At 70.0% G+C, this 56126-nt stretch carries 57 protein-coding genes and 1 tRNA gene (1 of these 58 cut by a window edge); 25 read left to right on the forward strand and 33 right to left on the reverse strand.

From position 1 onward, the window contains the following. Positions 1-19: 19 nt before the first annotated feature. Both ABD156_RS20765 and ABD156_RS20770 read right to left on the reverse strand, forming a co-directional pair. On the reverse strand, positions 20-1726 hold the full coding sequence (locus tag ABD156_RS20765; protein ID WP_344275885.1) for an AMP-binding protein: 1707 nt from the start codon (positions 1724-1726) through the stop codon (positions 20-22). Between the two features lie 34 nt (positions 1727-1760). Then, positions 1761-2603, reverse strand: coding sequence for a crotonase/enoyl-CoA hydratase family protein (locus ABD156_RS20770; RefSeq protein WP_344275888.1), 843 nt, complete (start codon positions 2601-2603; stop codon positions 1761-1763). 109 nt (positions 2604-2712) lie between these two features. Between ABD156_RS20770 and ABD156_RS20775 the strand changes: the two genes are divergently transcribed. After that, positions 2713-3588, forward strand: coding sequence for an alpha/beta fold hydrolase (locus ABD156_RS20775; RefSeq protein ID WP_344275891.1), 876 nt, complete (start codon positions 2713-2715; stop codon positions 3586-3588). 89 nt (positions 3589-3677) lie between these two features. Here ABD156_RS20775 and ABD156_RS20780 read toward each other — a convergent pair whose 3' ends face one another. Then, the gene (locus ABD156_RS20780; protein WP_344275894.1) at positions 3678-4445 is read right to left on the reverse strand and encodes a PIG-L deacetylase family protein; all 768 of its coding nucleotides are present in this window, start codon (positions 4443-4445) and stop codon (positions 3678-3680) included. A 30-nt stretch (positions 4446-4475) separates the two neighbouring features. Beyond that, positions 4476-5702, reverse strand: coding sequence for a uroporphyrinogen-III C-methyltransferase (cobA, locus tag ABD156_RS20785; RefSeq protein WP_344275897.1), 1227 nt, complete (start codon positions 5700-5702; stop codon positions 4476-4478). Positions 5703-5965: 263 nt separating this feature from the next. Between cobA and ABD156_RS20790 the strand changes: the two genes are divergently transcribed. Next, positions 5966-7108: an HAF repeat-containing protein gene (locus ABD156_RS20790; protein ID WP_344275900.1), complete on the forward strand. Its 1143-nt coding sequence runs from the start codon at positions 5966-5968 to the stop codon at positions 7106-7108. Between the two features lie 77 nt (positions 7109-7185). Here ABD156_RS20790 and ABD156_RS20795 read toward each other — a convergent pair whose 3' ends face one another. The 7 genes from ABD156_RS20795 to rpmB form a co-directional block, all read right to left on the reverse strand. Then, positions 7186-8169: an FG-GAP repeat domain-containing protein gene (locus tag ABD156_RS20795; RefSeq protein WP_344275903.1), complete on the reverse strand. Its 984-nt coding sequence runs from the start codon at positions 8167-8169 to the stop codon at positions 7186-7188. Between the two features lie 199 nt (positions 8170-8368). Beyond that, on the reverse strand, positions 8369-10261 hold the full coding sequence (locus tag ABD156_RS20800) for a vWA domain-containing protein (protein WP_344275906.1): 1893 nt from the start codon (positions 10259-10261) through the stop codon (positions 8369-8371). Positions 10262-10343: 82 nt separating this feature from the next. Then, positions 10344-11405: an AAA family ATPase gene (locus ABD156_RS20805; RefSeq protein WP_344275909.1), complete on the reverse strand. Its 1062-nt coding sequence runs from the start codon at positions 11403-11405 to the stop codon at positions 10344-10346. A 94-nt stretch (positions 11406-11499) separates the two neighbouring features. Then, on the reverse strand, positions 11500-11745 hold the full coding sequence (gene rpsR, locus ABD156_RS20810) for a 30S ribosomal protein S18 (RefSeq protein WP_182889057.1): 246 nt from the start codon (positions 11743-11745) through the stop codon (positions 11500-11502). Continuing rightward, on the reverse strand, positions 11742-12047 hold the full coding sequence (gene rpsN / locus ABD156_RS20815) for a 30S ribosomal protein S14 (RefSeq protein WP_344275915.1): 306 nt from the start codon (positions 12045-12047) through the stop codon (positions 11742-11744). Before rpsN ends, rpsR begins: the two co-directional genes overlap by 4 nt. After that, positions 12047-12214 (reverse strand): 50S ribosomal protein L33, encoded by a 168-nt coding sequence (gene rpmG, locus ABD156_RS20820; RefSeq protein WP_116205050.1) that lies wholly within the window; start codon positions 12212-12214, stop codon positions 12047-12049. The genes rpsN and rpmG overlap by 1 nt, the downstream gene beginning before the upstream one ends. After that, positions 12215-12451 carry a 50S ribosomal protein L28 gene (gene rpmB, locus ABD156_RS20825; protein ID WP_344275921.1) on the reverse strand — a complete coding sequence of 79 codons (237 nt, stop codon included), beginning with the start codon at positions 12449-12451 and terminating at the stop codon, positions 12215-12217. Between the two features lie 78 nt (positions 12452-12529). On the opposite strand from rpmB, the gene mrf reads away from it, so the two are divergent. The 4 genes from mrf to ABD156_RS20845 are packed head-to-tail and all read left to right on the forward strand — an operon-like array spanning position 12530 to position 15286. Next, on the forward strand, positions 12530-13777 hold the full coding sequence (gene mrf / locus ABD156_RS20830) for a ribosome hibernation factor-recruiting GTPase MRF (RefSeq protein WP_344275924.1): 1248 nt from the start codon (positions 12530-12532) through the stop codon (positions 13775-13777). Beyond that, positions 13774-14037, forward strand: a complete 264-nt coding sequence (locus tag ABD156_RS20835) for a type B 50S ribosomal protein L31 (RefSeq protein ID WP_182889052.1) — start codon at positions 13774-13776, stop codon at positions 14035-14037. The genes mrf and ABD156_RS20835 overlap by 4 nt, the downstream gene beginning before the upstream one ends. After that, entirely contained in the window at positions 14037-14195 is a 159-nt protein-coding gene (gene rpmF / locus ABD156_RS20840; protein ID WP_182889051.1) for a 50S ribosomal protein L32, read from the forward strand. The genes ABD156_RS20835 and rpmF overlap by 1 nt, the downstream gene beginning before the upstream one ends. Continuing rightward, complete coding sequence (locus tag ABD156_RS20845) at positions 14192-15286, forward strand: GTP-binding protein (protein ID WP_344275932.1); 1095 nt, start codon at positions 14192-14194, stop codon at positions 15284-15286. Before rpmF ends, ABD156_RS20845 begins: the two co-directional genes overlap by 4 nt. A gap of 13 nt (positions 15287-15299) precedes the next feature. On the opposite strand, the gene ABD156_RS20850 is transcribed toward ABD156_RS20845, so the two are convergent. Beyond that, positions 15300-16367: a zinc-binding dehydrogenase gene (locus tag ABD156_RS20850; protein ID WP_344275935.1), complete on the reverse strand. Its 1068-nt coding sequence runs from the start codon at positions 16365-16367 to the stop codon at positions 15300-15302. A 141-nt stretch (positions 16368-16508) separates the two neighbouring features. Here ABD156_RS20850 and ABD156_RS20855 point away from each other — a divergent pair, with 141 nt between their 5' ends. Beyond that, on the forward strand, positions 16509-18197 hold the full coding sequence (locus ABD156_RS20855) for an MFS transporter (RefSeq protein ID WP_344275938.1): 1689 nt from the start codon (positions 16509-16511) through the stop codon (positions 18195-18197). Position 18198: 1 nt separating this feature from the next. Here ABD156_RS20855 and ABD156_RS20860 read toward each other — a convergent pair whose 3' ends face one another. Beyond that, complete coding sequence (locus ABD156_RS20860) at positions 18199-19101, reverse strand: NADP-dependent oxidoreductase (protein ID WP_344275941.1); 903 nt, start codon at positions 19099-19101, stop codon at positions 18199-18201. A 230-nt stretch (positions 19102-19331) separates the two neighbouring features. On the opposite strand from ABD156_RS20860, the gene ABD156_RS20865 reads away from it, so the two are divergent. Beyond that, positions 19332-20057, forward strand: a complete 726-nt coding sequence (locus ABD156_RS20865; RefSeq protein ID WP_344275944.1) for a dienelactone hydrolase family protein — start codon at positions 19332-19334, stop codon at positions 20055-20057. A 39-nt stretch (positions 20058-20096) separates the two neighbouring features. Here the strand turns inward: ABD156_RS20865 and ABD156_RS20870 are convergent, their stop codons facing one another. The 6 genes from ABD156_RS20870 to ABD156_RS20895 all read right to left on the reverse strand — a co-directional run bounded on the left by ABD156_RS20870 (position 20097) and on the right by ABD156_RS20895 (position 26117). After that, positions 20097-20699: a hypothetical protein gene (locus ABD156_RS20870; protein ID WP_344275947.1), complete on the reverse strand. Its 603-nt coding sequence runs from the start codon at positions 20697-20699 to the stop codon at positions 20097-20099. 34 nt (positions 20700-20733) lie between these two features. Further along, a complete protein-coding gene (locus ABD156_RS20875; RefSeq protein WP_344275950.1) occupies positions 20734-22149 on the reverse strand; it encodes a pyridoxal phosphate-dependent decarboxylase family protein in 1416 nt (471 codons plus the stop codon). After that, entirely contained in the window at positions 22146-23453 is a 1308-nt protein-coding gene (locus ABD156_RS20880) for an MFS transporter (RefSeq protein ID WP_344275952.1), read from the reverse strand. The genes ABD156_RS20875 and ABD156_RS20880 overlap by 4 nt, the downstream gene beginning before the upstream one ends. Positions 23454-23596: 143 nt before the next feature. After that, positions 23597-24019, reverse strand: a complete 423-nt coding sequence (locus ABD156_RS20885) for a hypothetical protein (RefSeq protein WP_344275955.1) — start codon at positions 24017-24019, stop codon at positions 23597-23599. Positions 24020-24091: 72 nt separating this feature from the next. Beyond that, complete coding sequence (locus ABD156_RS20890; protein WP_344275958.1) at positions 24092-25120, reverse strand: LLM class F420-dependent oxidoreductase; 1029 nt, start codon at positions 25118-25120, stop codon at positions 24092-24094. Positions 25121-25187: 67 nt separating this feature from the next. Then, positions 25188-26117 carry an oxygenase MpaB family protein gene (locus ABD156_RS20895; RefSeq protein WP_344275961.1) on the reverse strand — a complete coding sequence of 310 codons (930 nt, stop codon included), beginning with the start codon at positions 26115-26117 and terminating at the stop codon, positions 25188-25190. A gap of 91 nt (positions 26118-26208) precedes the next feature. Between ABD156_RS20895 and ABD156_RS20900 the strand changes: the two genes are divergently transcribed. After that, positions 26209-26814, forward strand: coding sequence for a TetR/AcrR family transcriptional regulator (locus tag ABD156_RS20900; protein WP_182889041.1), 606 nt, complete (start codon positions 26209-26211; stop codon positions 26812-26814). On the opposite strand, the gene dmpG is transcribed toward ABD156_RS20900, so the two are convergent. Then, entirely contained in the window at positions 26808-27833 is a 1026-nt protein-coding gene (gene dmpG, locus ABD156_RS20905; RefSeq protein WP_344275966.1) for a 4-hydroxy-2-oxovalerate aldolase, read from the reverse strand. The two genes, ABD156_RS20900 and dmpG, sit on opposite strands and share 7 nt — an antisense overlap. After that, positions 27830-28732 carry an acetaldehyde dehydrogenase (acetylating) gene (locus ABD156_RS20910; RefSeq protein ID WP_344275970.1) on the reverse strand — a complete coding sequence of 301 codons (903 nt, stop codon included), beginning with the start codon at positions 28730-28732 and terminating at the stop codon, positions 27830-27832. The genes dmpG and ABD156_RS20910 overlap by 4 nt, the downstream gene beginning before the upstream one ends. 39 nt (positions 28733-28771) lie before the next feature. Between ABD156_RS20910 and ABD156_RS20915 the strand changes: the two genes are divergently transcribed. After that, positions 28772-29527: an IclR family transcriptional regulator gene (locus ABD156_RS20915; RefSeq protein ID WP_344275973.1), complete on the forward strand. Its 756-nt coding sequence runs from the start codon at positions 28772-28774 to the stop codon at positions 29525-29527. Here the strand turns inward: ABD156_RS20915 and ABD156_RS20920 are convergent, their stop codons facing one another. Continuing rightward, on the reverse strand, positions 29528-30100 hold the full coding sequence (locus ABD156_RS20920; protein WP_344275976.1) for a TetR/AcrR family transcriptional regulator: 573 nt from the start codon (positions 30098-30100) through the stop codon (positions 29528-29530). It lies immediately after the preceding gene. A 53-nt stretch (positions 30101-30153) separates the two neighbouring features. Here ABD156_RS20920 and ABD156_RS20925 point away from each other — a divergent pair, with 53 nt between their 5' ends. Beyond that, complete coding sequence (locus tag ABD156_RS20925; RefSeq protein ID WP_344275979.1) at positions 30154-31371, forward strand: metal-dependent hydrolase family protein; 1218 nt, start codon at positions 30154-30156, stop codon at positions 31369-31371. Next, entirely contained in the window at positions 31368-32222 is an 855-nt protein-coding gene (locus tag ABD156_RS20930) for an alpha/beta hydrolase (RefSeq protein ID WP_344275982.1), read from the forward strand. The genes ABD156_RS20925 and ABD156_RS20930 overlap by 4 nt, the downstream gene beginning before the upstream one ends. Here ABD156_RS20930 and ABD156_RS20935 read toward each other — a convergent pair whose 3' ends face one another. Next, entirely contained in the window at positions 32223-33653 is a 1431-nt protein-coding gene (locus ABD156_RS20935) for an amidase (RefSeq protein WP_344275985.1), read from the reverse strand. Positions 33654-33808: 155 nt separating this feature from the next. On the opposite strand from ABD156_RS20935, the gene ABD156_RS20940 reads away from it, so the two are divergent. The 3 genes from ABD156_RS20940 to ABD156_RS20950 all read left to right on the forward strand — a co-directional run bounded on the left by ABD156_RS20940 (position 33809) and on the right by ABD156_RS20950 (position 36889). After that, a complete protein-coding gene (locus ABD156_RS20940; protein WP_344275988.1) occupies positions 33809-34759 on the forward strand; it encodes a helix-turn-helix transcriptional regulator in 951 nt (316 codons plus the stop codon). Positions 34760-34900: 141 nt separating this feature from the next. After that, on the forward strand, positions 34901-36163 hold the full coding sequence (locus ABD156_RS20945; RefSeq protein WP_344275991.1) for an alpha-hydroxy acid oxidase: 1263 nt from the start codon (positions 34901-34903) through the stop codon (positions 36161-36163). Positions 36164-36223: 60 nt separating this feature from the next. Beyond that, positions 36224-36889: a GntR family transcriptional regulator gene (locus ABD156_RS20950; protein WP_344275994.1), complete on the forward strand. Its 666-nt coding sequence runs from the start codon at positions 36224-36226 to the stop codon at positions 36887-36889. Between the two features lie 152 nt (positions 36890-37041). Here the strand turns inward: ABD156_RS20950 and ABD156_RS20955 are convergent, their stop codons facing one another. The 6 genes from ABD156_RS20955 to ABD156_RS20980 all read right to left on the reverse strand — a co-directional run bounded on the left by ABD156_RS20955 (position 37042) and on the right by ABD156_RS20980 (position 42385). Beyond that, positions 37042-38196 (reverse strand): LLM class flavin-dependent oxidoreductase, encoded by a 1155-nt coding sequence (locus ABD156_RS20955; protein WP_344275997.1) that lies wholly within the window; start codon positions 38194-38196, stop codon positions 37042-37044. Beyond that, on the reverse strand, positions 38193-39203 hold the full coding sequence (locus tag ABD156_RS20960; protein ID WP_344276000.1) for an ABC transporter substrate-binding protein: 1011 nt from the start codon (positions 39201-39203) through the stop codon (positions 38193-38195). The genes ABD156_RS20955 and ABD156_RS20960 overlap by 4 nt, the downstream gene beginning before the upstream one ends. After that, entirely contained in the window at positions 39190-39894 is a 705-nt protein-coding gene (locus ABD156_RS20965; protein WP_344276002.1) for an ABC transporter ATP-binding protein, read from the reverse strand. The genes ABD156_RS20960 and ABD156_RS20965 overlap by 14 nt, the downstream gene beginning before the upstream one ends. Beyond that, the gene (locus ABD156_RS20970) at positions 39879-40694 is read right to left on the reverse strand and encodes an ABC transporter permease (protein ID WP_344276004.1); all 816 of its coding nucleotides are present in this window, start codon (positions 40692-40694) and stop codon (positions 39879-39881) included. Before ABD156_RS20970 ends, ABD156_RS20965 begins: the two co-directional genes overlap by 16 nt. A gap of 455 nt (positions 40695-41149) precedes the next feature. Continuing rightward, on the reverse strand, positions 41150-41860 hold the full coding sequence (locus ABD156_RS20975; protein ID WP_344276007.1) for an MBL fold metallo-hydrolase: 711 nt from the start codon (positions 41858-41860) through the stop codon (positions 41150-41152). Between the two features lie 24 nt (positions 41861-41884). Then, positions 41885-42385, reverse strand: a complete 501-nt coding sequence (locus tag ABD156_RS20980) for a mycothiol transferase (protein WP_344276010.1) — start codon at positions 42383-42385, stop codon at positions 41885-41887. A 43-nt stretch (positions 42386-42428) separates the two neighbouring features. Here ABD156_RS20980 and ABD156_RS20985 point away from each other — a divergent pair, with 43 nt between their 5' ends. From ABD156_RS20985 to ABD156_RS21000, 4 genes are all read left to right on the forward strand, one after another. After that, a complete protein-coding gene (locus ABD156_RS20985; protein WP_344276013.1) occupies positions 42429-43316 on the forward strand; it encodes a DMT family transporter in 888 nt (295 codons plus the stop codon). Between the two features lie 228 nt (positions 43317-43544). Then, positions 43545-45236 carry an ABC transporter ATP-binding protein gene (locus tag ABD156_RS20990; protein WP_344276016.1) on the forward strand — a complete coding sequence of 564 codons (1692 nt, stop codon included), beginning with the start codon at positions 43545-43547 and terminating at the stop codon, positions 45234-45236. Between the two features lie 232 nt (positions 45237-45468). Continuing rightward, a complete protein-coding gene (locus ABD156_RS20995; protein WP_344276019.1) occupies positions 45469-45846 on the forward strand; it encodes a hypothetical protein in 378 nt (125 codons plus the stop codon). Then, the gene (locus tag ABD156_RS21000; RefSeq protein WP_344276022.1) at positions 45843-47603 is read left to right on the forward strand and encodes an ABC transporter ATP-binding protein; all 1761 of its coding nucleotides are present in this window, start codon (positions 45843-45845) and stop codon (positions 47601-47603) included. The genes ABD156_RS20995 and ABD156_RS21000 overlap by 4 nt, the downstream gene beginning before the upstream one ends. A gap of 16 nt (positions 47604-47619) precedes the next feature. Here ABD156_RS21000 and ABD156_RS21005 read toward each other — a convergent pair whose 3' ends face one another. After that, positions 47620-48366 carry an SDR family NAD(P)-dependent oxidoreductase gene (locus tag ABD156_RS21005; RefSeq protein ID WP_344276025.1) on the reverse strand — a complete coding sequence of 249 codons (747 nt, stop codon included), beginning with the start codon at positions 48364-48366 and terminating at the stop codon, positions 47620-47622. Positions 48367-48472: 106 nt separating this feature from the next. On the opposite strand from ABD156_RS21005, the gene ABD156_RS21010 reads away from it, so the two are divergent. Next, positions 48473-49069, forward strand: coding sequence for a TetR/AcrR family transcriptional regulator (locus ABD156_RS21010; RefSeq protein WP_344276029.1), 597 nt, complete (start codon positions 48473-48475; stop codon positions 49067-49069). A gap of 95 nt (positions 49070-49164) precedes the next feature. Here the strand turns inward: ABD156_RS21010 and ABD156_RS21015 are convergent, their stop codons facing one another. Continuing rightward, positions 49165-49374 (reverse strand): MbtH family protein, encoded by a 210-nt coding sequence (locus ABD156_RS21015; protein ID WP_344276032.1) that lies wholly within the window; start codon positions 49372-49374, stop codon positions 49165-49167. A gap of 22 nt (positions 49375-49396) precedes the next feature. Then, the gene (locus ABD156_RS21020; protein ID WP_344276035.1) at positions 49397-50734 is read right to left on the reverse strand and encodes a lysine N(6)-hydroxylase/L-ornithine N(5)-oxygenase family protein; all 1338 of its coding nucleotides are present in this window, start codon (positions 50732-50734) and stop codon (positions 49397-49399) included. Between the two features lie 137 nt (positions 50735-50871). Here ABD156_RS21020 and ABD156_RS21025 point away from each other — a divergent pair, with 137 nt between their 5' ends. Further along, positions 50872-51819, forward strand: a complete 948-nt coding sequence (locus ABD156_RS21025) for a methionyl-tRNA formyltransferase (protein WP_344276038.1) — start codon at positions 50872-50874, stop codon at positions 51817-51819. Positions 51820-51875: 56 nt separating this feature from the next. Here ABD156_RS21025 and ABD156_RS21030 read toward each other — a convergent pair whose 3' ends face one another. Further along, positions 51876-53513 carry an ABC-F family ATP-binding cassette domain-containing protein gene (locus ABD156_RS21030; protein ID WP_344276041.1) on the reverse strand — a complete coding sequence of 546 codons (1638 nt, stop codon included), beginning with the start codon at positions 53511-53513 and terminating at the stop codon, positions 51876-51878. A gap of 121 nt (positions 53514-53634) precedes the next feature. On the opposite strand from ABD156_RS21030, the gene ABD156_RS21035 reads away from it, so the two are divergent. The 4 genes from ABD156_RS21035 to ABD156_RS21050 all read left to right on the forward strand — a co-directional run. Beyond that, complete coding sequence (locus ABD156_RS21035; protein ID WP_344276044.1) at positions 53635-54525, forward strand: PaaX family transcriptional regulator; 891 nt, start codon at positions 53635-53637, stop codon at positions 54523-54525. Beyond that, complete coding sequence (locus ABD156_RS21040) at positions 54522-55292, forward strand: enoyl-CoA hydratase/isomerase family protein (protein WP_344276047.1); 771 nt, start codon at positions 54522-54524, stop codon at positions 55290-55292. Before ABD156_RS21035 ends, ABD156_RS21040 begins: the two co-directional genes overlap by 4 nt. Before the next feature lie 259 nt (positions 55293-55551). Continuing rightward, positions 55552-55625: transfer RNA gene (locus tag ABD156_RS21045), tRNA-Pro, on the forward strand. 129 nt (positions 55626-55754) lie between these two features. After that, a protein-coding gene (locus ABD156_RS21050) for a tyrosine-type recombinase/integrase (protein ID WP_344276050.1) crosses the window boundary here: on the forward strand, positions 55755-56126 show its 5' portion. It continues 609 nt past the right edge of the window; the window shows 372 of its 981 coding nt (coding positions 1-372); the start codon lies at positions 55755-55757; the stop codon falls past the right edge of the window.

Genomic DNA, 56126 nt, shown 5'->3' on the forward strand with positions numbered 1-56126 from the left:
AGGCCGCCACCACCGCGGCTCAGGACTTGAGGTCCGGGAAGTCGTCCTCGCGGAACTCGCCCTCGGGCCGCTCGCCGCCTTCCCGGCCGCGCAGTTCGACCCGGCGGATTTTGCCCGAGATGGTCTTCGGCAGTTCCCCGAACTCCAGCCGCCGGATCCGCTTGTACGGCGCGAGGTGCTCCCGCGCGTACGCGAGGATCGCCCGCGCGGTCTCGGCGTCCGGCTCGTGCCCGGAGGCGAGCACGACGTACGCCTTCGGCACCGCCAGCCGGATCGGGTCCGGCGCGGGCACCACGGCCGCCTCGGCGACCGCCTCGTGCTCCAGCAGGACGCTCTCCAGCTCGAACGGCGAGATCCGGTAGTCCGAGGCCTTGAAGACGTCGTCGGTGCGGCCGACGTAGGTGATGTAGCCGCGTTCGTCGACCGAGCCGACGTCGCCGGTGTGGTAGTAGCCGCCCGCGAACGCGGCCGACGTGCGTTCGTCGTCGTCCGCGTAGCCCGCCATCAGGCCGACCGGCCGGTGCGCGAGGTCGAGGCAGATCTCGCCCTCGGTCGCGCGCTCGCCGGTGACCGGGTCGACCAGGGCGACCGCGAACCCGGGCAGCGGGCGGCCCATCGAACCGGCCACGACGTCCTGGCCCGGCGTGTTCGCCACCTGGACGCTGGTCTCGGTCTGCCCGAAGCCGTCCCGGATGGTGACGCCCCACGCCTTCTCGACCTGCTCGATCACCTCGGGGTTGAGCGGCTCCCCCGCGCCGACGACCTTCTTCGGCGGCGTCCGCAGCGCGGTGAGGTCGGCCTGGATCAGCATCCGCCACACCGTCGGCGGCGCGCAGAAGCTGGTGATCCCGCACCGGTCCATCTGCGCCATCAGCGCGACCGCGTCGAACCGCGCGTAGTTGTACAGGAACACGGTCGCTTCGGCGTTCCACGGCGCGAAGAAGTTGCTCCACGCGTGTTTGGCCCAGCCCGGCGACGAGATGTTGAGGTGGACGTCGCCCGGTTCCAGGCCGATCCAGTACATTGTGGACAGATGGCCGACCGGATACGAAACGTGCGTGTGCTGCACGAGTTTCGGCTTCGCGGTGGTGCCCGAGGTGAAGTACAGCAGCAGCGGGTCCTCGGCGCGGGTGACCCCGTCCGGGGTGAATCCGGCCGGCTCGGCATATGCGGTTTCGAAGGCGTGCCAACCGGAAACCGGTTCGCCGACCGCGATCCGCGTGTAGTCGCCCGCGACGTCGGCGAACTTCTCCGCGTCGACGTCGCGCACGACGACGTGCTTCGCGTTGCCGCGCTCCACCCGGTCCACGAGGTCGGCCGGTCCGAGCAGCGTGGACGCCGGGATCACGACGGCGCCCAGCTTGATCGCCGCGAGGATGGTCTCCCACAGCTCGCCCTGGTTGCCGAGCATGACGATCACCCGGTCGCCGCGCGAGACGCCGAGGCCGCGCAGCCAGTTCGCGACCTGATTGGACCGCGCGGACATCTCCGGGAACGTCCAGCGGTTCTCGGTGCCGTCCTCTTCCACGATCCACAGCGCGTACCGCTGCGCGTTCGCCGGATCCGCCGCGACGGCGTCGAACCAGTCCGTCGCCCAGTTGAACTCGTCCAGCTGCGGCCACGCGAACTCGCGGTAGGCAGTCTCGTAATCCTCGCGATGGGCCTGCAGATAATCCCGCGCCGCGCGGAATGCCTGGTAGCCGGTGACCTCAGCGCCGTTGCTCACGTCGTACTCCTCGTGCTCGCTTTCCCGTGCCTGTTTACTCGCCCTTGAACTCCGGCGCTCGTCGCTCCATAAAGGCCTGGACGGCTTCCTGGAGGTCCTTGCTCGGCAGGAACGCGGAGTTCCACGCGGCGACGTAGCGCAGGCCTTCGGCGACCTGGCGTTCGGTGTTCGCCGACAGCACCTGTTTGGTGCCCTGGACGACCAGCGGCGGGTTCGCGGCGATCTCGGCGGCGAGTTCGCGGGCCTTGGCCAGCAGCGTCTCCTGGTCCGCGTACACGTCGTTGACCAGGCCGATCTTCTCCGCCCGCGCGGCGTCGATGTCCTTGCCGGTGAGGGCGAGTTCGCGGACGTGGCCCTCGCCGACGATCGGCGCGAGGCGCTGCAGGCTGCCGATGTCGGCGACGATCGCGACCTTCACCTCGCGGACGCTGAACTTGGCGTCCTCGCTGGCCAGGCGGATGTCGGCGGCGGTGATGACGTCCACGCCGCCGCCGATGCACCAGCCGGACACGGCCGCGACCACCGGCTTGCGGCATTCGGCGATCGAGCTGACCGCCTGCTGCAGCCGCTGGACCTCGCGGTGGAACTCGGTGCGCGGCCCGGCGAGCGCGTCGCCGGCGAGCAGCGGCGCCCAGCTGCCCATCATCGCGGGCAGGTCGAGGCCGTAGGAGAAGTGCTTGCCGCTGCCGGCGAGGACGACGGCGCGCACGCGCGGGTCGGCGTCGAGGGCGGCGAACACCTGCGGCAGCTCGCGCCAGAAGTCGGGGCCCATCGCGTTGCCCTTGCCCGGGCCGAGCAGGGTCACCTCGGCGACCGCGCCGTCGAGGGCGACGCGGAGCGAGGCGAGTTCGGGAAGGGCGGCTACTGGTTCGGTCATGCGGTCATCTTGACTCATCGAGCCGACCCCAGCTCATCCGGTTGACACTGTGCCAACGCGGCTGCGGGATGCTTTCCTGGAGACCCGAGGTGGAGAGGGAGGCGCCCGTATGGATCCGGCACCCGTGCCCGTCGCCGACGCCCCGCCCGCGGAACCCGCGGCGGCCCGCAAGGCCCGGCCGATCGAGCTGTCCGGCTCGTTCCGGCACGACGGCCAGCGCCTGTGCTACACCGAATACGGCAGCGGCGACCGCGTCGTGGTGCTGATGCACGGGATCATGTTCACCCGGCGGATGCACGCGCCGCTGGCCCGCCGGCTCGCCCGCGCGGGATTCCGCGTGGTCACGCTCGACCTGCTCGGCCACGGCGATTCCGACCGGCCGACGCAGTCGTGGCGCTATTCGATGCCCGCGTTCGGCGAGCAGGCCGTCGCGCTGCTCGACCACCTGGAGATCGAGGACGCCGTGATCGGCGGGACCTCGCTGGGCGCGAACGTGGCACTGGAGGTGGCCGTCGCCGCCCCGTCGCGGGCGCGCGGACTGGTGGTCGAGATGCCGGTGCTGGACAACGCGATCGTCGCCGGGCTGCTGACTTTCGCGCCGCTGCTGTTCGCCGCGCGCTTCCTGCCCGCGACGGTGCGCGGGGTGTCGCTGGCGGCGCATCTGGTGCCGCACGGGAACCAGTGGGTCGACGTCATCACGGACACGCTGAGCCAGGACCCGGCTCCGATGGCCGCGCTGCTGCACGGCGTGCTGTTCGGCCGAATCGCGCCGCCCAAGTCGATCCGGGGCACGATCACGACGCCGACCCTGGTGATCGGCCACGAAGGCGACCCGATCCACCCGTTCGGCGACGCGGGCAGCCTCGCCGAGGACCTGCCGAACGCCGAATTCGTGCAGGCCCGCAGCCCGGTCGAACTGCGATTCGACCCGAAGCGGCTCAGCGCGGCGATCCGGGACTTCGCCTTCCGCCGCTACCCGGCCTGATCCTGATCCCACCCCGGTCTCGAAGGTCCGTGAAGGGCTCCTTGAGGGAATCTGATTCCCTCAAGGAGCCCTTCACGGACCTTCGCGGGTCACCCCTGGTCGGCGTCGGGGAACTCGGGCGGCGCCTGCAGGTCGTGGGCGCGGAACAGGACCGCGTGCTCGACGCCCAGCTCCTTGCCGCTCATCGCCGCGAACTGCGGGATGAAGTCCGCGGGCGCGGGGTGATCCGGCAGCGCGGCCAGGTACGCGGCATGGGCTTCCAGCGAGGCGATGCCGCGCCGCAGCGGCTCGCCCGTGACGTCGACGCCGTGGGTCGCGCCGGAACCGGCGAGCCCGGGGACGAGGTACCAGCGCGCTGAATGCGGTGCCAGGCCCTCGTCGTCGATCTGCTCCGGGAAGACCCACCGGTTGCCCGCGTCGCGGATCGCGTCGAGCGTCGCGAGCCCGGCGGCGCGGTGATCGGCCTGGTCGAAACCGTAGGGCGTTTCGACGTCGAACCCGCAGCCGAGCACGACGTCGGGCTTGAACCGGCGGATCTCGCGGCAGATGTCGCGGCGCAGGTCGAGGCCGTAGACGAGCACGCCGTCCGGATGTTCGAGGACGGTCAGCCGCTCGACGCCGACGGCCGCGCAGGCGTTGCGCTGCTCGGCGACGCGCAGCCGGGCCGTCTCCTCGGGCGGGTTCGGCATGCCTGCCTCGCCGCGGGTGAGCAGGAGGTACCCGACCTCGATGCCGCGCGCGGTCCAGCGGGCGACGGCCGCGGACGTGCCGTACTCCATGTCGTCGGGGTGCGCGACGACGCAGAGCACGCGCTGGAAGGACTCCTCGGGCAAGGCAGGCAGGCTCATACCGGACATCTTCGCGCGCGAATGACGCGCTGTCTGGCGTTATCCGGCCTCATTCCGGTCAAGTCCGGCGACCGGGCCGAACACGATCACCGCGGGCGGGCGCACGCCCGCGGCCGCTGCTTCGTCGGCCACCGTGGCCAGCGTCGAGCGCAGCACGCGCTGGGTCCGCATCGTCCCGTCCTCGATCACCGCGACCGGCGTGTCGCCCGGACGGCCGCCTTCGAGCAGGGCGGCGGCGAACTTCGGCAGCCGTTCGACGCCCATCATCAGCACGATCGTGCCGCGCATCCGGGCGAGCAGCGACCAGTCCACCAGCGACCGTTCGTCGCCGGGTGCGACGTGCCCCGACACGACGACCACCTCGTGCGCGACGCCGCGGTGCGTCACCGGGACGTCCGCCACCGCGGGCACCGCGAACGCCGAGGTGATGCCCGGAACCATGGTCACCGGAACGCCCGCTTCGGCGCACGCCTGGACCTCTTCGAACCCGCGGCCGAACAGGTACGGGTCGCCGCCCTTGAGCCGGACGACGAACTTGCCTTCCTTGGCTTTCTCGATGAGCGTCCGGTTGATCACGTCCTGGCTCGCCGCGCGGCCGTACGGGATCTTCGCCGCGTCGACGACCTCGACCTCCGGCGCGAGCTCGTCCAGCAGATCGCGCGGGCCGAGCCGGTCGACCACCACGACGTCGGCGCGCGACAGCAGCCGCCGGGCGCGCACGGTGATCAGGTCCGGGTCGCCGGGCCCGCCGCCGACCAGCGCGACGCCGGGCAGCGTGCCTTCGGGATGCGGCTGGCGGCCGTCCTCGATCGTGCCCGCGTGCAGGCCGTCCAGCATCGAATCGCGGACCGCGGCCGAACGGAGCGGCTCGCCGCCGGACAGGACGCCGAACAGGAGGCCGCCGTGCCGTCCGGTCGCCGGGGTCACCGCCGAACCGGACTCGCCCTCGTCGGCGCGGACGCAGAAGACGCGTTCCCGCTCCGCCTCGGCGCAGATCTCGGCGTTGGTCTCCGGGCTGCTCGTGCAAGCCAGCGCGTACCAGGCGTCCCGCAGGTCGCCCTCGGTGTAGCGGCGCCGGTGCCAGACCAGCTCCCCCGCGTCCGCCATCCCCTGCACCGACGGCGTCGTGTGCGGCGACACCAGTTCGACGCGGGCGCCCGCGCTGATCAGCCGGGGCAGCCGGCGCTGGGCAACAGAACCGCCGCCGAAGACCACGACGCGGCGGCCGGTCAGGTTCAGGCCGGAAAGGTAGTGCGGGTCGTCCATGCGCGGAAGCATATGGGCGGGGGGCGGTCTCGCACGCCGGGCGTGGGTCATGCCACGCCGCTAGGCCGCCAGGGTTAACACGACGGCAAAAGTACGTCGGCTGTCCGCAGGCAAATCCGGCGCCACGGGAGTAATTCCGCGCGCGGGTCGTACCACTGCCGCGTCGGGAAACGACTGCTTGTCGCACAGTGCCGGATCAAACACTGCCGGATCAAACCGCACAGTGCCGGATCGAACACCGCCGGATCAGATGGGGAGTCATGATGACCAGGAATGGTGCGACCAGACGAAGACGCGCGTGCTCGCTCGCCGCCGCCCTGCTCGTGTTCGCGGGCGCGACGACCGGGACCGCGCAGGCCGACCCGCTCGCGCCGACGGATCTCGCTCCGCTGCCCGGGGACGATCAGAGCTTGGCGCTGGCGGTCAACGAGGCTGGAACAGCGGTCGGCACCTCATCGGCAGGCCGCGACCCGCGCGTCGACCACCCGGTCCGCTGGGACACCGCCGGGCACCCGACCGCGTTGCCGACGCCCGGTGCCGCCCAGGGGCAGGCGCGCGCCATCAACAGCCAGGGCGTCGCCGCCGGGTACGTGCTGACGCCGACCATCGCCATCCCCGCGCGCTGGGACGCCGCGGGCCAGGCGACCTTGATGTCGCTTCCGCCCGGTTACCACAACGCGATGGGCGAGAAGATCAGCGACACCGGCGTGGTCGTCGGGGAATGGCAGACGCCGGAAGGTCTGCAGCGCCCGTTCCGCTGGGACCCGAACGGCCAGGTCACCGACCTCGGCACGCTGCCCGGCGACACGTGGGCCATCGCCACCGGCATCTCCGCCGACGGCACCATCGTCTCGGGCCAGGACTCCAACCCCACGAAGGCGCACTCCGTGCGGTGGGTGAACGGCGGTCCGATCACCGACCTCGCGCCGACGGCGTGGTCCAGCGCGAACAACGTCATGAACCGGAACGGGACGATCGCCGGGCACCTGACCGACGTCGAGCACGGCAACTCCGCTCCGGTGACCTGGGACCGCGACGGGGTCGTGCGGCGCCTGCAATGGCCGAGCCCGCATCCGGTCTGGCTCAATCAGGTCAGCCCCACCGGGTACGTGACCGGCAGCGGCTATCTCTACCCGCCGGACCGGGATTCGGTGCTGTGGGATCCGGACGGAAACGTGTATCTCATCGACGGGGACGTCGCCGGGGTCGACTCGAACGGGAACGCCGTGGGGGCTTCGCAGAACCGCGCGACTGTTTGGTACGACAACGGGAACATCGTGCGGTTCGGGCTCCTGCCGGGCGGCAGCTACAGCAAGGCCGAGTGGATCACCGACAGCGGGTATGTGGTCGGGAATGCGGACACCACTGGCTACAAGATGCACGCGGTGGCTTGGAAACTCGGGTAACGGCTGGTTGTTCCCAGCGGCGTGGGTACATTACCGCGCCGCTGGGAATGGCCGGTTTCTTTGGACCGAGAAGACGGTTACACCGAGCGCCGGACGGTTACCGTGTCGTCGTTCACCACGATCGCGTCGGCCCGACCGTCGCCGGTCACATCGGCGAAGAACGTACCGCGCGAGCCGTAGTAGGGGCCGCCGGTCCAATCCTCGTTGGGGCTGAACGACGAACCCGTCGAGCGCCGCACCGTGACTGTGTCGTCGTTGACCACGATCGCGTCCGCCCGGCCGTCACCGGTTACGTCGGCGAAGAACGTGCCCCGCGAGCCGTAGTACGCGCCGAAGGTCCAGTCTTCGTTGGGGCCGAACGAAGAGCCGGTCGAACGGCGGACTGTCACGGTGTCGTCGTTCACCGCTATCGCATCTGCTCGGCCATCGCCGGTGACGTCCGCGAAGAACGTGCCTCGCGAGCCGTAATAGGGGCCGCCGGTCCAATCCTCGTTAGGGCCGAACGAAGAGCCATTCGAGCGGCGCACCGTGACCCGGTCGTCGTTCACTACGATCGCGTCCGCTCGGCCATCGCCAGTTACGTCGGCGAAGAACGTGCCGCGAGAACCATAATAAGCGCCGCCGGTCCAATCTTCATTCGGCGTAAATGCCGAACCGTTCGAGCGGCGGACCGTGACTGTGTCATCGTTGACCACGATCGCATCAGCCCGGCCGTCACCGGTCACATCCGCGAAGAACGTGCCGCGAGAACCATAATAAGGACCGCCGGTCCAATCCTCGTTGGGACTGAACGACGAACCGGTCGAACGCCGGACCGTGAGCGTGTCGAAGTTGACGACAATCGCGTCCGCCCGGCCGTCACCGGTCACATCCGCGAAGAACGTGCCCAGCGAACCGTAATACGCACCGGACGTCCAATCCTCGTTCGGACCGAATCGTCCGGCGCCGATTCTTCGCGGGGCGGCCTGCGCGACCACCGTGCCCACCATTTCGGCGCTCACTGCCAGCAAGCCCGCCCCGGCCGCCGTGCACAGAAAACGGCGGCGGGACACAGAATTCATCAAGGGTACGTTTTTCCCGTTGAGCGGCATTTCCACTCCCTTGCCTCGAAATCGCCGAGGAGATCGTCATGGGACACAGGGACGTGCACCGAACCGGAGAACTGCCTTCGAAGTCCTGGATCCATCCTCGACCCGCCGCACTCGCGCACGCAAGCGGCCACCTCACGCAGTGGCTTCAGCCGTTAGCGCGCAAGGCTTTTCATTCCACCCGGAAGACGGGGCCGCGCGGCACGAACGGCAGCCGGGCGCCGCGCGGGACCAGGTACGCGTGTTCGCGGAGCGGGCGGACGTGGTCGCATTGCGCGTCAGTGATGATCAGGACCGGGCCGTCCGCCGGGAAATCCGGGGCGCGGCGCAGCAGGTCTACGCCGGGCTGCAGCCGCGTGCCGCCGCGGCCGCGGACCTTCACCCGGCCCGCGATGTCTTCCACCGCGAGGTAGCCGGCGTCGTAGGCCGCCGCGTCGCAGAACACCACCCGGGCGGCCGGGACGTCGCGGGCCAGCGCATACGACGCGATCGCGCCGAGCGCTTTCCCGAGCAGCTCCGCGTTCATCGAGCCGGAGGTGTCCAGCACGACGCCGAAAGTCGCGCGGCGTTCGAGCTGCTCCGGAAAGACCCGGCCCGGGCGCGGGATGTCCGGCGTCGCCGATTGCCGGCGCGACGCCCGCACGTAGCTGCGCACCGGCTGCTCCGCCTGGACGTGCTCGTCGAACCACCGGGCGAGCTGCGCGTCCCAGGGCAGCGGCGGATGGTCCAGCGCGCGGATCTCCTGTTCCAGCCCGAGCGGCAGCAGACCGCGGCCCTGCGCGTGGTGGTAGACCAGCCCCTGGCTGAGCGCGCGGCGATAGAACTCGTCCAGATCGACGCCGCCGGCCCGGTCGCCCTCGCGCCACGGCAGCGGCTTCGGTTCCGCCCGGCGCGAGGAGCGGCGGGCGGCGGCGTCCGGCTCGGACAGCCAGTCGCCCAGGACGTCGCCTGCCTCGCGACCGCCCAGCGTGCGCAGTTTGCGGGCGCGGCGAAGATCGGTGGTCAGCGTGTCGTACACCGATTCCGCGGACAGCGCGGCGAGCTGCGGATCGTGCAGGCCGTCGCTGGGCAGCTCGCCGACGCCGAGGGCGACCAGCCAGCCGTTGATCACGTAGTCGCACGCGACGTTCCACAGATACGGGTCGCGGCCGAGCGCGCGGCGGTCGTGCCGGAGCGCGGCGTGCAGCATCTCGTGGGCGAGCACGAACCGCCATTCCTCGGCGGTCAGCGCGGCGTTCGGGTTGACGTAGATCTCGCCGTGCTCGGCGTCGACCGCCGCGACCGAGATGTCCCAGGCGCGGACCACTTCGGGATCGACGACCAGGGTGAAACCGGCGGCCACCGCGCCGAGCAGCGGGAACGACGACGCGAACCAGCCCAGCGCGCGGTCCCACTCCCCCAGGCTCCGATGGTGCCGGGTCTGGCCGCGCGCGTCGGCGGCCTGCTCCATCGCCTCGGTGGCCGAGGCGATCAGGCCGCGCGCGAACCGCTCGGTCCACGGCTCGGATTTGCCGTAGTACTGCACGTCCCACCGGCTCGGCGGGTCGGCGAGCGCCAGGCACGGCCGGTCGCCGCCGGTGCCCAACGCACGGAAGACCTCCGGCACACCGGTTTCGCGCCACGCGCGGGCAAGGGAAAGCTCGTCGGTGCCCGGGAGTTCGGGCAGCAGCATCAGTGGAGCGCCGACCCGCACCGCCTCCGCGAACCGGTGCACCGCAACGCAACACGCCGCGCCGTAACTCGCCTCCACGCCCCGGTCGGCGGTGATCGCGTCCGCTTCGGCGAGCTGTTCCTCGTCCAGATGGCCGAGACCGAGATGCAGCAGCAGATGCGCGAATACCCACGCCCACTCGGCGGGTTCGGCGTCACGGGCGCGGTTCGCGGTGATCAGGCCGTTGTCGGCGACGACTGCCCAGGCCTCGGAGCCGGTCAGGCTGGTGCGGTCCAGGCCCGCGCCCTCCGCGAGCCGCTTCAGGACGGTGTTCGCGCGGACCAGCGCCCAGCCGGCGTCGATGGCCTTGTTCCGGCGTTCGCGAAGGCGCGCGTCGGTACGGGCCCCACTCATGCTGGCACCTCGATGACGAGTTGCACGCTGGCCGAAAAGGAGGTGCCAGCATGAATAACCATGATTCGCTTGCAAGCTGCGCTCATGCGCGAGCCGCCACAAGACGCGGCAGGTCGCGCGCGGCTTCGACCAGGAACCAGGACGGCAGGCGCGGATTGCCCGCCTCGTCGTCCGCGATCACCAGCTGCGCCATCTCCAGCGAGATCTCCGCCAGTTCGACCAGCAGGCTCTTCGCGCGGAAAGCGAACTGCCGCACCGCCGACGACGCGTGCCGTTTGTCCGCAGGCAGGTCGCGGGCCAGCCGGACGCGGAACGTCTCGGCGAGGAAGTAGAGCAGGTCGCGCTCGTCCGGCTCGGCGGGCCAGCGCGCGTCGCCCTTGAGGATCGCTTCCAGGTCGAACGCGTGCCGGGCGACCTTCAGGTACGACCGGAACGCGCCGGCGTGCTGCGGGGTGAGCGTGGCGTACGCGAGCAGCCCGACGGTCTCGTCCTCGAGCGGATCGCCCGCCGAGTGCAGCAGGTCGGACAGCATGTGCCAGGACCGCGGCGTGGAGAACGGCTCCTCGGTCTTCGGCGGCTGGCTCCACAGGTGGTCCGGGCGCTGGGCCAGGTACTCGACCACCGCCGGGTGGATGCCGTTGCCCGCCGCCCAGGCGAGCCAGTCGCTCGCCGACGCGCGCAGGTGCAGGTGGACCAGGCGGTTCACCAGCGCCGAGGCCATCGGCCGGGCGAGCGCCTGGTCGGTGGCGCGGTTGCCGGCGCCGATCACCACCGAACCGGGCGGCAGCTCGTACGAGCCGATCCGGCGGTCGAGGATCAGCGAATAGAACGCCTTCTGCACGTCCGGCGCCGCGGCGTTCAGCTCGTCCAGGAACAGGCAGTACGGCTCGTCTCGAGCGATCTGCTCGGGCGGGCAGAACCGGCTGCGGCCGTCGGCGATCTGCGGAACGCCGATGAGGTCCTCCGGCGCGAGCTGAGTGCCGAGCAGCGAGACGCACTCCAGGCCGAGCGCCGCCGCGAATTCCCGGACCAGCGAAGACTTCCCGATTCCGGGCGCGCCCCAGAGGAAGACCGGCCGGACGACGGCGGTCGTGAGCAGGATGTCGGGCAGCTGGGCAGGCGTGACAGTGAGCTGGGCGTGCAAGGCGTGGACCCCTCCGGTGCCGGGACATCCTGGTGCGACGCCCGTTTCGTACCGCTATGGTCGCGTGCCGTGCCCGCTGCCCGCATCCGGTTTTTCAGCTCCGCGCCGCCGTGGGGTACGGCAGCAGCGCCATCTCCCGCGCGTTCTTGATCGCGGTCGCCACCTGTTTCTGTTGCTGCGGCGTCAATCCGGTGACCCGGCGGGCTCGGATCTTGCCGCGGTCGGAGATGAATTTCCGCAGCAGGTCGACGTCCTTCCAGTCCACCCTGGTGATTCCGGCCGCGTGGAAGGGGTTCGGGCGGCGGCGCGGCGTCCGGTCCGGTTTAGGCATGGCGCTCACCAACTCGACTTCGAGACGCCGGGCAGCTCCCCGTTGTGCGCCATTTGCCGCATGCGCACCCGGGACAGGCCGAACTTCCGCAGGTATCCGCGCGGACGGCCGTCGGCGGTGTCACGGTTGCGGATGCGCGTGCGGCTGGCGTCGCGCGGCATGCGTTGCAGCGCAACGACTGCGTCGGCCTTCTCCTCCGAAGATGCCGACGGCGACGCGATCACCGCCTTGAGCGCGCGCCGGCGTTCGACATACCGCGCGGCGATCACCTTCCGCTGCTCGTTCTTCGCGATTTTCGACTTCTTCGCCATCAGCGCTCTTCCTTGAATTCGACGTGCTTGCGCGCCACCGGGTCGTATTTGCGCAGCACCATTCGGTCCGGATTGTTGCGGCGGTTCTTCTTCGTCACGTACGTGTAGCCGGTCCCCGCGGTCGACCGCAGCTTGATGATCGGCCGGATGTCAGTGCTTTTCGCCATTTAGAGCTTCACTCCCTTTGCCACGAGGTCGGCGACGACGGCGTCGATGCCGCGTTTGTCGATCGTCTTCATGCCCTTCGCCGACACCTTGAGCCGCACCGCGCGGCCGAGGCTCGGCACGTAGTAGCGGCGCGTCTGCAGGTTCGGCTCCCAGCGCCGCGAGGTGCGGCGGTGCGAATGCGAGACCTGCTTGCCGTAGCCCGGCTTGCGGCCGGTGACCTGGCACACGGCTGACACGGACCCTCCCAAGTTGATAGTGACATTCATGTTCAACTACGCTCGTCACCGTACCCCGCCCCGTCGTCTGGAGATCCAGTGCCCCCACGTCCGCGTGTCCCGCTCGTGCTCTGCAGCGGGATCGCCCCGGCCCCGAACGATGCGCTCGCCGCGCTCCTGCTCCGCGCCAGCCCCGGCACCGCCGTCGTCCACCACGATCTGCGCGATATCGGATCCGGCGTCGTCCGCCGCCGGATCCGGCTGCGCGGCCGCGACGAGCTGACGCCGCTCGAACTCGCGCACGGCTGCGTCAACTGCACCCTGCGCGAGGACCTGCTTCCGCTGCTGCGCCGGCTGGCCCGGATGCCTCAGGTCGACCGCATCGTCGTGCGGCTCGACGAGGCGATGGAGCCGGAACCGGTGAGCTGGGCGATCCGCAACGTCCTGGTCGGCGACCGCCCGGTGAGCGACGACGTCGAACTCGAAGCGGTCTTCACCGTGCTCGACTGCGCGACCTGGCTCGCCGACGTCACCGGCGACGACCTGCTCGCCGAACGCGGCCTGCAGGGCAGCCCGGAAGACGAGCGGACAGTCGCGCAGGTCGCACTGTCCCAAGTGGAATCGGCGGACGTGCTCGTGCTCGCCGGAGCCGCGCCGGACGCCTGGTGCGCGGCCAAATCCTCAGCGGTGCTGGACCGGGTCGCGCCGTCCGTGCCCCGCGTCGAGCTGGCCCGCAGCGACGCCGCCGGGCTGTTCGCCGCGATCCCCGCCGCCGCCCGCCGCGGCGAGGTCACCGACCTCCACGGCGCGTTGCTGCGCGGTGCCCCGCCGCTGCACCCGGACTGCGGCATCGAACTGCTGCGGTTCACCGCGCAGCGCCCGTTCCATCCGGAACGGCTGCACGAGGCGATCGACCTGCTGCTCGACGGCGTGGTCCGCACCCGCGGCCGGGCCTGGGTCGCGAGCCAGCCGGACGTCGCGTTCTGGATCGAATCGGCGGGCGGCGGGCTCGGCATCGGGCACGCCGGGCCGTGGCTCGCCTCGCCGGACGGACCGGACTGGGCCGACGTCTCCCCCGAACGCCGCACGCTCGCCTCGCTGCGCTGGGACCCGGTGCACGGCGACCGCGCGCAGGAACTGGTGATCGTCACCGATCAGGCCGCTCCGGCGGAGATCGAGAGCGCGTTGCAGGCAGCTCTGCTCACCGACGCCGAACTGGCCGAGGGCGAAGCGGCCTGGCGCGCGTACCCCGACCCGTTCGGGGATTGGCACGAGGACCCCTGCGAAGAAACCGAAGAACCCGACCGGCACGCGAACGCCGCCAACCAGAAGGACGAAACCCTGTGAAACCCGGCATCCACCCCGACTACCATCCGGTGGTCTTCAAGGACTCGTCGACCGGCGACGCGTTCCTGACCCGCTCCACCGCCACCTCGGACCGCACGATCGACTGGTCCGACGGGAACACCTACCCGCTCGTGGTGGTGGACATCAGCGCGTGGTCGCATCCGTTCTGGACCGGCACCCAGCGGATCCTCGATTCGGCAGGCCAGGTCGAGAAATTCCACCGCCGCTACGGGCAGCGCCGGAGCGGGGGTGCGCGCTGATGGCCGTGCCGAAGCGGAAAATGTCGCGCAGCAACACCCGGTCCCGGCGCTCGCAGTGGAAGGCGGCCGTGCCGGACCTGGTGCCGATCGTCGTGGACGGCGAGCGGAAGCTGGTGCCGCGCAAGCTGATCAAGCACTTCCAGCGGTTTGAGCGGTGAGCGTCCCGGTCACTGTCCTTTCCGGATTCCTCGGCGCCGGGAAAACCACGCTGCTCAACCAGATCCTGGCCAACCGCGAGGGCCTGCGCGTCGCGGTGATCGTGAACGACATGAGCGAGGTCAACATCGACGCCGCGCTCGTGCGGGACAGCGTGTCGCGGACCGACGAGCGGCTGGTCGAGATGACCAACGGGTGTATTTGCTGCACCCTGCGCGAGGATCTGCTCGAGGAGGTCGCGCGGCTGTGCGACGACGGGCGGTTCGACCATCTGCTCATCGAGTCCAGCGGGATCTCCGAGCCGATGCCGGTGGCCGCCACCTTCTCCTTCCCCGCCGACGACGGCACTCCGGTGCTGTCGTCGGCGCGGCTGGACACCATGGTCACCGTGGTGGACGCGGCGAACTTCGCCCGCGAACTGGCCCGAGGCGACAGCCTGGCCGAGCGTCGGCTGGACCAGTACGACGGCGACGAGCGGACGGTCAGCGACCTGCTGATGGACCAGGTCGAGTTCGCCGATGTGCTGCTGCTGAACAAGGTCGACCTGGTCACACCGTCCGAAAAGGACCGACTGCTCGCCTCGCTGCGTCGCCTCAACCCGGCTGCCGACGTCGTGTCCGCGGAGTTCGGCCGGGTGCCGCTGACGCGGGTCTTCGGCACCGGCCGGTACGACGCCGAACGCGCGCAGCAAGCGCCGGGCTGGGTGGCCGAGCTGAACGGCGATCACGTGCCGGAGACCGAGGAGTACGGCATCTCCAGCGCCGTGTTCCGCTCCGCGAGGGCATTCGATCCGGTGCGGTTGTGGGAGTTCGTCACCTCACGGCTTGACTCCGGCGAGTTCGGCACGGTGCTGCGGTCGAAGGGATTCTTCAGCCTCAGCACCCGGCCGGGCACCCTCGGGTTGTGGTCACAGGCGGGCAGCGTCGCACGATTCGAACCGCAGGGAGTCGCCGACGAACCACGGCAGGAACTGGTGTTCATCGGCGTCGGACTTCAGCACGCCGCGCTGCTCGACGCGCTCGAAACCTGTCTGTCCGACGCCGCCGCGGCCGCGGACCCGTTTCCCGCGTGGGAACCGGTCCACGTCCACTGAGGACAGTTCCGGCTCACGGCCGCAACACCGTGAGCCGGAACCGCCCTCCCGTCTCAGCCGCGTGCTCCACCGCCTCGCCCACTGCGGACAACGCGAACTCGTCCACCTCGAACTGCGTCAGGTCCAGCAGCCCGCACCGCGCCAGCGCGATCAGCTTCGGCACCGCATCGCGCGGGTACATCCACCGGCCGCGCACCGTCACGCTGTTCAGCATCAGCCACGGGTACGGCAGCGCCACGTCGTCCCCGATCCCGCCCATCAGCACCACGCGGCCGAACTCCCGCACGGTCATCGCCGCCGCGCGCGCCGCCGCGACCGATGCGGACGGTGGCAGCAGATCCAGCACCAGGTCCACCGGTCCCGCCGCGGCTGACTGCATTGCCGCGCGGTCTTCATCTTCGTTGCCGGACAACACAACAGTCCGGACCCGGTGACCGAAGCGTCGTTCCAGATCGGCGAGCGCCGCTCGGTTCCGGCCCGGCGCGATCACCCGGCCCGCGCCCATCGCGATCGCCACGGCGACCGCCGCGCCGCCGTACGTGCCGGTCGCGCCGCTGATCAGCACCGTCTCCCCTGGCTGCAGTCCGCCGTCGAGGAGACCACCGTAGGGCACCAGGCAAATCCCGAGCGCCGCCCACTGACCGGCGTCGGCCTCGTCAAGGGAGCCCAGCGGGGCCGCATTCTCCGTCGGGACCATGATCTGCTCGGCGAACCCTCCGTGCCGGAAATGGCGCTGCAACGCCAATCCGCCGTCGCCGCGAGCGGTCAAGCCCTGCAGGACGACGTCGGGCGTCACCGCGTCGTCGCGGGAGCGGACGGTCGGGTCGCAGCGAACCCAGTCGCCCGGCCGGAGTTTCGTCGCGTCCGGACCGACCGAGCGCACGCGGCCGACCGCGCCGGTCCCCAGAATCGCGGGCAGGTCGAGCAGATACCGCCGCGCACCGCTGACCACTTCGGCGGTGTAATGCAGCACGGGAGCCGCGACGACGCCCACCACCACTTCCCCGGTGCCCGGCACCGGATCCGCGACCTCCTCGACCGACAACGAGCTCCCGAATTCCCTGAGCACAGCAGCTTTCACCGAGTTCTCCTTCGTCCACCCCTGATCCTCGGCGAAGCGGACAAACGCAGCCAGGAGCCTGTCGCTACCAGGATGGTTCGTCCGGGATACCCGTTTCGCACCAGTTGAACAGGCTAGGTTTATCAGTCTAGGCTGTCGATCGTGGCGGACCGGACGAGCGAAACCCAGACGCGGCACAGCGGGCGGTACAAGTGGGTAGCGCTCTCCAACACCACGCTCGGCGTGCTGATGTCGGCGCTCGACGGCTCGATCGTGATCATCTCGCTGCCCGCGATCTTCCGCGGCATCGGCCTGGACCCGCTGGCCCCGGCCAACATCGGCTATCTGCTGTGGATGATCCTCGGCTACCTGCTGGTGTCCGCGGTCCTGGTGGTGACGCTCGGGCGGCTCGGCGACATGTTCGGCCGGGTCCGGATGTACAACGTCGGGTTCGTGATCTTCAGCGTCGCCTCGGTGGCGCTGTCGTTCGACCCGTTCCACGCGGGCGGCGGCGCGCTGTGGCTGATCGGCTGGCGGGTGGTGCAGGCCGTCGGCGGTGCGATGCTCACCGCGAACTCCGCGGCGATCCTCACCGACGCGTTCCCGCGCGAACAGCGGGGAATGGCGTTGGGCGTCAACCAGATCACCGCACTGGCCGGCCAGTTCCTCGGGCTCGTCGCGGGCGGTCTGCTGGCCGAACTCGACTGGCGCGCGGTGTTCTGGGTGAGCGTGCCGTTCGGCATTTTCGGTACCGTCTGGTCGATCCGCAGCCTTCGCGAGATCAGCCGTCCGCAACGATCGAGGATTGACTGGGGCGGCAACGTCACCTTCGCGCTCGGCACCGCGATCGTCCTCGCTTCGATCACCTACGGCATCCAGCCCTACGGCGGCGCGGCGACGGGATGGGGCAACCCGTGGGTGCTCGGCGGGCTCGGCGCCGGGATCGCGCTGCTCGCGGCGTTCTGCGTGATCGAGACCAGGGTGCCGTCGCCGATGTTCCAGCTGTCACTGTTCCGCATCCGCGCCTTCACCGCAGGGAACCTCGCCGCGCTGCTCACCGCGATCGCGCGCGGCGGGATGCAATTCATGCTCATCATCTGGCTGCAGGGAATCTGGCTTCCCTTGCACGGCTACGACTACGAGCAGACCCCGCTCTGGGCCGGGATCTACCTGCTGCCGCTCACCGCCGGGTTCCTGATCGCCGGTCCGGTCTCCGGCTTCCTCTCCGACCGCTTCGGCGCGCGGCTCTTCTCGACCGGCGGGCTGCTGCTGGTCGCCGGGTCTTTCCTCGGGCTGCTCGCGCTGCCGGTGGATTTCAGCTACCCGGCGTTCGCGGCGCTGCTCGTGCTGAGCGGAATCGGGCAGGGCATGTTCTCCGCGCCCAACACCTCCGCGATCATGAGCAGCGTGCCGGACCACCAGCGCGGCGTCGCGTCCGGCATGCGTTCGACGTTCCAGAATTCCGGGACGTCGCTGTCCATCGGCGTGTTCTTCTCGCTGATGATCGCCGGCCTGGCCGGCTCGCTGCCGTCGACGCTCACCGGCGGGCTGCAGGCGCACGGCGTCCCCGCGGACGTCGCCGCGAACATCGCCCAGCTGCCGCCGGTGAGCACCCTCTTCGCCGCTTTCCTGGGCAGCAACCCGGTGGCGCACCTGGTCGGGCCCGGGGTGCTCGGCCAGCTCTCCCCCGCCGATTCCGCCGCGCTGACCGGCAAGGAGTTCTTCCCGACCCTCATTTCCGGGCCGTTCCACGACGGACTGCTCACGGTGTTCGTCGCGGCCGCGGCGATGGCGCTGGTCGCCGCGCTGGCGTCGGCGTCACGGGGGAAGCGGTACTTCCACCAGGACTAGGTCAGTCCATCGTGAGCGCGATCTTGCCGTGGATGTTGCCTGCCTGATAGGTCCGCATCGCTTCGGCGGCTTCGGCGAGCGGGAAGGTCGCCATGATGCGGTGCGTCAGCTCGCCTTTCGCGTACAGGCCCGCCAGCCGCGCGAGGCGGGACGCCGAGCGGTCGTTCACCGTGAGCCGGACGCCCAGCTCGCCGGCGCGGTCGTGCTCGACCAGAGTAAGAATCCGGGACCGGTCTTTGATCAGTTCCAGCGTGTACTCCAGCGCGGCACCGCCGACCCCGTCGATCGACGCCGTGACGCCATGCGGAGCCACCCGTTCGACGAAATCCTCGCTGTACGCAAGGGGAATCGCGCCGAGCGCCCGTACCTGCTCGTGCCACTGGGGACGCGCGACGCCGAGCACCTTCGCACCGCGCAGTTGGGACAACTGCACCGCCATCGCCCCGACGGAACCTGCCGCACCGTGCACCAACACCGTGTCACCAGGGCCGACGTTGATCACCTCGACCGCGATGTCCGCGGTCTGCGCCGCCGCGGTGAACGCGCCCGCGACCTCCCACGGCATCTCCGGCGGCTTGGGCACCACCTGGTCTTGCGCCGCGACAACCAGTTCCTGATACGCGCCCAACCGGCCGAAGCCGAGCACCTCGTCGCCCGCCGCGAACCCTTCGACGCCTTCCCCGATTTCGTCGATCACCCCGGCGAACTCGTTGCCCGGCACGGTGAACGCGCCCGGTTCCGGCACCGGGATGAGCCCCGCGAGCACCGCGACGTCGAACGCCTGCAGCCCCGCGGCCTTCATCCGGATCCGCACCTCCCCCGGTCCGGCATGCGGCTCCGGCACCTCCTCCAGCCGCAGCACTTCCGGCCCGCCCAGCTCACGGAACCCCATCGCCTTGCTCATCGCTGCCTCCACCATTCGTGTCGATCACCGGAAGTCTTCAACATCAAGCGGACTTGACGTCAAGCCGCGGCTCGACCAGCGCCGCCCGATGGGCTACGTTGATCAGCGATGACTACCGGGACGGCTTCGCGCCACTCACGGATCGGCTACCCGGCGCTCTTCTGAGCGCCGCGCGGGCCCCGCCTCCTTCGTCGTGACCACAGGCGCCTCAACGACGACAGGAGACATTCATGCCCGGCAAGACTCTGCTGATCCCCACCCCTGACGGCCAAGCCGACGCCTTCGCCGCGTTCCCGGACGACGGCGAGCGGCACCCAGGCGTGCTCATGTACGCCGACGGTTTCGGGCTCCGGCCCGTACTGCGCGACCTGGCCCTCGAACTGGCCTCGCACGGGTACTACGTGCTGGTTCCCAACTATTTCTACCGGCACGGGCCCGCGCCAGTGCTCGAACTTCCGGAGTTCATCGGAGCGGACGAGCGTCCCGGGGTCTTCGCTCAGGTGATGCCGTTGATCGAAGCGCACACCCCCGAGCTGGTGCTGCGCGATGCCAGCGCTTACCTCGAATTCCTGACCGCCCAGCCGGAAGTCAGCGTCGGACCGGTCGCGGTCACCGGCTATTGCATCGGCGGCCTCCACGCAGTCCGCACCGCGGCGGCCCATCCGGATCAGGTGGCGGCTGTCGCCGGATTCCATGCCCCGGTCGGTGCTGCCGGGCCGGAGAGTTTCGCTCAGCTCACCGCGCAGGCGCACTTCGGACACGCCGCTTCCGACCTGACGCCGGAAACTCTCGGCGAACTCAACCAAGCCCTTGATGCGGCAGGGGTGAGCTACACGTCCGAGATCTACCCCGGCACGATCCACGGATTCACCATGGCCGACACGGATTCCTTCAACCCCGCCGGCTTGCGACGGCATTGGGAACGGCTGCTGCCGCTCCTCGGCCGGACCCTCTGAGGTCAGGGGCGTTTCGCAACCAGTCCGGTTGCGAAACGGCTACTCGACCCACCACCAGCCATCGCCCAGTTCGACCGTCGGGCGGACGGCACAGCCCAGGCCGTCGAGGTAGTCGTACTGGTCGACGGGACGGCCGGGAAGGTACTTCTCCGGGGAACCGCTGAAGTGGGCGAACCCGGCGGCGCAGTCGGGAATCCCCGCCCAGGCGCGGACGAACCACACCGGCCGGTCCGGGTCGTTGTTGATCCGCGAAATCGCCGGCGGCGGCTTTTCGCCCTTCTTGAGCTCGTTCAGGGAGCGCAGCACGTCGGCATAGTCCGCTCGGTGCATCGAGTACCAGCTAGCGGCGTAGAAGTGCACCCAGTTGGTGCTGGCCATCAGCACCGCGCACGCCGCGGCGAGCACCGCGTATCCGGCGAGACCCGGCCAGCGCAGCCCCCGCCACACCAGCCACGCGCTGATGCCCGTCGCCGTCGCCGCGGTCAGCCACGCTCCCGCCGTCAGCACGATGACCGGCACCGGGATCACGCCGCTGATCGGCACGACGAAGTAGCTCACGGCGGCGGCCAACAGCCAGCCGAGCAGGAACACGACCGCGGCCAGCGCCAAACCCGGTCTTCGAGTTTTCTCGGAACTCCCCATGATCACTAGACGGGCGACCCGCCGGTCGGTTGCGCTAGTCCCGCGACGGCGTGTACAGCGCGCCCAGAAACTCCACCAGCAGCCGCTCCCGCAACGGTTCCGGCGCGACCGCCAGCAACGCGTTGACCGGGGCCATCCGTTCCGGCAGCCCGCCGGCGCCGGTCAGGCCCGCCGCGGCGAGGAGTCCGCCGAACTGTTCGGACGTCAGCGTCGCCGGGTCCAGCGCGGCCACGAACGCGGCCACGTCCGGATCGACCCGCACCGGGCCTTCCGTGCGCGCCGCCTCGACCGAAGCGGCCAGATCAGCCAGGAATTCCGGCTCGCTGCCGTGATTGGCCGCGGTGACGGTGAGGTGCAGATTCAGCGGAGAAGTCCCGTGCGCGAACTGCGGCTGGACATACCAGCCACGAGCCTTCATCTCGTCGGCGACGGTGAACAGGTCGAAGCCGTCCGACCCGGCGAACGCGACCAGCGTCGACACCGGGTCGCCCAGCACGCGCAAGCCCGGAAGCGAAGCCACGCCGGCGCGAATCCGGTCCACCGCTTCCCGGGTGCGCGAGGCCAGCTTCAGGTAGCCGTCCTCGCCGAGGTGGTGCACAACGGCCCAGGCGGCGGCGAGCGGGCCGCCGGAGCGGGTGCTCTGCAGCGTCGGATTGAGCATCGTGTAGCCGGGCCAGGCCGCGCTCGCGAAGAAATGCGGCCGGCGGAGTTCCGCGGAAGCGTGCAGCAGCACCGAGACGCCCTTGGCGCAGTAGGCGTATTTGTGCAGGTCCACCGAAATGCTGGTGACGCCCGAAACGCGGAAGTCGAACGGCGGCAGGTCCGCGCCGAGCTTCGCGAAGTACGGCAGCACCCAGCCGCCGATGCACGCGTCGACGTGCATGCGCACTCCGCGCGCCGAAGCCGCGGCGGCGATTTCCGTGATCGGGTCGACGACGCCGTGTGCGTACGAAGGCGCGCTCGCGACGACGAGCACGGTGGAGTCGTCGATCTCCGCCGTCATCGCTGCCGGGTCTGCGCGGAAGGTCTCCGGATCGACCGGCACCACGACCTTCCGCACGCCGAACAGGTGCGCGGCCTTGTGGAACGCGGCGTGCGCTGTTTCCGGCAGGACGATCGACGGCGCCTCGATGTCCGGCCGGGAGTCGCGGGCGGCGAGGACCGCCAGCAGGCACGATTCGGTGCCGCCGGACGTCACCGAGCCGACCGTGTCCGGGGTGCCGCCGAGCAGCCCGGCCGCGCGGGCGACCAGGTCGTTCTCCAACCGCAGCAGGCTGGGGAACGCGGTCGGGTCGAGTCCGTTGGCGGAACTGGCCAGCGCGTGCGCGGCGGCGGCGATTTCGTCCACTTCGGACAGTCCGCTGTCGTAGACGTAGGCCAGCGTGCGGCCGCCGTGCGTCGGCAGGTCGCCGGAGCGGAGTTCGCGCAGCCGCGCGAGAACGTCGTTCACGGCTGCTTCTCCAGCACCGAACGGCGCAGCAGCGGGATGCCGAGCGCGATCAGCACCGCGGGCAGCACCGAAGCGCCGATCACTATCGCGGTGATCGCCGACGGCGGCTGGGGGACGGCAGTGGAGCCGGTGCTCGACACGTAGCTCCCGGCCTGCAGCACGATGCCGAGCAGTCCCGGCCCGAGCGCGAGCCCGAGCGTCTCGGACGCGGTCCACACGCCGGCGGTGACGCCCGCCCGGGTCTCGCCGGTCCGTTCCTCCTCGGCGCTGATCAGGTCCGGCAGGATCGCCAGCGGGAACACCGAAATGCCCGCGTAGCCGACGCCGGCGAGCGCGACGAACACCAGCGTCGCGGCGAACGGGAGCTTGTCGGCGAAGTACATCGCCACCAGGCCGACGAAGAACGACGTGGTGGCGATCCGGAATCCGGCGAGCTTGCCCCAGCGCGCGCCGAGCCGCGGCCACACCGGCATGGTGACGAGCGCGGGCCCGACGAAGCCGACGAACAGGTAGGTGCGGTAGCTCGGGTCGCCGAGCACGTGCTGCGCGAAGTACGGGATCGCGGCCAGCACGGTGCCGATGCCGAGCGCCTGGATGAAGTAGACGCCCAGCAGCCACCGGAACGAGCGCCACTGCGCGATGGTGCGCGCCAATTCCTTGAGCCGCACCGTGTTGGGCCGCAGCGAGCCGACCGGCGCGCCCTTCAGGCCGAAGTAGACGCCGAGCGTGGCGGCCAGGATGATCACCGCCATCACCAGGCCCATCACCCGGTAGCCGGCGACGCCGGGCAGCAGGTCGGTGATCGCCGGGGCGCCGCCGCCGGACACCAGCACCGCGACCGCCAGCACGCCGATCCGGACGCTGGTGAGTTTCGTGCGTTCCTCGGCGGAATCGGTCAGCTCGGCCGGAAGCGCGTTGAACGGCACCTGGAAGAACGCGTACGCGGTGGCGCACAGGAAGAACATCGCCACGACGTACGCCGCGTCCCACACCGGCGTGCCGAAGCCGGGATGCGCGAACAGCGCGGCGAACAGGATCGCGACGCCGATCCCGCCGCGCAGCAGGAACCGCCGCCTGCTGCCGGTGCGCGCGAGGTCGGCGTCCGACAGCCGTCCGGCGACCGGGTTGAAGACCACGTCCCACGCCTTGGGCACGAACACGATCACCCCGGCCGCCGCCGCGGGCACGGCCATCGTGTCGGTGAGGTACGGCAGCAGGAGCAGCCCCGGCACCGTGCCGAACCCGCCGGTGACGAAGGAGCCGAGCGAGTAGCGGAATCTCGTGCGGCGGGACAGCGACGCCAAAGGTCCTCCTCGAAGGCGGAACGACGAACGCATGCCTAATGGATCTTCGCCGCTCCCCGGTAGTGGTCGGGAGGAATCGTGCCACCGTCGTGATGCACCGGCCGTACCGGGCCGATTACCGCCTTGCTTTCCGGACAGGCCTTTCACGGGTGCAGCTCAGGGTGACCGGCGAGGAAGGCCCGGTAGCTGTCGAGCGTTCCGGTCCCGGAGTAGCCGAGGTCCTCCGGCGTGACGGCGGTGCCGCTCGACGCCGAGACGACCTGGATGCCGAGACTGACCTCGGGGTCCCCGTCGGCGGCCTTGACGATCGCCGGGAACGCCGCCGCGAGCACGGTCCTCCGCACCGCCTCGTCATCGGTGTCGGCATCGATCACCACGTTGCCGGTCCGGCCCATCCCGACATTCGTCCGGCAGTTGCTCTCGACACTGACCACGTGCGGCAGCGTCGCGACCGCCGCCTTGTACTTCGCCGCCCGCGCAGCGTCGACGGCTTCCACGCCTGCCGCGCAGCCAGCGGCCAGCAACGCGACGACCCCGGCGAGGAACAGAGCAGAGAGCTTGCGCATGGCCGCTTTGACGCACGCCGGGGGCTCGCGGTGCCGACGAAATACGCGGGGCCGCCCCGAGGGGTCGAGGGGTCAGGACAGCGCTTTCGCCGCCCTGGCCAACGACCCCGCGTCCCCGCGCAGCAGCAACGTCGTCACCACCGTCGACTCCCAAGCGGACAATTCCTCCCGGATCTTCTCCGCGGGCCCGATCAGCGAAGTGTCCTCGACCAGCGAAGTCGGGATCGCCTTCACCGCCTCTTCCTTGCGCCCGGCGAGGTAAAGCTCCTGCACCTTGTCCGCCACATCCGCGTACCCGAGCCGGGCGAAGACGTCGTGGTGGAAGTTCACGCTCTTCGCGCCCATCCCGCCGATGTACAACGCCAAGGCCGGTTTGATGAAGCTCGCCGCCTCCTCGACGTCGTCGTGCACGATCACCGGCACCGACGCGGCCACCTCGAAACCGTCCAGGCCGCTCCGCCGCGCGCCCGGGCGGGCGAAACCCTCTTCCAGCGCGGCCCGGTAGAAACCGTCGGATTTGGGCGAGAAGAACAGCGGCAGCCAGCCGTCGCAGATTTCCGCGGCCAGCGCGACGTTCTTCGGGCCTTCGGCGGCGAGGTAGATCGGCAGGTCCGCGCGCAGCGGGTGCACGGTCGGCTTCAGCGGTTTGCCCAGTCCGGTCCCGCCCTGCAGCGGCAGCTGGAAGAACTGCCCGTCGATGGTCACCGGTTCCTCGCGGGCCAGCACCTTGCGCACGATTTCGACGTACTCCCGCGTGCGCGCCAGCGGCTTCGGATACGGCTGGCCGTACCAGCCCTCCACCACCTGCGGGCCGGAGGCGCCGAGCCCGAGCACGAACCGGCCGCCGGAGAGGTGGTCCATGGTCAGCGCGCTCATCGCGGTGGCGGTCGGGGTGCGCGCGGACATCTGCACGATGTTGGTGCCGAGCTTGATCCGGCTGGTCGCCGCGCCGACCCAGGCGAGCGGCGTGAACGCGTCCGACCCGTACGCCTCGGCCGACCACACCGAGTCGAACCCGAGCCGTTCGGCTTCGAGCACGGTCTCCTGCGCGCCCGGGATCGGCCCGCTCCCCCAGTACCCGAGGTGAAAGCCCAGCTTCATCAGCCCTCCTGATCTCGAAGGTCCGTGAAGGACTCCTTGAGGGAATCTGATTCCCTCAAGGAGTCCTTCACGGCACGTCCGGCGAGTAGTGCTCCGGTTCCCCGCGCTCGGCGAGCGGGGGAAGATTGCGGCGCGGGGTTTCGACCGGCGGCGTCCCCGGGGCCAGTGCGCCGCGGGCGCGCCGCCAGCCCGCCCGTGCCCGCGGATGGTAGCGGCGATCGTGCGGAAGCAGCGTGAACGCCGCGTTGATCAGCTTGCCGACGCGCCGGTGCCGCCGGGCGTCCCGCACGGTCCAGCGAAAGCCGAGCAGGTCGCGCACTTCCGGGTCGTACAGGCCGACGGTCAGCCACACGAACTGTTTGGCGATGATCTTCGAGACCGGTGTCCACAGTGGATCCGGCAGCCACGGCAGGAACGGCGGCTTGGCGATCCCACGAAGGTCGAGGACGTCGCGCGTGGCTTTGTTGTCCTCCAGCACCTCGGCGCACATGTGCTTCCAGTACCGCTGGAAGTCCTCCCACGACTCCGGCACCGGCCGCATCGTCATGTCGTACATCCGCCACCAGCGCACGTGTTCGTCGAACAGCGTGCGTTTCTCCTCTTCGCCGATGCCGCCCATGAAATTGTCGGCGATCAGGATGGTGCTGACGAAGAACGTCGAATGCGCCCAGTAATACGTGTCGGGGTCGAGCGCGTGATAGCGCCGGCCCTGCTTGTCCACGCCCTTGATCCGGTCGTGGTAGCCGCGCACTTCCAGCGCCGTGCGGTGCGCGAGCGGACCGTCGTAGACCACGCCGCCGATCGGGTACAGCGAACGGAAGAGCCGCTGCCACCGCTCCTCGAAAAACCGCGAATGCTCCTCGACGCCCGCGCCGAGGCCCGGGTGCATGTTCTGCATCGACCCGGCCCACAGCGCGATCAGCAGCCCGCGCCAGTCGCCGAAGTACTTCCAGGTCAGCGAGTCCGGTCCCAGCGGCTCGGGGACTTCCCTGCTCATCGCGGCTCCTCGGCGGGTCGGCGAAGTGACTACAGCTGTTGTCAGGTTAGGATGTGACAACATCTGTGGTCAACTCGGGACGGGAGCGGGTATGCCGGGCCGCACGTGGGCGGGCACGACGCTGGACGACCGCAAGGCCCAGCGCCGCGCGCAGCTTCTGGCCGCCGGGCTCGACCTGCTCGGCGCACAGGGCAGCGCGGCGGTGAGCGTGCGCGCGGTGTGCCGGTCCGCGAAGCTGACCGAGCGGTACTTCTACGAAAGCTTCGCCGACCGGGAAAGCCTGGTCGCCGCCGTCTACGAGGACGTCGGAGACCAAGCCCGGCAAGCACTCGCCGACGCGGTGTCCGGCGAAGCCGATCCGAGCCGCCGTGCCGAACGCGCGGTCACGGCGTTCGTGGAGCTGGTGCTGGACGATCCGCGCAAGGGCCGCGTGCTGCTGCTCGCACCGCTGACCGATCCGGCGCTGACCAGCCGCGGCCTGCACCTCCTCCCGGCGTTCACCACGCTCGTCGGGGAACAGCTGTCGCGCGGCGACGAGACCGGCCGCCAGCTCGTGGCGATCGGTCTCGTCGGCGCGCTCAGCAACGTGTTCATCGCCTACCTCGACGGCACGCTGAAGGTGAGCCGCGAGCGTCTCGTCGAGCACTGCGTGCAGCTCGTGCTCGGCGCGGACGCTTTCGACTCGGGGGCTCACTGAGCGGCTGCCCGCTCGTCGCGCAGCCGCAGCGCGATGTCGATGATCATGTCCTCCTGGCCGCCGACGTAGCGTTCTTCGCCGACCTTGTACAGGATTTCGTGTGCCGGGACGCCGTAGCGCTCGGCCGCGCGTTCGGCGTGCAGCAGGAAGCTGGAGTACACGCCGGCGTAGCCCTGGATGATCGACGACCGGTCCATCACCGGCAGCCGGGTCAGGTACTTCTTCACGACGTTCTCCGCGGCCTCCATCAGCACGTCTTTGTCCACGCCGGTTTTGATGCCGAGCCGCTCGAACGTCGCCGCCAGGACCTCCGTCGGCGAGTTGCCCGCGCCCGCGCCGAGCGCGGCGAGCGAACCGTCGATCTGCCGGGCTCCGGCACGGTAAGCGAGCACCGAGTTGGCGACGCCGAAGCTCAGGTTCTGGTGCCCGTGGTAGCCGACCTGGGCTTCGTCGCCGAGTTCCGCGACAAGCGCGGCGACGCGTTCGGAGGCGTCGTCCAGGATCAGCGCGCCCGCGGAGTCCACGACGTACACGCACTGACAGCCCGCGTCGACCATGATCCGGGCCTGCTTCGCCAGGTCCTCGGGCGTCGACATGTGCGACAACATCAGGAATCCGACGGTTTCGAGGCCGAGATCGCGGGCCGCGCCGAAGTGCTGGATGGACACGTCGGCCTCGGTGCAGTGCGTCGCGATCCGCACCGCGCCGGCGCCGAGATCGGCCGCCGCGCGCAGGTCGGTGACCGTGCCGAGGCCGGGCAGCAGGAGCACGGCGATCTTCGCCTGCTTCGCCTCGTCGACCGCGGCGGCGATGAGCTTTCGCTCGTCCACCAAGGAAAAACCGTAGTTGAACGTGGAGCCGCCGAGGCCGTCGCCGTGGGTCACCTCGATCAGCGAGACGCCCGCGTCGTCGAGCGCGCGGACAGTGTCGCGGACCTGCTTTTCGGTGAACTGGTGCGCCATGGCGTGACTGCCGTCGCGCAGAGTGGTGTCGACCAGCCGGACGTCGGTGTTGTTCACGCGGCCACCTCCTGAGCGGCGAAGAGATCGCCGACGCGCGCGGCGGCGGCGGTCATGATGTCGAGGTTGCCCGCGTACTTGGGCAGGTAGTCGCCGTTGCCCGCGACCTCCAGGAAGACGCCCACGCGGGCCTTGCCGCTCCAGTCCGGGCGAGGCGGGTCGAACTGCGGGTCGGCCTTGAGCGTGTAGCCCGGGACGTACTGCTGGACGTCTTTCACCATGCGGTGCACGGATTCGCTGATCGCGTCGAAGTCGGCGTCCGGGTCGACCGCGCAGAACACCGTGTCGCGCATGATCATCGGCGGGTCCATCGGGTTGATGATGATGATCGCGCGGCCCTTCTCCGCGCCGCCGACCTTCTCGATCGCGTGCGAAGTGGTCTCGGTGAACTCGTCGATGTTCGCGCGCGTGCCGGGTCCCGCGGACCGCGAAGACACCGACGCGACGATCTCCGCGTACGACACCGGCGTCACCCGCGAAACCGCGTGCACGATCGGGATGGTCGCCTGGCCGCCGCAGGTGATCATGTTGACGTTGCGGTCGGTCAGCTGGTCGGGCGGGTTCACCGCCGGGCACGTCAGCGGGCCGATCGCGGCGGGCGTCAGGTCGATCGCGCGGATGCCGGCCTCGGCGTACCGCGGCGCGTTCGCTTTGTGGGCCTTCGCCGACGTCGACTCGAACACCAGCTGCGGCAGTTCCGCGCGCGACAGCAGCCAGTCGACGCCCTCGGCGGACGTCTCGAGGCCGAGCTTCGCGGCGCGGGCGAGCCCGTCCGACGCCGGGTCGACGCCCACCATGTAGCGCACTTCCACGTGCTCGCTGCGCTGGAGTTTTGCCAGCAAATCCGTACCGATGTTGCCCGGGCCGACGATCGCGGCCGTCACCTTGCGTTCCGCCATGTCTGCACGGTGCTCGCCGGGATGGGGCACACTCAACCCATGCGTACCACTGGACGGAACGGCGACGGGCTCGTGACCGCGCGCGTCGCCGCCGTGCTGGAAGCTTTCCGCCCCGGCGACGACGCGCTGGGCGTCTCGGAACTGGCACGCCGGACCGGCCTCGCGAAGACGACCGTGCACCGCCTGGCCGGACATCTGGCCGAAACCGGCCTGCTGGAACGCGACGGCACCTCGGTCCGGCTCGGGCTGCGGCTGTTCGAGATCGGTCAGCTCGCGGTGCGCCGCCGCGGCCTGGTGGAGGCGGCGCGGCCGTACCTGGCGGATCTGCGGGAGGCCACGCGGAACACGGTCCACCTCGCGGTGCTGGAGGGGACCGAGGTGGTCTACCTGGACGTGCTGCGCGGCCCGGACGCGCCGGATCTGCCTTCGCGGACCGGCGGGCGCTTTCCGGCGCACGCGACCGGGGTCGGGAAGGCGATCCTGTCCTGCTCCCCCGACGACGTCGTGACGCGCGTGATCGAGGCCGGACTCCCCCGGGTCAGCCCGCGGACGATCACCGCGCCCGGGTTGCTGCGGCGTCAGCTGGCGCGGATCCGGGAAGACGGGATTGCGTTCGAGCGCGAGGAATCCGGCGTAGGCGTGGTGTGTGCGGCGAGCCCGCTCGTCGACGCGAGCGGACTCGCCGTGGCCGCGGTGTCGATCTCCGGATGGGCGACCCGGATGCGGACCGAACGGGTCGCACCCGCGGTCCGGACAGTGGCGCTGGCGTTGTCCCGGACTGTCTCCGAAACCTGATCAAGGCTTCCCTTTGCCTATCCGCAGGATCAGCGCAAGGGCCTCCTCCGAGTAAGCCCCGGGAGTCAAGACCTCCTGCAAGAGCAGGCCGCGCATCGCGGCGACGGTTACTGCGGCCCTGGTCAGCGCTTCCTCGGCGGCGAGCCCTTCGCGTTGCGCGAGCGAGGCCAGCATTTTGGTCAGATCGTCGAGCGAATCGATGAACTCGCGAAAGTCCTCCGGCCGGTACGCGGCCAGCCCGGTGACGTGAAAGAAGCCGCGAACGCGCGACAGCTGCTCCGGGCGCGTGTAGGTCCGCCAGATCGCCACGACGAGATCGTCGAAGGTGCCCTGCCGGGCAGTCTTGAAAAGCTCCTCGTTGTCCCGGGATCGCTGCTCCCCGAGCATGGCCGCCAAGACGCCCGGGAGCGACCCGAAGTGGTAGCGCAGCAGGGCGTGGCTGGTCTCGGCCCTGGCGGCAACCTCCCGAAGCGAGACCTCCGGCGACGGAAGCGTCCCGTCGAAGGCGTCGAGAAGCCGGGTCAGGAGACGCTCGCGGGCATCGCCTTTGCCTTCCGTGCTTGACAGGCTCACTCGCACAGTTTATCCATTGGAAAAGAGTGTTGCAACGGCGAAGGGAACGGCTAGTGGGACGTCTGCAGATAGTCGGCGCGACAGTCCTCGACGGCACGGGTCGCGATCCAGCGGACGTCACCGTCGCCGTCGAGGACGGGCGGATCGCCCAGCCCGACGGCTCCGGCGAACGCGTCGACGCCACCGGGATGACCATGACGCCCGGCCTGATCGACGCCCACGTTCACCTGGGCCTCTCCAGCCCGATCCAGCCGCAGTTCTCGTATCAGCTGAGCGCCGCCGAGATCGCGGCGGACATCTTCGCCACCGCCGGCGCGACCCTCGACGCGGGCTTCACGACCGTCCGCGACACCGGCGGGATCGACGGCGGCGTCGTCACCACGATCGCCAAGGGCAAGGTCCGGGGTCCGCGCGTGCTGTCGTGCGGACCGGTCCAGTGCCAGACCGGCGGGCACGGCTACTACGGAGCCGAATGGGAGCCCACCGAGCTGTGGAGCGGCCACCACATTCCCGGCCTGGCCGCCCTGTCGATGATGTCGGGCAACGCGAACGAGCTGCGCGGCAACGTCCGCGAAGCCTTCCGTCGCGGAGCCTCCTTCCTGAAGCTCTGCGTGACTGGCGGCGTGGTCAGCGCGCACGACAAGCTGACCGACACCCAGTTCACCGTGGAAGAGATCGCCGTCGCCGTCCAAGAAGCCGCGGCGCGAGGCACTTACGTGACGGTGCACGCGCACAACAACGAAGGCATCCGGAACGCGGTCGAGGCCGGGGTGCGCTGTGTCGAGCACGGCACCGATATCGACGAGTCCACAGCCGCTCTGATGGCCGCCCGCGACGTTGCCCTGGTGCCCACTTTCGCTGTCGTCGAGCACCTGCTGCGCGACGCCGCCGAAGCCGGCCTGAGCGCGTCGATCCGCGATCGGGCGCTGGGTGTTCGCGAGCGGATGGCCGAGGCGCTCGCCGCGGCCAAGGAAGCCGAGGTGCGGATCGGGCTCGGATCTGATCTCATCGGTCCCGCTCAGGACCGCCGAGGAGAAGAGCTCGCATTGCGCGCAGACCTGGAGACGCCGATGGAAGCTCTCGTCGCGGCCACGAAGACCAACGCCGAGATCCTGGGCCTGTCCGGCGAGGTGGGGGTCATCGCGCCGGGCTTGCAGGCGGATCTCGTGCTGTGGAACGGAAATCCGCTCGAAAATCCGAACCTGTTCGCCGACCCCGCGAACGCCGTTGTCGTCGTCCAAGCCGGACGCGTCGTAAAGGACCTCCGATGAGCACTCTGTGGCAAGGCTGCCTCGCCGGCACCGACTACTTCGAAATGCGTTCCCGCAGCGGGCACACCTACGGCATCTGGGTCACCACGCCGCCGGGCTACGACCACACCAAGACGCGGGCGCCGGTCGTGTACGTGCTCGACGGCAACTGGGCCGTCGGCCTGACGGCTCCGCTCATCGTCACCCAGGCGGATCCGATGCAGCCGATCCAGCCTTATCTCCAGGTCAGCGTCGGTTACGCGGGCGAGGAAGCGCAGGATTGGGCGCGGCTGCGCAACCGGGATCTCGTGCCGCCCGGCGAGCCGATCGCCCAGGAGTTCGTCGATGCCGTGGAGATGGGAATCCAAACGGGCAGGATGACGCGCGAGGAGGCCGACGCCTACCTCGCCGAACTGCGCGACAGCCGCGCCGACGCGTTCCTGGCCTTCCTCGCCGAGGAACTGCACCCGCGGATCGAACGCGCCTACCACGCGGCCCCGAGCGGACACGGTCTCTTCGGCTACTCCTACGGCGGGCTTTTCAGTCTCTACGCGTGGCTCAGCGGCTGCCCGCTCTTCGAAAGCATCGGAGCGGGCAGCCCTGGCGTCATCGGCGAGGACAGTCAGGTTTTCGCCCAGCTTGCCGAGCTCGGCGACAGTTTGCCTGCCGCCAAGCTGCACGTGACGGTCAACGACCAGGAGCTGTTCGGAGATCTGGCCGTCTACCAAAGCCTCGCGAAGCACACGGCGACCTTCCTGCACCGCCTCAAGGCTCGCGGCGGAAACGTCACCACCGCAGTCCTGCGCGAAACGCACGTCACTGGCCTGCAGTCGTCGTTCCTCAGCTACCTCCGGACCTGCCGGGCCCAGTAGTCACCCGGCGGCGTGCACCGCGGGTCGCCGGTCCGCCCACGGCATCGCCTCTTCCAGGAACGCCGCGACCCGCAGCAGCAACGACTCCGAGCAGACCGGGCCGCCCAACTGAACCCCGATCGGCAAGCCCTGCGAGGACTGCCCGAGCGGAAGGCTGATCGCGGGCGCGCCGGTCTGGTTGAACAACGGTGTGAACGTGCAGGCGTCGAAAAGCTGTCGGGTCCAGTCTGCCGCGGCCAGATCGGCGTTCGCGTCCAGGCGGCCCAGCGGCAGGGCCGGGGTGTTCATCGTCGGGGTCAGCAGCAGGTCGTATCCGGTGAAGAACCGGCCTGCCGCACGGGAAACGACGTTCATCGCACCCAAAGCCGCGGTCAGTTCCGTCCCGCTGACCGAGCGGCCGTATTCGACGCACGCCCACGATGTGCGTTCGAGGTTGTCCGGGCTGGCCGCGACGCCGGTCATCTCTTCGATCCCGGCGACCGCACCGGCCAGGAATCCGCACCAGAGCACGTGATTAGCGTGCAGGAACGACTCCCACTCGAAGACCGGCGTCGCGCGTTCGACGTGGTGGCCCGCCGCTTCAAGCACCTCAGCGGTCGCCTCGACGGCGCGCGCCACCTCCGGGTCGACGTAGCTGCCCGCCCAGGATTCGGTGTGCACCGCGATCCTGAGCCGCCCCAGATCGGCACCGACTTCGTCCAGCCACGGGCGCGCGGGCGGCGCGAGAACGTTCGGGTCGCCTGGATAGCTCACCGCCACCTCGTCCAGCAGCGCTGCGGTGTCCCTGACCGTCCGCGTCACCGCGAGTTCGACGCCCATTCCGTACAGCGGATCGGCGAAGTCCGGCCCGGCGGGCACCCGGCCGCGCGTCGGCTTCAGCCCGACCAGGCCGTTGCAGGCGGCGGGCACCCGGATCGAGCCGCCGCCGTCGTTGGCGTGCGCGATCGGGAGCGCGCCGGCCGCGACAAGCGCCGCCGAGCCGCCGCTGGATCCGCCGGCGCTGTGCCCGGTGTTCCAGGGATTGCGCGTCGAACCGTAGGCCAGCGCTTCGGAATTGCCGTTGAACCCCAGCTCCGGCGTGGTCGTGACGGCCAGCGTCGCCAGACCCGCCGCACGGAACCGCTCCATCAGATGGGTGTCCTCCGGCGGCACGACGCCCTTGCCGAGCAGCCGCGTGCCCATCCGGGTCGGCACTCCGGCGGCGTGCAGGACGAGGTCCTTGATCGCGAACGGAACCCCGGCGAACCGGCCGTCGGGCGAGTAGTCCAGCGGGCGCTCGAACGGGCCGTCGGCGACCGCGTTCAGCTCCGGGTTCACCTTGCCGATGGCCTCGACCGCCAGCGCGGCGACCTCCTCGGCGGTGACCTCGCCCGAGGCGATGACCGCGGCGAGCGCGGTCGCGTCGAGGGCGGCGTATTCGTCGATGTTCATCGAATCTCCTTCAGCCGGGGATCCGGAACGCTACGAGCGGGTGCCTGCGGTCGCATCGGCCTAAAAGCCGTTCCGCCCGCGCCTCCGATGTGCGCCCCGTTGACATTCCGGACAGCGGGCGTTCATGCTCCCCTCCGGCAGCGGAGGTTCGGAACATGGCCGCGGATGTGCAGTGGTGGGCTCGGCTCGCTCAGGAGGTGCGCGCGGCGGGCCGCGGCGAACTGCCTGTCGAAACTCCGCTCCGCGCGGTGCGGGACAGGCTCGGTTTCGACTGCGTCGCGTTGGTGAGCGGCAGCAAACAACGCACCGCGACGGTCAACCTCGGCTATCCGGCGGACATGCTCGGCTACATGACCACGACCTACCGGTGGAAATGCCCGATCCACTCGCGCGCGTCCCGGTTGGGTCTGCCGCTGCGTTTCGTTGACATCCCGGAGGTCCACGAGACAAGGACGTACCGGGAAGGCATTCAGCCCTACGGTTTCCGCGAGGGCGTCACGCTGCCGCTCACGCCGGGTACTGGTCCGGAGCGGAGTTTCGTAGCGCTGAGTTCGACGCACGACCGCCCGCTGGACGACGGATCCGTCCTCGCGCTCACGATGTTGTCGCACGACTTCGCCGCACTGGCCGACCCCGGCGCCGAACCGGGCGATCCCGCCGCCGACGTCGTACTGCTCGTCTCGCGGACGCAGATCGAAGTGCGCGCTGCCGCTGTGGATCAGCTGCCGCTCAGCGAGCGCGAGCTCCGCATCGCCGCGCAGTGTGCGCTGACCGAGCGGACCGGATTCCACCACCGGGACGCGGACGGCGTCTGGTGGCGGGTGCTGGCGCGGGTGCGCCCTCCGGACGGCGTGCTGCTACGGATTTCCCGCGTACCTGAGCCCGGGCCGTTGACCGGCCGGGAGCTGGACGTCGTCGGCCTCGTGGCCCGTGGTTGGTCGAACGAGCGGATCTCGGCGGCGCTCGGGATCGCGATCCGGACGGTGCGCAGCCACGTCGAATCGTCGCTGGTGAAGCTCGACTGTCCGAACCGGACCGCGCTGGCCCGGCACGCGCTCGAGCACGATCTCGACACTCTCTGCGCGCTGGAGGCCGCGCACCGCTGAGCAGATTGTGTCACAATCCTTGCGATCAAGCCGGGACCGTGCTTGACTCGCCTTGCCCATAAGTTCCGGAAATGGCGGCGCAGCAAGTATTTTGCGGCTCGCACATTGTGTACCGATTTCTTGGCGGCCAGGAGGCAGCGGATGACCACGTTCGAACCCGAGCACCTGCCCCGGCGGACGATCAAGCGACGGCTGCCCCGGCTGTCGGAGATCCGGCCGCTGCTCAAGTTCCGGCAGCCGAGGTTCGACGTCCGCGAGCGCCGTCTCGCCACCGCGCACACCATCGACGACCTGCGCACCATCGCGCGCCGCCGCACTCCCCGGCCGGTTTTCGACTACGTCGACGGCGCGGCCGAGCAGGAGATCAGCATCGGCCGGGCACGGCAGGCCTTCGAAAACGTCGAGTTGCATCCGCGCGTGCTGCAGGACGTCACCGAGGTCGACCCGTCGACGTCCGTCCTCGGTGGACAGTCGGCCTTGCCGCTCGTGCTCGCGCCCACCGGTTTCACGCGCATGATGCACCACGAGGGCGAGATCGCCGTCGCCCGTGCGGCCGCCCGCGCCGGGATCCCGTACGTGCTCTCGACAATGGGCACCACCGATCTGGAAGACGTCCGGGCGTGCGCGCCATCCGCGCGGCAGTGGTTCCAGCTCTACCTCTGGAAGGACCGCGCCGCGAGCGAAGCGCTGGTCGAACGCGCGGCGCGAGCCGGGTACGAAGCGCTGGTCCTGACCGTCGACACCCCGATCGGCGGGGCGCGGATGCGCGACGTCCGCAATGGACTGACCATCCCGCCCACGCTGACCGTCCGCACGCTCGCCGGGATCGCCGTGCGGCCGTCCTGGTGGATGAACCTGCTGACCACCGAACCGCTGCAGTTCGCCGCGTTGAACAACTTCGACGGCACGGTCGAAGAGCTGATCGGCACGATGTTCGACCCGTCCCTGACCGTCGAAGACCTGCGGTGGCTGCGCGAATTGTGGCCCGGAAAGCTGATCGTCAAAGGGATCCAGAGCGTCGCGGACGCCGAGGTGATGGCCGGTTCCGGCGTCGACGCGCTCGTGCTCTCGAACCACGGCGGCCGCCAGCTCGACCGCGCGCCGACCCCGCTCGAACTGCTGCCGCGCGTCGTCGACGCGGTCGGAGACGACTGCGAGATCATCCTCGACACCGGCGTCCGGACCGGCGCCGACCTGGTCGCCGCTCGGGCACTGGGCGCGTCGGCGGCGATGGTGGGCCGGGCTTACCTGTACGGCCTGATGGCGGCCGGAGAGCAGGGCGTCGACCGCACGATCGAGATCCTCCGCGCCGAGTACACGCGCACGTTGCGGCTTCTCGGCGTCGTGCGCACTGCCGAGATCAGCTCGGAACACGCCTCCCTTCGGCTGCCCGCCCGAGTTTGACGGTGGGCTCGGCTAAGATCGGCAGTGGCTGTGGGAAGTTCTGCTGAAACGAGTGGCGAAGTGCGCGATCAGGCGGGCAGTACGCCGGGCGGCATCGCGCAAGCCCTCCGCGACGATCTCCTCGACGGCGTCCTCGAACCCGGAACGCGGCTCACCGAGGAGTCGCTGAGCGCGAGGTTCGGTGCCGGACGGCATTCGGTGCGGTCCGGGCTGCAGACGCTGGTGTCCGAGGGGCTTCTCGAACACCAGCGCAACAAGGGAATCGTCGTGCCCGCGGTGACCTCGGACCGCATCGACGCGATGTGCTCGTACCGGTCGATCCTGGAACTGGGCGCGCTGCGCCTGGCACTGCTCCAAGGCGCGGACTTCGACTCCGTCGACGAGGCGGTGCGGTGTTTGGAGGCGATGACCGCCGAAACCCCGTGGCGGCACGTGATCGAGGCGCACAGCGCGGTGCACGCGGAAATCGTGGCCGCCAGCGGAAACCCTCGTGTCGTCGCCGCGCACCGGGCCTGCGCGAACGAACTCAACTGCATGCTCGCGACGATCCGGGCCGAGTCCTCGGCGCAGCACCTGGCGACGACGCACCGGCATCTCGTCGGCCAGCTCCGCGCCGGCGGAGAGACCGCGATGAAGGCGCTGGAGGACGACCTCGAACTCGGCGGCCGCGCGATGATGCACCTCGCGCTGCGCCGCCGGAACGAGGTGCCCCACCTGCTCTCCTGAGTGTCTGCGCCGGTGAGAACCGGCATCGCCACTCACGATGCCCAGGTTGGCGCACCGCCGACGCTGTCACGTCGGTCGGCACGAGCCCGAGCGCGCGGGAACTCGTGAGTGTTTCTCCCGGACCTAACCGGCATCGCCACTCACGACCGTCCCTACTGCGCCGCCACCGCCTGCTCCCCCGGCACCGCCCGCAGTACCGGCGCTTCCTCCAGCAACCCGCGCCGCGCCAGCTCCGGCCGCACCCCCTCGCCGAACCAGTACGCCTCCTCCAAATGCGGATACCCGGACAGCACGAACTCCGACACCCCGGCGTCGTGGTACTCCTCGATCAGATCCGCGATCTCCGCGTAACTGCCCACGAGCGCCGTCCCCGCCCCGCCGCGGACCAGCCCGATCCCGGCCCACAGATGCGGATGGATCTCCAGATCCCGCGCAGTCGTCCCGGCCTTGCCGCCGTGCAGCGCGACCATCCGCCGCTGCCCCACCGACTCGCTCGCCGCCAGCTGCGCCTGTGCCTTGGCGATCTGCTCCGGATTCAACGCGTCGAGCAGCTTCTGCGCCTCCGCCCAAGCCTCCGCCGAGGTGTCGCGCGCGATCGTGTGCAGCCGGACCCCGAACCGCACCGTGCGGCCCTCCTGCTCCGCCAGTTCCCGCACCTTGCCGATCTTCTCCGCGACCTGCGCGGGCGGCTCGCCCCAGGTCAGATACACATCGGCGTGCCGCGCGGCGACCGGAAGCGCCGCCGCCGAGGACCCGCCGAAGTACAGCGGCGGCACCGGGTCCGGGGCGGCGAGCGTCGTGGCCCCTTCGACGCGCAGGTGGTCGCCGGCGAAGTCGAACGGCTTGCCCGACCACACGCCGCGGACGATCGAGAGGAACTCGTCCGTCCGGGCGTAGCGGGCGTCGTGGTCGTGCCAGTCGCCGAAGCGGCGCTGTTCGATCGCGTCGCCGCCGGTCACGATGTTCAGCAGGACCCGGCCGCCGGACAGGCGCTGGAACGTGCCCGCCATCTGCGCGGCGAGCGTCGGCGAGATGACGCCCGGGCGGAACGCGACCAGGAACTTCAGCCGGTTCGTCTCGCGGATCAGCGCGGCGGTGGTCAGCCAGGCGTCCTCGCACCAGGTGCCGGTCGGCGTGAGCACGCCCTCGAACCCGAGCCGCTCGGCCGCGCGGGCGACCTGCGCGAGATAGTCCAGATCCGCCGGCCGTTGCGCGCTCGGGCCCTGGGATTTGTTGGCGTGGAACCGTTCCACGATCGTCCGGCCGTCCCCGGTGGTCGGCAGGAACCAGTGCAGTTTGACGCTCATCCGTTCCTCCTCGCGGCCTCGATGTCGGGCCCGTAACGGCGGTCGACGAACGCCGCGAAGTCGACCTTCCCGGGCAGCGTGCCCTCGTTCGTGAACGCGTCGGCGAGCTGCTGCTCAGACGCGACCACGGAGTCGTCCAGCGGAATCGGCCGGTCCCGTCCGGCGGAAACGGCCTTCTTCGCCACCTCCGGCTTCAGCCCGGTTTCCGCCGCCCACGCGCGCGCCCATTCGTCCGGATGCGAATTGGCCCACAGCTGGGCTTTCACCACGCGCTGCACGAAATCCTTGATGGCTGAGTTCTTGCCCGGATCGGCGAGCGCGGTCGTGCTGGCCGTCTCGAAGGCGAGCCCGTTGGACGCGCCGCGACCGTCGGCGAGCACCCGGGCGTGCGCCTCGAGCTGGGCCTGCGCGGTGTACGGGTCCCAAATCGCCCAGGCGTCGATCTGGTGCTGGGTGAAAGCGGCGAACGCCTCGGACGGCTGCAGGAACGAGATCTTTATATCCTTTGTGGACAATCCAGCCTTCTTCAGCGTGTTGAGCAACTGCCCGTGTGCCGAACTCCCCTTCGCGACGCCGACCGTCTTGCCCCGCAAGGACGCGACATCGGTCAGCGGCGAATCCGGCGGCACCAGAATGGTTTCCCGTTCCACGTTGCTTTTCGCGACACTCACCACGGAGATCTTCGCCTTCGACGCCGCCGCGAAAATCGGCGGCGTATTGCCCACCCGGCCGACGTCGATCGCGCCCGCCGAAGCCGCCTCCAGCAACGGCGGCCCGGAGGTGAAGGTCGACCATTCGACCCGGTACGGCGTGCCGCTCAGCTGATCCGCCGCCGTGAGCAGGGATTTCACCCCGCCCTTCTGATCGCCCACGCGAAGCGTGACCTTCTTCAGGTCCGCCGGCGACACCGCCGCGGGCACCGGTGCGCGACCGTCCGAAGTGGACGACGAGCAAGCGGTGAGCCCGGTCAGCAGAAGCGCCGCGGCCAGGACGTTACGCAGGTGCACCTTCGGTCACTCCCAAATCGGCCAGGACGCGGCTGCGCACCTCGGCATGGTCGGCGGCCTTCCGCGGACGCGGCTGGTCGAGAACGTGTTCGGCGACGATGTGCCCTTCGCCCAGGACGAGGATCCGGTCGGCGAGCACGAGCGCTTCGTCGACGTCGTGGGTCACCAGCAGTACCGCGGGCTGGTGTTTGCGCCACAGATCTTCGACCAGACGGTGCATCGCCAGCCGGGTCAACGCGTCGAGGGCGCCGAACGGTTCGTCCAGGAGCAGCAGATCCGGCTCGCGGACCAGCGCCCGTGCCAGCGAAACCCGTTGCGCCTCGCCGCCGGAGAGCGTGAGCGGCCATTTGTCCGCGTGCTCCGCCAACTGCACTTCCGCCAGCGCTTTTTCCGCGACGGCGCGGTCGTTGTCCTGATGCAGACCGAGCACGATGTTGCGCCAGACCTTGCGCCACGGCAGCAACCGCGGCTGCTGGAACGCGACGGAAACCGTCCCGTCCACGCTGGCGGTGCCCTCGATCTCCTGGTCCAGCCCGGCCAGCACCTTCAGCAGCGTCGACTTACCGGACCCGCTGCGCCCGAGCAACGCGACGAACTCGCCGCGGCCGATGTCCAGGTTGAGTCTGTTGAGGACAGTCCGGTCGCCGAACTTCTTCGCGAGGTCATGGACCTCGACTACCGGGCTCGCCATCGCAGAGCCCTCCTTTCGAGCAGCCGGACGAGCGCGTCGGTGACGAGGCCCAGCACGGCGTAGACCACGAGCCCGACCACCACGACGTCGGTGCGCAGGAATTCGCGGGCATTGTTGATGAGGTAACCGATCCCGGCGTCCGCGTTCACCGTTTCGCCGACGATCAGCGCCAGCCACGCGACCCCGAGCGACTGCCGCAGCCCGACCAGCGCCTGCGGCAGCGCACCCGGCAGAACGACGTGCCACAACCGTTCGCCGCGGGTGAATCCCAGCGCCCGCGCGGCTTCCACGAGCTGCGGGTCGGCGGTGCGGATTCCCGAGTGGACATTCAGATACAACGGAAACGCCACGCCCAGCGCCACCAGCACGATTTTGGTCTCTTCGCCGATCCCGAACCACAGGATGAACAACGGGATCAATCCGAGGAACGGCAAGGTGCGCAGCATCTGCACCGGCGGGTCGACCAGCGCCTCGCCCCAGCGGGACAACCCCGAGACGGCCCCGAGCAGCAGCCCGACCAGCGCTCCGAGCGCGAACCCCGCGCCGACGCGGCCCAGCGAGACAACGAAGGCACTGCCGAGTTCGCCGCTGCGGGCGACATCGACGCCTGCTTGCAGGACAGTCCACGGCGAACTGAGTTTGTCGGGCGGCAACGCGCCGGTCGAGCTGGCGATCTGCCACGCCGCGACCAGCACGACCGGGCTGATCCAGCGCCGCAGCGACGGCCATCGCCGCCGCTGCGCGCGCTTCGGCGCGGCCGTTTCGGCGCGCGGCAGCACGCCCGTGGTGGAAATCGACACGGATTTCTCCCGGGTGGGGTTTTCGGTTCAGGGAAACAGGATTCAGCGGCGGGACAGACAGACCGCGCTCGCCTGCTGCCGGAGGTCGACGTGCAGGCGGCACACGAGGAGGACGCCGCGCTTCATGCCCCCGAGCTTCGATCCCCGGACGGGTGAAGTCAATGTCGGCCCGGGCGGCTCTCACGCACTGGAACCGGCGCGCCGGTGTACGGGCTTTGTTCACCCGGCAGGTACGCGGATGCCCGGGATACGGGACGGGTTTCCCGGGTTGTCGCCGAACATGGGATGCCCTGCGGCGAGAGCATTACGGAGCTTCGGTCGTGATCACGCTCCGCACCGGAGCACCGCTGGGCGGACACTCGATGCCCGAAATTGTCGGTGCCGTGCGGTACAAGATCACCATGTACTTTTTCGCGACACAGCAAGCGTTCTCCGCTCCGACCCCGACCCCCGGCTCAGCCGCCGAACATCAGCCGCCACTCCTCCAGCGACCGAGGCCGGAACACGAAATTCGTCCCCTTCACCCGCGACAGCGACGCCGAAGACTCCGGCGAATACTGGTGTCCTGGATACACCACCGGATCGCCCGGAAGCGTCGCCAGCCATTGCAGGCTGCGGAAAATCGCGTCCGCGTCGCCGCCGGGGAAGTCCGTCCGGCCGCAGCCCTCCAGGAACAGCGTGTCCCCGGAAACCAGCCGGTCGCCGACCAGGAAGCACTGGCTTCCCGGAGTGTGCCCGGGCGTGTGGAGCAGCCGGATGTCGATGGAGCCGACCGTCACGACGTCGTCGTGCTCGTGGGCGCGCAGGTCGGTGTCCGAAACGCCGGTCACCCGGCGCACCCACTCGCTTTCCTGCGCGTTGACGTGGATCGGAACCGGCCGCAGCGCGAGCAGTTCGGCGATGCCCGGCAGCGAGAAGCCCATCATGTCGCCGCCGACGTGGTCGGGGTGGTGGTGAGTGGCGAGCACGCCGGTCAGCCGCATCCCGTCGGACTCCAGCGTCTCGACCAGGTCGCCCACCGCGTACGCCGGGTCGACCAGCACCGCCTCGCCCGATTCGCGGTCCCCGATCAGGTAAGCGAAATTCACCATCTGGGTCGCGACGGGATCCCCGACGGCGAAGTCGCGGCCGGCGAGCAGTTGGCGGAAATAGAGCTGGTCTGCCATGCCCCGCAGCCTAACGGTCGCCGCTCACTCCCCCACAGAGCCGTCGGCGAGCTCCCGCAGCGCGTCGAGATGCCCCACGTGCCGCGCAGTCTCCTGCACGACGTGCGCCAGCACCCAGCGGACGGTGAACTCCCCGGACCGCCGCGTCCGGTCCTCCGGCGTCAACCCCGCCAGCGCCGCCGCCGCTCGTTCCCGCTCCGCGCGATAAGCCACGACGACCCCGGCGACGTCGTCTTCAGGCGTCAAATCCCAGCTCGGATCAGGCGACCCCGGCCACAGCGACGGCTCGTCGGCCCCGCCCGCCTCGATCACCAGCCACCACCGCTCGACCGCGGTCAGGTGCTTGAGCACGCCGAGCGCGCTGGTCCGCGGCGAACTCGGCAACGGCGTCGCGGCCGCCTGTTCCCGGCTCAGCCCGGCGACCTTCCGCACCGCGGTCGCCCGCAGGAAGTCCAGGAAGCGCGTTTGCACGGTCAACTCGTCGCCGTCGAGCGGATCCGGCCAGACGCGTTCTACCTCCGCCATGGCCCCGACCCTACTGGCGCCGGAGAGGAATACGCTCGGCGTCATGGTGTGGGGATTTCTGTGCGCGCTGCTGTCCGCGGTGGCCTACGGCGTCGCTTCGGTCATGCAAGCGGTGGCCGCGAAGGCCGCGCCCGACGAGGGCGGTGCCGGGGTCGACCCGCGCCTGCTGCTGCGAGTGCTGCGGCAGTGGAAGTTCGTCGTCGGCCTCCTGCTCGACGGCGTCGGCTTCGTCGCCCAGATCGCCGCCCTGCACGTGCTGCCGCTGTTTCTCGTGCAAGCCACGCAAGCCGCGAGCCTCGCGGTAACAGCCGTCGCGGTGCGGGTGTTCGGCGTCCGGCTCGGTGCGCGGGAATGGACCGCCGTCGGCGTCGTCTGCGCCGGTCTCGCACTGCTGGGTTCCTCGGCCGAAAGCGAGGGCTCGAGCGAAGTCGGCCTGGGCTTCCGCCTCACTCTCGCCGGTGCCGCCGTCGTACTCGGGATCACCGGGCTCCTCGTGGGACGCGCCGGAGACCGCGTCCGCACGGCTGGCCTTGGGCTGGTCGCCGGACTGTGCTTCGGCCTCGTCGCAGTGGCCGGACGGGTCATCCCCAGCCTCGCACCCCTGGACCTGCTGCGCGATCCCGCCTTGTACGTCGTCGCCGTCGCGGGCGCGCTGGCCATGCTGTTCTTCGCCACCGCGCTGCAACGCGGCAGCGTCACCACCGCCACGGCGATGATGGTGCTCGGCGAAACGGTCATGCCGTCGCTGATCGGCGTCGTCCTGCTAGGCGACCGGACCCGGCCCGGCTTCGCTGTCGTCGCGCTGATCGGGTTCGTCCTCGCGGTGGCCGCCGCACTGGCGCTGGCCCGCTTCGGCGAGCCCGAACCAGCCGTGTCGGCTGAAGAACAGCCGCCGGAAGCAGAGCCCGCCGGTCGCGATGCCCGCCGGTAGGCCCGGTTCTCGCCGGCCCGCGCCACGAAGGTTAGGCTAGCCTTCGCATCTGGCGGGACAAACGGGAGCAATCGGCGAACGACCAGCCTCGCCCGCAGGAACGGAGGGGCCGGTGACCACGACGGCACGCACGACCGGAGCGGACGCGCCACCCAGCGCGACCGGGCAACCGACATCGGCCCTCGCCGCCAGCCGCCCGGCCCCCGCCCGCCTCGCGCGGAGGCCCCGGTGACCGCCACCCCACCCACGACCGGCCGCGACGTCCTCCGCAACGCCGTCACCGGCCAACGGAAATCCGTCCTCGCCGCCTCCATCCTCGCCGCAGGCCACCAGGGCGGCGAAGCGCTCGTCCCGGTAGTAGTCGGCGTCGTGCTGGACCGCGCCGTAAGCGACAGTTCCGCCCTCACCCTCCTGGGCTGGCTGGCCGTACTCGCCGTCGTCTTCCTCGTCCTCTCCTACAGCTACCGCTTCGGCGCACGAGCCGCCGAGCGCGCCTCCGAACGCGCCGCGCACGAGATCCGGCTCGCCGTCAGCCGCCGGGTCCTGCATCCTCGCGGCGGCGCGGAAACGGGGTCGCTCGCCGGGGAATTGGTGAGCGTCGGGACGTCGGACGCCCGCCGCGTCGGGATGATCAACGCGGTGCTCCCGTTCGGCATCGCGGCGCTCGCCGGACTGGTCGTGAGCGCGGTCGCGCTCCTCCGGATGTCGGTGCCGCTCGGGCTGCTCGTCCTCCTCGGCACCCCGCCGCTGCTCTTCCTCGCCCATCTCATCGGCAAACCCCTCGAGAAGCGCAGCGAACTGGAGCAGGAACGCGCCGCGCACGCCTCGGGCGTCGCCGCCGATCTCGTCAGCGGGCTGCGCGTGCTGAAGGGCATCGGCGCGGAATCGACGGCGACCGCGCGCTATCGGCGCACCAGCCGGAATTCCCTCCAGGCGACCATCCGCGCGGCCCGCGCCCAGGCCTGGCACAACGGCGCTCTGCTCGCGCTCACCGGAATCTTCATCGCGATCGTCGCACTAGCCGGCGGCTCACTGGCGGCGAACGGCGAGATTTCCGTCGGCGACCTGGTCGCCGCAGTCGGACTGGCCCAGTTCCTGCAGACGCCGTTCACCATCTTCGCCTGGGTCAACGGCCAACTCGCCCAAGGCCGCGCCTCCGCCGGCCGAGTCGCCGCGGTGCTCAGCGCCCCGCCAGCCGTCCCGGACGGAACCGCCGGCCTGCCCGCCCCGGTCCGCGGCACCGTGACGTTTTCCTCCGTATCGCACGGAAAACTCCGTGAGTTCACCCTCACCGTCCCACCCGGCGAGCTGCTCGGCATCGTCACCGCCGACCCCGCCACGGCCACCGATCTCCTCGACTGCCTAGGCCGCTTCGCCGACCCCAGCACCGGCTCCGTCCGCATCGACGCGGCCGACCTGTCCACTGTGGACCCAGACCGGCTCCGCGACGTCGTCCTCGTCGCCGCGCACGACGCCGATCTGTTCGAGGGCACGGTCGAAGACAACGTCCGCGGCGGAATGCCCGCCATCCCCGACGGAGTGCTCACCGCCTCCGCCGCCGACGAGGTCGCCGCGACCCTCCCGTCCGGCACCGCCACCACGATCACCGAACGCGGCCGATCGCTGTCCGGCGGGCAGCGACAACGCGTCGCCCTCGCGCGCGCCCTCGCCGCGGAAGCGACAGTTTTGGTGCTGCACGATCCGACCACCGCCGTCGACACCGTCACCGAAGCCCGCATCGCCACCGGAGTCGCGGACCTTCGCCGAACCCGCACCACCATCGTGATCACCACCAGCCCCGCTCTGCTCGCCGCGACCGACCGAGTAGCCCTGATCGAAGACGGCCGAGTCGTCGCCGAAGGCAGCCATGCCGAACTGGTCCGCACCGAAGCGACCTACCGAGCGGCGGTGCTGTCGTGACCGAACACGAACCCCTCCCCGCCGAACGCAGCCACGCCAACCTCGTCCCGGCCAAAGCAGCCCGTCGAATGACGGCCCCCTCATGACGGAACACGAACCCCATCACCGAACTCGCCCCCGCCGAGACGGCCCCACCGAACGGCGATCCTCGTATGACCGAACATGCGCCCCTCCCCGTCGCCAAACGCAGCCACGCCCCCGCCAAGGCCGCCCACCGAACGGCAGCGCTCACGTGACCGAAAACGAACCCCTGCACCTCGCCGACAGCGGCCACGCCAACCTCGTCCGCGCCGAACCGGCCCGCCAGCGGCAGTCCTCCATGGCCGAACGCGAACCCTTGCCCATCGCCGACAGCAGCCACGCCAAACCAATCCCCGCCGAAGCGAACTGCCGATCGGCGGTGACCGAACGCGAGCCCCTCGCCGAACCAATCCCCACCGAGACAGCCCACCGAACGACGGCCCCCTCATGGCGGAACACGAACCCCACCGCCGAACTCGCCCCCACCGAGACAGCCCACCGAACGACGGCCCCCTCATGGCCGAATACGAACCCCGCCGCCGAACTTGCCCCTGCCGAGACAGCCCACCGAACGGCGGTCCTCCCATGACCGAACGCCAACTCCTCCCCGTCGCCACCGGACCGCGCATCCGGGCCGTCCTCCTCGACCTCCTCCGGCAGGCGAAAGCCCGCGCCGCCGGGTCCTTCGCCTTCGTCGTCGGCGCGACCGCGATCGGCCTGCTCACCGCTCCCCTGCTCGGCCGCGTCGTCGACCTCGTCGCCACCCGGCAGCCCGCGTCCGCGCTGGCGTACCCGGTGGCCGGGCTGGTTCTGGTCGCCGTGACGTCCGCGGTCGCCACCGCCATCGGCGTCTCGATGCTCGCCCGGCTCGGCGAAACCATGCTCGCCGATCTGCGCGAACGCTTCATCGACCGCGCGCTCGGCCTCCCGCTCGAACAGGTCGAAAAGGCCGGTTCCGGCGACCTCACCACCCGCGTCACCAACGACGTCTCGGTCGTCGCCGAAGCAGTCCGCCAGGCGCTGCCCGCGCTGGCCCGTTCGGTGCTGACGATCGTCCTCACCCTGGTCGCGATGGCGATCCTCGACTGGCGTTTCCTCGCCGCGGCCCTGCTGGCTGTCCCGATCCAACTCCACACCGTCCGCTGGTACGTCCGCCGCGCGACCCCGCTGTACGCCGCTCAGCGAGCCGCCGTCGGCGCTCAGCAGCAACAGCTTCTCGACACCATCGGCGGTGCCAAGACGGTCCGCGCCTTCCGTCTCGCGGACGCGCACGTCGAGCGAGTCCGCGAACGGTCCAACGGCGCGGTGCAGCTGGCTCTGCGCGGAGTTCGCCTCGGCACCCGCTTCTACGGGCGGCTGAATCTCGCTGAATTCGTCGGTCTGTCGGCGGTGCTCGCGACTGGTTTTCTTTTGGTGGGCGCGAATCTCGCGACAGTCGGGGTCGCGACGGCCGCCGCGTTGTACTTCCACAGCCTCTTCGGGCCGATCAACACCGCGCTAGCGCTGGTAGACGACGCACAGGCGGCGACCGCGAGCCTGTCCCGGCTCATCGGGGTGGCAGATCTCCCTTCGCCAGCCGAACCGGCCCGGGTGGGCCGTCCGGTCGACGCGTCAGTAAAAACAGCCGGCCTTGGACACTCCTATGTGGACGATCATCCGGTACTGCGCGACGTCGATCTCGAAGTCGCGCCCGGCGAACGGGTCGCGCTGGTCGGCGCGAGCGGGGCCGGGAAGACGACGCTGGCCAAGCTGATCGCCGGAATCCACCAGGCCGGCACTGGCACGGTGTCGATCGGCGGCGTTCCGCTCGACCAGCTCGGCCCGGCCGCCACCCGTCGCGCGGTGGCGTTGGTCAGCCAGGAAGTGCACGTCTTCAGCGGCCCGCTGGCGGACGATCTCCGCCTCGCCGCTCCCGAAGCCAGCGACGAGGATCTCCAAGCCGCGCTTGCCAAAGTCGGCGCGGCCGAGTGGGTCGAAGCGTTGCCGGAGGGACTCGCGACGGTCGTCGGCGAAGGCGGGCATCGGCTGACCGTCACGCAGGCTCAGCAGCTGGCATTGGTCCGCCTGGTGCTCGCCGACCCACCGGTGGCGATTCTCGACGAAGCCACGGCCGAGGCAGGCAGCGCGGGCGCGAAAACGCTCGAATCCGCCGCAGCCGCCGCGCTCGAAGGACGCACCGGCCTGATCGTGGCGCACCGCCTGACCCAGGCCGCCGCTTCAGACCGGATTGTCGTCCTGGACGCCGGTGCGGTCGTCGAATCGGGGACGCACGACGAACTGGTCGCGGCCGGCGGCCGGTACGCCACGCTCTGGACCGCCTGGGCCGGCCTGCGCAGCACGGGGTGATCCCGCGCGACCGGGGCTATGCGGCGTATCCGCCGTCGATCCTCAGCACCGCACCGGTGACGTACGAGGCCTGCGGGCTGGCAAGGAAGACTACGCCCGCGGCAATCTCCTCCGGCCTGCCGTACCGCCCCATCGCCGCAGTCGGAAGGAACATGGACGCCGCCGGACCGTCGGCGGGGTTTCCTTCGGTGTCAACAAACCCGGGCTGGACGACGTTGACCGTGATGCCCCGGTGCGCCAGATCGCGGGCCGCGCCCCGGCTGAAGCCTTCGAGCGCCGACTTCGTGCCCGTGTAATACGCCATCCCCTGGAAACCCGCCCGGGCGGCCACCCCCGAGCTGACGCTGACGATCCGCCCGCCCTCAGGCAGCAACGGCACCGCCGCCTGGATCCCGGCCACCACGCTGGTGTAGTTGACCGCGAGCTGCCGCTCGACGGCAGCCTCGTCGACAAGCTCGCTGCCGACGAGATCACCGCCGCCCACGGCCGCGTTGTTCACCAGGATGTCCAGCTTCCCGAACCGCTCGACCACCCGCCTGATCAAGGCCGCCGCCTCCGCCGCGTCCGCTTGGTCGGCCCGGAATGCCGCCGCTCGCACCCCCTTCGCCTCCAGGTCCGCGACCACGGCCTCGGCCCGCTCCGCCGAGGACGAGTAGCTGATCGCGACGTCGGCTCCCTCGTCGGCCAGCGCCAGCGCCGACGCCGCCCCGATCCCCCGCGACCCGCCGGTCACGATCGCCACCTTGTTGTCCAGCTTTCCCATGCGCTTCCCGCTTTCCCCTGGCCGCGACGTGCCGCGGAGTTCTTGACCGTGCGGTCCACCATAAGGATGGTGGACCGCACGGTCAAGAACCTTTACCCTGGTCGGCATGGCACGTCCGCGCACGTTCGACGAGAAACAGGTGCTCAACGCCGTCCGCGATCAGTTCTGGGACGCCGGCTACGCCGCGACCTCGCTGGAAGACCTGATGCGGGTCAGCGGATTGGGCAAAGGCAGCCTGTACGCGGCGTTCGGCGACAAGCGCCAGCTCTTCCTCCGGGCGCTGCGCAGCTACACCGACGACCAGCATGACGCCCTCCGGAAAGCCCTCTCCGAGACGCCGCGAGCCCTGGACGCACTGCGCCTGCTCCTGACTGCGCCGATCGACGACCCGACCGGCACGCGGCGCGGCTGCCTCATGGCCAACAGCACGTGCGAACTCGGCAACGCCGATCCGGAAGTCCTCGCCCACGCCCACCGCACCTACGAGACGTCCACCGCACTGATCGGCGACTGCGTCGCGCGTGCCCAACGCGAGGGCGACCTGCCGGCGGGGGCGGATCCGATCGCCCTGGCGCGCGCCCTCCTGGCCGCGCAACAAGGGCTCGTGTTCATGAGCCGGACCGGACTGGACACGGCCACGCTCACCGCCACCGCGCACTCACTCGCGGCTCAACTCCTGCCGGACCGCGCCGGCGCGCACTGAAGAACTGGAACATCCCGCGCCAGCGCCTCATCCGGCAAGCAAAGTCCAGCTAACCGCAGACCTCGGCGGGGAACCCTGGATCCCCCGCCGAGGCTTCAGGATTCTTGCGACCTGAGCAGCGACAGCGGACGCAGGTCGGTCCAGTTCTGCTCGACGTGGTCCAGGCAGGCTTGCCGCGCCTCCGGGCCGAAGGCGGTCCGCCAGCCGTCCGGAACGGTCGCGAAGTCCGGCCACAGGCTGTGCTGGCCCTCGTCGTTCACGAGCACCCGGTAGACACCGTCGGGGTTTTCGAACGGATTCGTCATAGCTCAGTCCTTCCCTGCTCGCTCAGCGAATCCCGCTTACCGCGTACTCCACCGGATCGGCCTCGGCAGCCCGCCGGTCCACAATGGACTGCAGGATCTCCCCGACCCGCACGGCGGTGTTCGACAGCAGCGACGACGTGATGCCGTGCGTGTGCTCCGTGCCGCCCTGCAGATAGAGGCCGCCGCGCACCGTGAGGTCGGTGGTGATCCGGTAGTCCCGTTCGACCTTCAACCGGCCCGCGTCGTCCCGGCAGCATTGGCCGGCCAGACCGCCGAGCAGCGGCGTCGGGTCCGCGGGCAGATAGCCGGTCGCGTAGATGACGGCGTCGGCGTCCAGCACCGAACGTTCGCCGGTCGCCAGCGATTCGACCGTCGCGCGCACATGCGTGGCCTGGTCGACAACCTCGACCGGACGCGAAACGTTGAACAGCCGCAACCGTTCCACGCCGAGCACCTTTTCCTGGTACCGCCGCCGATATAGCTCGTCGATGAGGTCCAGGTCGACCGCCGAGTAGTTCGTCGCGCCGTGGTAGCCCATCAGGCGTTCCTTGACCGGTGCGCTTGCCGCGTAGAAGGAATCGACCGCCTCGGGATCGAAAATCCGGTTGGCGAACGCACTGTCGTCGGCGGGGCTGTAGCCGTAGCGGGCGAACACCGCGCAGACCTCGGCGCGCGGGAATTCGTCGTGCAGCAAAGCGGCGACCTCGGCCGCGCTCTGGCCGGCGCCGATCACCACGAACCGGCGCGCGTCCGTGCCGCGCAACGATTCGACGCGGTGCAGCAGTTCGCTGTTGTGCCAGATCCGTTCCCCGGCAACGACACCGTCGGGAAGCTTCGCCCGCAATCCGGTTCCCAGCACAAGATTCCGCGCCCGCAGCTCGGTGATTTCGCCGTCCACCTCGGCGCGCACGTCGAAGAACGCGATCTCGTCGCCGTCGCGCACCTGCTCGACCGAAACGACCTCGCTGCCGTAAGACACCAGGTCGTCGACCTTCGCCGCGGCCCATTCGAAGTAGTCGTGGAACTCGACGCGCAGCGGGAACAGGGTCTTGTGGTTGATGAAATCGACCAGCCGCCCCTTCTCGTGCAGGTAGTTCAGGAAGGTGAACGCGCTCGCCGGATTCCGCATCGTCACCAGGTCCTTGAGGAACGACACCTGCATGGTCGCGGTGTCGATCAGCATCCCGCGATGCCAGCCGAAGCGGGGCTGGCGCTCCAGGAAGTGCGCCGTGACCGTCTCCCCCGAGCCCGCGTTGTGCTCGGCGAGGGCGATCGCGAGCGCGAGGTTGGACGGCCCGAACCCGACTCCGACCACGTCGTACACCGGCACCTGGCTGTCCTCGGCCCCTGCTCGTGACATGAAAGTCCCCTAGCGCGGCACTGCCGCATCACCGTTCCCGACTGACCAATGCTCAAGAAACCCTAACCTAACTTAGGTAAGCCTCAACTAGTACTGTCTGGGTGATGTTCGTCCCGACCACGAAAGGTGCACCGCCGATGCGCGTGGCCATGTTCGGCTACCAGACCTGGGGACACCGCACCCTGAAAGCCCTCCTCGACGCAGGCCAGGACGTGCGGCTGGTGGTCACCCACCCGCCGAGCGACCACGCCTACGAACGGATCTGGAGCGATTCGGTCGCCGAACTGGCCGAGCAGCACGGAATCCGCACCCTGCTGCGCACCCGCCCGGACGACGCCGAACTGCTCGCCGAACTGAAGACCGCGGATCTGGACCTGATCGTCGCGAACAACTGGCGCACGTGGCTGCCGCCGGAGATCTTCGCCCTGCCGCGCAACGGCACGCTCAACGTGCACGATTCGCTGCTGCCCGCCTATGCCGGCTTCTCCCCCATCATCTGGGCGCTGATCAACGGCGAGCCGGAGGTGGGCGTCACCGCGCACATGATGAACGACGAACTCGACGCGGGCGACATCGTGGCCCAGCGCGCCGTCCCGGTCGGCCCGCGCGACACCGCCACGGATCTGTTCCACCGCACCGTGGACCTCATCGAACCGCTCGTCACAGAAGCACTGGGCCTGATCGGATCCGGCACGGTGGTCCCCATCGCGCAGGACCGGACGAAGGCGAGCTTCTTCCACAAGCGAGCGCCGCGCGACAGCCTCATCGACTGGACGTGGTCGGCCGAGGAACTGGACCGCTTGGTGCGCGCCCAATCCGACCCGTACCCCAACGCCTTCGCCTACCACCGCAGCGAACAACTGCGCATCGTGCGCGCGTCAGTTTCGGACGGTCGCTACGGCGGAACCCCTGGCCGCATCTTCATCCGCGAAGGCGAGGGCGTAGTGATCGTCGCGGGCCCGGAAGCCCGGCGCGGTCAGTCGCCGGGGCTGCGGATCGAACGCGTCCGAACGGCTGACGACCGAGAGCTTTCGGCGGCGGAGTACTTCACGACTATGGGCGGGTATCTCACCGACCGTCCGTAGCCAGCTCGTGAGTGCCTATGCCGGCTAGCACCGTCCGTAGGCACTCACGAGGCCGGTCACCGCTCGGAAACCTTGCCCCCGTCGACTTCCAGCCGCCGGGTCACCGAAACCGCGTCCAGCATCCGCCGGTCGTGCGTCACCAGCAGCAGCGTCCCGGGGTAAGTGTCCAAAGCGGACTCGAGCTGTTCGATCGCGAGCAGGTCAAGGTGGTTGGTCGGCTCGTCCAGCACCAGCAGGTTGACCCCGCGCGCCTGCAGCAGCGCCAACGCCGCCCGGGTGCGCTCGCCAGGCGAAAGCGTCGCCGCCGGACGCAGCACGTGCGCGGCCTTGAGCCCGAATTTCGCCAGCAGAGTGCGGACGTCCGCGTCGGCGAGCGACGGGACCTCCTGCGCGAACGCGTCCGCCAGCGGAAGATCGCCGAGGAACAACCGGCGGGCCTGGTCGACCTCGCCGACCACCACGCCCGGCCCGAGCGCGGCGTTGCCCTCGTCCAGCGGTACCCGGCCGAGCAACGCCGCCAGCAGCGTGGACTTGCCCGCGCCGTTCGCGCCGGTGATGGCGACCTTGTCCGCCCAGTCGATCTGCAGATCCACCGGCCCGAGCGTGAACTCGCCGCGCCGCACGACCGCGCCCCGCAGCGTCGCGACCACCGCGCCCGCGCGCGGAGCGGCCGCGATCTCCATCCGCAGCTCCCACTCCTTGCGGGGCTCCTCGACGACCTCGAGCCGCTCGATCATGCGGTCCGTCTGGCGCGCCTTCGAAGCCTGCTTCTCAGTGGCCTCGCTGCGGAACTTGCGGCCGATCTTGTCGTTGTCGGTCGCCTTGCGGCGGGCGTTCTTGACGCCCTTCTCCATCCACGCGCGCTGCATGCCCGCCCGGGCCTCCAGCGAAGCGCGGGTATTGGCATATTCCTCGTAGTCCTCGCGCGCGTGCCGCCGCGCGACCGCCCGTTCCTCCAAATAGGACTCGTACCCGCCGCCGTACGCCTTCACCTGCCGCTGCGCCAGATCCAGCTCCACGACGCGGTCGACCGTGCGGGCGAGGAACTCGCGGTCGTGGCTCACCAGCACAGTGCCCGCGCGCAGCCCGGTGACGAACCGCTCCAGGCGGGCGAGCCCGTCGAGGTCGAGGTCGTTCGTCGGCTCGTCGAGCAGGAAGATGTCGTACCGGCTGAGCAGCAGCGAAGCCAGGCCGGCGCGCGCGGCCTGCCCGCCGGAGAGCGAAACCATCGGCTGGTCGAGGTCGACGGCCAGCCCGAGGTCCGCGGCGACCTCGCCGGCGCGGTCGTCCAGGTCGGCTCCACCGAGCGCGAGCCAGCGGTCAAGCGCGGTGCCGTATGCGTCGTCGGCGCCGTCCATGCCCGCGGTAAGCGCGTCCGTCGCGGCGTCGAGCGCGGTTTGCGCGGTCGCGACGCCGGTGCGTCGCGCGAGAAAAGCGCGCACCGACTCGCCCTCGCGCCGCTCCGGCTCCTGCGGGAGGTGCCCGACGGTGGCGGTCGGCGGGTTCAGCCGGACCTCGCCGGATTCCGGGCGGGCCAGCCCGGCCAGCGTGCGCAGCAAGGTGGACTTGCCGGCGCCGTTGACGCCGACCAGGCCGATCACCTCCCCCGGGGCGACGACGAGATCGAGACCGGAGAAGAGAACGCGGTCACCGTGGCCCGCGGCCAGGTCCTTCGCGACGAGTGTGGCGCTCATATCGCAGCCGAGTTTACGGGCGCCCCTCGCGCCGCGTGCCGCGTGTCGGCTCCGTCACTCCGAGTGGGTACTCTGGGCGGGTTGCCGGGTCCAACGAGAGCAGTGAGGTCGGTGAAAAGCGATGGCGGAACCCGCCCCGGTCCCGTTCGGCCGGGGGAAGCAGCGGGCTCCCCGGCCGACCGTCAGCAGGCGGCGCGAGGTGAGTCACGCCAGCGCGCGGTCGCTGCTGATGACCGTGCTGGGCGAGTACGTGCTGCCGCGCGACCGTCCGGTGTGGACGTCGATGCTGGTCGAATCCCTCGGCATGCTCGACATCGAGGAGAAGTCCGCGCGCCAGGCGCTGGCCCGGTCCGCCGGCGAGGGCTGGCTGGTGTCCGAACGCATCGGCCGCCGCGTCCGCTGGTCGCTGACCCCGCCCGGACGTCGCCTGCTCACCGAGGGCGCCGAGCGCATATACGCCTTCGGCCGCGACGCGCACGCCTGGGAGAACCGCTGGCTGATGCTGATCGTCTCGGTGCCGGAAGCGAAGCGCGACCTGCGCCACCGCCTGCGCACCCGCCTCACCTGGGCCGGCTTCGGTTCGCCGGTCGCGGGCGTCTGGGTGAGCCCGGATCCGAGCCGCGAGCCCGAAGCGCAGAAGATCGTCGCCGAACTGGGCCTCGAAGCGCAGGCGATGTCCTTCACCGCGGAGTACGGCGCGATCGGCGACCAGGAAAGCATGGTCGCCCGGTCCTGGGACCTCTCCGAGCTGACCGACCGGTACGAGGACTTCATCGACCGCTTCACCGGCGTGTCGCCGTCGGGCGCGCAAGCAGTCCTGCGCGCGCAGACCGAACTCGTGCACGAATGGCGGCGTTTCCCCTTCCTCGACCCACAACTGCCCGCAGAACTGCTGCCCGCAAGCTGGAGCGGTGCCAAGGCGGCTGAGTTGTTCCACCGCAAACACGTGGAATGGCGGCCGGCCGCGCAGGCGTACTGGGACCAACTGACCGCGAACGAGGAGCAAGCATGACGAGGCTGGAACGCGACGGCGGGCTCGCCGTGCTCACCATCGACGAGCCGCCGCTCAACCTCTACACCAAGCCGCTGCAGGACGCGCTGCTCGACGCGATCAGCTCGCTGGAGGAAACCCCCGCCCGAGCCCTCCTGATCCGCGCCGAGGGCCGAGTCGTGAGCGGGGGTGTCGATGTCGCGCTATTCGATGCACAGTCCTCTCCGGCTGAGGCGAAGGTGCTCTTCGACGAGCTGCTGACCGTCCCGGATCGCCTTGCCGCACTGCCGTTCCCGACGGTTTTCGCCGCCCATGGCCTTTGCCTGACCTGGGCTTTCGAGGTCGCCATGGCGTGCGACCTCCTGCTGGCCGCTTCGCGCGCGAAGTTCGGCTTGGTGGAGAAAGTGGTGGGCCTTACGCCGACGATGGGCGGCACGCAGCGCCTCGCCGCTCGGGCTGGGGTGGCGCGGGCGAAGGAGTTCGTGTTCACCGGAGAGCCGTTCGACGCAGTCACCTTGGAGCGATGGAATGTCGTGAACCGGGTACTGCCGGACGAGGGTTTCGACGAGGCGGCCCGGGAGTTCACCCGCCAACTGGCCGAGGGCCCGACCCAGGCGCACGCCGCGACGAAGCGGATCCTGTCGCACTTTGAACACGGCGGGGTACCGGAGGCGAACTCGCACGTGACGGCTATCGCCGCGGATCTGTACAACACCGAGGATCTGCGGGGCGCGGTGAAGTCGTTCCTGGCTGAGGGACCGGGGAAGGCTCGGTTCAGCGGTCGCTGAGCAGGTTGCTCTCCAGTCCTGGTCCCTTCCTACGGACCAGGGCTGGCTTTTTTGCTGCCCGTGCGCTGCTGAGACTTCCGGCGCGGTTGATCATGGCGGTGCCGTCTTCGCCTTCCCTCGGCTGGATCGTGATCTTTGGGGATTTGGATGGTTTTCGCAGGTCAGGGGGTAATGGAGACCTCGTTGCGGGGCCGGTTCGGGGACCCGCTAGAGTAGTCACATCGCACTCCACGAGGGGTTCCTCGGGGAGTGAAGAGTCCGGGCTGTGGCGCAGTTTGGTAGCGCACTTGACTGGGGGTCAAGGGGTCGCAGGTTCAAATCCTGTCAGCCCGACCGGACGAACGGGTTTCCGCAGCTCAGAGGATACGGGAACCCGTTTTTTCATGTGGTCGCAGGTGTCCTTCCGGTCTAGCACAGCGCTCGGTGACACCTTGACTGGAGGCTCTCCTCCTGCCGACCATTTTGACTAAACAGGGCCTGCCCCGCCCTGCCAACGACCTGTGGCGCTCCTACGTCGAGGAGTGGGACCGCAGCCTCCGCGCCGACAACAAGCCGCACACCACCCGCTACAACTACGAACTCGCCGTCACCCAGTTCGCCGACTTCCTCGGCGGCGAAGAACTCCCCCAGTTCCTCGCCGAGACCGGCATGGACGACACGGACGACAGCGACGCCGACGAAGACCCCACCGACGTCGAACGCAAACACGTCGAATGGTTCATCGCCTGGATGATCCACACCCGCTCCCCCAGCACCGCCCTGAACAAATACAAAGCACTCCAGCAGTTCTTCAACTACCTGGTCGATGCCGAGGAAATCGACCGCCACCCAATG

The organism is Amycolatopsis albidoflavus (assembly GCF_039525725.1).
Lineage (GTDB): Bacteria > Actinomycetota > Actinomycetes > Mycobacteriales > Pseudonocardiaceae > Amycolatopsis > Amycolatopsis albidoflava.

Bases quoted from the DNA above. Each gene is read 5' to 3' on its own strand.
- ABD156_RS20770 (WP_344275888.1), bottom strand. From the start codon at position 2,603: ATGACCGAACCAGTAGCCGCCCTTCCCGAACTCGCCTCGCTCCGCGTC.
- ABD156_RS20775 (WP_344275891.1), top strand. From the start codon at position 2,713: ATGGATCCGGCACCCGTGCCCGTCGCCGACGCCCCGCCCGCGGAACCC.
- ABD156_RS20780 (WP_344275894.1), bottom strand. From the start codon at position 4,445: ATGTCCGGTATGAGCCTGCCTGCCTTGCCCGAGGAGTCCTTCCAGCGC.
- cobA (WP_344275897.1), bottom strand. From the start codon at position 5,702: ATGGACGACCCGCACTACCTTTCCGGCCTGAACCTGACCGGCCGCCGC.
- ABD156_RS20790 (WP_344275900.1), top strand. From the start codon at position 5,966: ATGACCAGGAATGGTGCGACCAGACGAAGACGCGCGTGCTCGCTCGCC.
- ABD156_RS20795 (WP_344275903.1), bottom strand. From the start codon at position 8,169: ATGAATTCTGTGTCCCGCCGCCGTTTTCTGTGCACGGCGGCCGGGGCG.
- ABD156_RS20800 (WP_344275906.1), bottom strand. From the start codon at position 10,261: ATGAGTGGGGCCCGTACCGACGCGCGCCTTCGCGAACGCCGGAACAAG.
- rpsN (WP_344275915.1), bottom strand. From the start codon at position 12,047: ATGGCGAAGAAGTCGAAAATCGCGAAGAACGAGCAGCGGAAGGTGATC.
- rpmG (WP_116205050.1), bottom strand. From the start codon at position 12,214: ATGGCGAAAAGCACTGACATCCGGCCGATCATCAAGCTGCGGTCGACC.
- rpmF (WP_182889051.1), top strand. From the start codon at position 14,037: ATGGCCGTGCCGAAGCGGAAAATGTCGCGCAGCAACACCCGGTCCCGG.
- ABD156_RS20860 (WP_344275941.1), bottom strand. From the start codon at position 19,101: ATGAGCAAGGCGATGGGGTTCCGTGAGCTGGGCGGGCCGGAAGTGCTG.
- ABD156_RS20865 (WP_344275944.1), top strand. From the start codon at position 19,332: ATGCCCGGCAAGACTCTGCTGATCCCCACCCCTGACGGCCAAGCCGAC.
- ABD156_RS20870 (WP_344275947.1), bottom strand. From the start codon at position 20,699: ATGGGGAGTTCCGAGAAAACTCGAAGACCGGGTTTGGCGCTGGCCGCG.
- ABD156_RS20885 (WP_344275955.1), bottom strand. From the start codon at position 24,019: ATGCGCAAGCTCTCTGCTCTGTTCCTCGCCGGGGTCGTCGCGTTGCTG.
- ABD156_RS20890 (WP_344275958.1), bottom strand. From the start codon at position 25,120: ATGAAGCTGGGCTTTCACCTCGGGTACTGGGGGAGCGGGCCGATCCCG.
- ABD156_RS20895 (WP_344275961.1), bottom strand. From the start codon at position 26,117: ATGAGCAGGGAAGTCCCCGAGCCGCTGGGACCGGACTCGCTGACCTGG.
- ABD156_RS20900 (WP_182889041.1), top strand. From the start codon at position 26,209: ATGCCGGGCCGCACGTGGGCGGGCACGACGCTGGACGACCGCAAGGCC.
- ABD156_RS20910 (WP_344275970.1), bottom strand. From the start codon at position 28,732: ATGGCGGAACGCAAGGTGACGGCCGCGATCGTCGGCCCGGGCAACATC.
- ABD156_RS20915 (WP_344275973.1), top strand. From the start codon at position 28,772: ATGCGTACCACTGGACGGAACGGCGACGGGCTCGTGACCGCGCGCGTC.
- ABD156_RS20930 (WP_344275982.1), top strand. From the start codon at position 31,368: ATGAGCACTCTGTGGCAAGGCTGCCTCGCCGGCACCGACTACTTCGAA.
- ABD156_RS20935 (WP_344275985.1), bottom strand. From the start codon at position 33,653: ATGAACATCGACGAATACGCCGCCCTCGACGCGACCGCGCTCGCCGCG.
- ABD156_RS20940 (WP_344275988.1), top strand. From the start codon at position 33,809: ATGGCCGCGGATGTGCAGTGGTGGGCTCGGCTCGCTCAGGAGGTGCGC.
- ABD156_RS20945 (WP_344275991.1), top strand. From the start codon at position 34,901: ATGACCACGTTCGAACCCGAGCACCTGCCCCGGCGGACGATCAAGCGA.
- ABD156_RS20955 (WP_344275997.1), bottom strand. From the start codon at position 38,196: ATGAGCGTCAAACTGCACTGGTTCCTGCCGACCACCGGGGACGGCCGG.
- ABD156_RS20965 (WP_344276002.1), bottom strand. From the start codon at position 39,894: ATGGCGAGCCCGGTAGTCGAGGTCCATGACCTCGCGAAGAAGTTCGGC.
- ABD156_RS20975 (WP_344276007.1), bottom strand. From the start codon at position 41,860: ATGGCAGACCAGCTCTATTTCCGCCAACTGCTCGCCGGCCGCGACTTC.
- ABD156_RS20980 (WP_344276010.1), bottom strand. From the start codon at position 42,385: ATGGCGGAGGTAGAACGCGTCTGGCCGGATCCGCTCGACGGCGACGAG.
- ABD156_RS20985 (WP_344276013.1), top strand. From the start codon at position 42,429: ATGGTGTGGGGATTTCTGTGCGCGCTGCTGTCCGCGGTGGCCTACGGC.
- ABD156_RS21000 (WP_344276022.1), top strand. From the start codon at position 45,843: ATGACCGAACGCCAACTCCTCCCCGTCGCCACCGGACCGCGCATCCGG.
- ABD156_RS21005 (WP_344276025.1), bottom strand. From the start codon at position 48,366: ATGGGAAAGCTGGACAACAAGGTGGCGATCGTGACCGGCGGGTCGCGG.
- ABD156_RS21010 (WP_344276029.1), top strand. From the start codon at position 48,473: ATGGCACGTCCGCGCACGTTCGACGAGAAACAGGTGCTCAACGCCGTC.
- ABD156_RS21015 (WP_344276032.1), bottom strand. From the start codon at position 49,374: ATGACGAATCCGTTCGAAAACCCCGACGGTGTCTACCGGGTGCTCGTG.
- ABD156_RS21020 (WP_344276035.1), bottom strand. From the start codon at position 50,734: ATGTCACGAGCAGGGGCCGAGGACAGCCAGGTGCCGGTGTACGACGTG.
- ABD156_RS21025 (WP_344276038.1), top strand. From the start codon at position 50,872: ATGCGCGTGGCCATGTTCGGCTACCAGACCTGGGGACACCGCACCCTG.
- ABD156_RS21030 (WP_344276041.1), bottom strand. From the start codon at position 53,513: ATGAGCGCCACACTCGTCGCGAAGGACCTGGCCGCGGGCCACGGTGAC.
- ABD156_RS21035 (WP_344276044.1), top strand. From the start codon at position 53,635: ATGGCGGAACCCGCCCCGGTCCCGTTCGGCCGGGGGAAGCAGCGGGCT.
- ABD156_RS21040 (WP_344276047.1), top strand. From the start codon at position 54,522: ATGACGAGGCTGGAACGCGACGGCGGGCTCGCCGTGCTCACCATCGAC.